The 53,685-nt window shown below is 68.6% G+C and carries 51 protein-coding genes; 31 read left to right on the plus strand and 20 right to left on the minus strand.

Translation table 11 applies throughout. The features are described from left to right. Positions 1–328: 328 nt before the first annotated feature. The 3 genes from ABZX37_RS27845 to ABZX37_RS27855 all read left to right on the plus strand — a co-directional run bounded on the left by ABZX37_RS27845 (position 329) and on the right by ABZX37_RS27855 (position 2,176). A complete protein-coding gene (locus ABZX37_RS27845; RefSeq protein WP_354744365.1) occupies positions 329–847 on the plus strand; it encodes a hypothetical protein in 519 nt (172 codons plus the stop codon). A 132-nt stretch (positions 848–979) separates the two neighbouring features. Further along, positions 980–1,186 carry a hypothetical protein gene (locus ABZX37_RS27850; protein ID WP_354744367.1) on the plus strand — a complete coding sequence of 69 codons (207 nt, stop codon included), beginning with the start codon at positions 980–982 and terminating at the stop codon, positions 1,184–1,186. 753 nt (positions 1,187–1,939) lie between these two features. Then, entirely contained in the window at positions 1,940–2,176 is a 237-nt protein-coding gene (locus ABZX37_RS27855) for a hypothetical protein (RefSeq protein ID WP_354744369.1), read from the plus strand. Positions 2,177–2,273: 97 nt separating this feature from the next. Here ABZX37_RS27855 and ABZX37_RS27860 read toward each other — a convergent pair whose 3' ends face one another. From ABZX37_RS27860 to ABZX37_RS27875, 4 genes are all read right to left on the minus strand, one after another. Then, entirely contained in the window at positions 2,274–2,996 is a 723-nt protein-coding gene (locus ABZX37_RS27860; protein WP_354744371.1) for a hypothetical protein, read from the minus strand. A gap of 324 nt (positions 2,997–3,320) precedes the next feature. Further along, on the minus strand, positions 3,321–3,575 hold the full coding sequence (locus ABZX37_RS27865) for a hypothetical protein (protein WP_354744373.1): 255 nt from the start codon (positions 3,573–3,575) through the stop codon (positions 3,321–3,323). Positions 3,576–4,540: 965 nt separating this feature from the next. After that, a complete protein-coding gene (locus ABZX37_RS27870; RefSeq protein ID WP_354744375.1) occupies positions 4,541–5,470 on the minus strand; it encodes a hypothetical protein in 930 nt (309 codons plus the stop codon). Between the two features lie 173 nt (positions 5,471–5,643). Next, positions 5,644–6,348: a YqhA family protein gene (locus ABZX37_RS27875; protein ID WP_354744377.1), complete on the minus strand. Its 705-nt coding sequence runs from the start codon at positions 6,346–6,348 to the stop codon at positions 5,644–5,646. Positions 6,349–6,700: 352 nt separating this feature from the next. Between ABZX37_RS27875 and ABZX37_RS27880 the strand changes: the two genes are divergently transcribed. Both ABZX37_RS27880 and ABZX37_RS27885 read left to right on the plus strand, forming a co-directional pair. Beyond that, the gene (locus ABZX37_RS27880) at positions 6,701–6,883 is read left to right on the plus strand and encodes a hypothetical protein (protein WP_354744379.1); all 183 of its coding nucleotides are present in this window, start codon (positions 6,701–6,703) and stop codon (positions 6,881–6,883) included. 408 nt (positions 6,884–7,291) lie between these two features. After that, positions 7,292–7,630, plus strand: a complete 339-nt coding sequence (locus ABZX37_RS27885) for a hypothetical protein (RefSeq protein ID WP_354744381.1) — start codon at positions 7,292–7,294, stop codon at positions 7,628–7,630. A 202-nt stretch (positions 7,631–7,832) separates the two neighbouring features. Here ABZX37_RS27885 and ABZX37_RS27890 read toward each other — a convergent pair whose 3' ends face one another. Next, positions 7,833–8,375 carry a hypothetical protein gene (locus ABZX37_RS27890; RefSeq protein WP_354744383.1) on the minus strand — a complete coding sequence of 181 codons (543 nt, stop codon included), beginning with the start codon at positions 8,373–8,375 and terminating at the stop codon, positions 7,833–7,835. Between the two features lie 16 nt (positions 8,376–8,391). Between ABZX37_RS27890 and ABZX37_RS27895 the strand changes: the two genes are divergently transcribed. From ABZX37_RS27895 to ABZX37_RS27925, 7 genes are all read left to right on the plus strand, one after another. Next, positions 8,392–8,772 (plus strand): hypothetical protein, encoded by a 381-nt coding sequence (locus ABZX37_RS27895; RefSeq protein WP_354744385.1) that lies wholly within the window; start codon positions 8,392–8,394, stop codon positions 8,770–8,772. Between the two features lie 22 nt (positions 8,773–8,794). Further along, positions 8,795–9,973 carry a S8 family serine peptidase gene (locus ABZX37_RS27900; protein ID WP_354744387.1) on the plus strand — a complete coding sequence of 393 codons (1,179 nt, stop codon included), beginning with the start codon at positions 8,795–8,797 and terminating at the stop codon, positions 9,971–9,973. Between the two features lie 92 nt (positions 9,974–10,065). Beyond that, positions 10,066–10,671, plus strand: coding sequence for an RHS repeat-associated core domain-containing protein (locus tag ABZX37_RS27905; protein WP_354744389.1), 606 nt, complete (start codon positions 10,066–10,068; stop codon positions 10,669–10,671). A 114-nt stretch (positions 10,672–10,785) separates the two neighbouring features. Beyond that, positions 10,786–11,559, plus strand: coding sequence for a hypothetical protein (locus ABZX37_RS27910; RefSeq protein ID WP_354744391.1), 774 nt, complete (start codon positions 10,786–10,788; stop codon positions 11,557–11,559). A 53-nt stretch (positions 11,560–11,612) separates the two neighbouring features. Next, positions 11,613–12,299 carry a hypothetical protein gene (locus tag ABZX37_RS27915; RefSeq protein WP_354744393.1) on the plus strand — a complete coding sequence of 229 codons (687 nt, stop codon included), beginning with the start codon at positions 11,613–11,615 and terminating at the stop codon, positions 12,297–12,299. A gap of 208 nt (positions 12,300–12,507) precedes the next feature. After that, entirely contained in the window at positions 12,508–13,158 is a 651-nt protein-coding gene (locus ABZX37_RS27920) for a S8 family serine peptidase (protein WP_354744395.1), read from the plus strand. A 146-nt stretch (positions 13,159–13,304) separates the two neighbouring features. Further along, a complete protein-coding gene (locus ABZX37_RS27925; RefSeq protein ID WP_354744461.1) occupies positions 13,305–13,427 on the plus strand; it encodes an LPXTG cell wall anchor domain-containing protein in 123 nt (40 codons plus the stop codon). Between the two features lie 126 nt (positions 13,428–13,553). Here ABZX37_RS27925 and ABZX37_RS27930 read toward each other — a convergent pair whose 3' ends face one another. Next, entirely contained in the window at positions 13,554–14,009 is a 456-nt protein-coding gene (locus ABZX37_RS27930; RefSeq protein ID WP_354744397.1) for a hypothetical protein, read from the minus strand. Positions 14,010–14,185: 176 nt separating this feature from the next. On the opposite strand from ABZX37_RS27930, the gene ABZX37_RS27935 reads away from it, so the two are divergent. Then, positions 14,186–15,157: a helix-turn-helix domain-containing protein gene (locus ABZX37_RS27935; protein WP_354744398.1), complete on the plus strand. Its 972-nt coding sequence runs from the start codon at positions 14,186–14,188 to the stop codon at positions 15,155–15,157. A 292-nt stretch (positions 15,158–15,449) separates the two neighbouring features. On the opposite strand, the gene ABZX37_RS27940 is transcribed toward ABZX37_RS27935, so the two are convergent. The 3 genes from ABZX37_RS27940 to ABZX37_RS27950 form a co-directional block, all read right to left on the minus strand. Further along, positions 15,450–16,610, minus strand: coding sequence for a cellulase family glycosylhydrolase (locus tag ABZX37_RS27940; protein ID WP_354744400.1), 1,161 nt, complete (start codon positions 16,608–16,610; stop codon positions 15,450–15,452). A 145-nt stretch (positions 16,611–16,755) separates the two neighbouring features. Next, positions 16,756–17,589: a nuclear transport factor 2 family protein gene (locus ABZX37_RS27945; RefSeq protein ID WP_354744402.1), complete on the minus strand. Its 834-nt coding sequence runs from the start codon at positions 17,587–17,589 to the stop codon at positions 16,756–16,758. Between the two features lies 1 nt (position 17,590). Further along, positions 17,591–18,379: an alpha/beta fold hydrolase gene (locus ABZX37_RS27950; protein WP_354744404.1), complete on the minus strand. Its 789-nt coding sequence runs from the start codon at positions 18,377–18,379 to the stop codon at positions 17,591–17,593. 96 nt (positions 18,380–18,475) lie between these two features. Between ABZX37_RS27950 and ABZX37_RS27955 the strand changes: the two genes are divergently transcribed. Further along, positions 18,476–19,327 (plus strand): AraC family transcriptional regulator, encoded by an 852-nt coding sequence (locus ABZX37_RS27955; RefSeq protein WP_354744406.1) that lies wholly within the window; start codon positions 18,476–18,478, stop codon positions 19,325–19,327. A 440-nt stretch (positions 19,328–19,767) separates the two neighbouring features. After that, positions 19,768–20,619, plus strand: a complete 852-nt coding sequence (locus ABZX37_RS27960) for an ATP-grasp domain-containing protein (protein ID WP_354744408.1) — start codon at positions 19,768–19,770, stop codon at positions 20,617–20,619. Here the strand turns inward: ABZX37_RS27960 and ABZX37_RS27965 are convergent. Continuing rightward, positions 20,591–20,770 carry a hypothetical protein gene (locus ABZX37_RS27965; RefSeq protein WP_354744410.1) on the minus strand — a complete coding sequence of 60 codons (180 nt, stop codon included), beginning with the start codon at positions 20,768–20,770 and terminating at the stop codon, positions 20,591–20,593. The genes ABZX37_RS27960 and ABZX37_RS27965 overlap by 29 nt on opposite strands. 1,513 nt (positions 20,771–22,283) lie before the next feature. Here ABZX37_RS27965 and ABZX37_RS27970 point away from each other — a divergent pair. Next, on the plus strand, positions 22,284–28,460 hold the full coding sequence (locus ABZX37_RS27970) for a PA14 domain-containing protein (protein ID WP_354744412.1): 6,177 nt from the start codon (positions 22,284–22,286) through the stop codon (positions 28,458–28,460). A gap of 546 nt (positions 28,461–29,006) precedes the next feature. Here ABZX37_RS27970 and ABZX37_RS27975 read toward each other — a convergent pair. Further along, positions 29,007–29,663 carry a DUF2637 domain-containing protein gene (locus ABZX37_RS27975; protein WP_354744414.1) on the minus strand — a complete coding sequence of 219 codons (657 nt, stop codon included), beginning with the start codon at positions 29,661–29,663 and terminating at the stop codon, positions 29,007–29,009. A gap of 359 nt (positions 29,664–30,022) precedes the next feature. Then, complete coding sequence (locus tag ABZX37_RS27980; protein ID WP_354744415.1) at positions 30,023–30,208, minus strand: hypothetical protein; 186 nt, start codon at positions 30,206–30,208, stop codon at positions 30,023–30,025. 59 nt (positions 30,209–30,267) lie between these two features. Here ABZX37_RS27980 and ABZX37_RS27985 point away from each other — a divergent pair, with 59 nt between their 5' ends. From ABZX37_RS27985 to ABZX37_RS27995, 3 genes are all read left to right on the plus strand, one after another. Further along, positions 30,268–31,158 (plus strand): CHAP domain-containing protein, encoded by an 891-nt coding sequence (locus tag ABZX37_RS27985; RefSeq protein WP_354744417.1) that lies wholly within the window; start codon positions 30,268–30,270, stop codon positions 31,156–31,158. 150 nt (positions 31,159–31,308) lie between these two features. Further along, positions 31,309–32,001, plus strand: coding sequence for a helix-turn-helix transcriptional regulator (locus ABZX37_RS27990; RefSeq protein WP_354744419.1), 693 nt, complete (start codon positions 31,309–31,311; stop codon positions 31,999–32,001). Between the two features lie 68 nt (positions 32,002–32,069). Further along, positions 32,070–33,398 carry an amidase family protein gene (locus ABZX37_RS27995; protein WP_354744421.1) on the plus strand — a complete coding sequence of 443 codons (1,329 nt, stop codon included), beginning with the start codon at positions 32,070–32,072 and terminating at the stop codon, positions 33,396–33,398. A gap of 39 nt (positions 33,399–33,437) precedes the next feature. Here the strand turns inward: ABZX37_RS27995 and ABZX37_RS28000 are convergent, their stop codons facing one another. Next, on the minus strand, positions 33,438–34,538 hold the full coding sequence (locus ABZX37_RS28000) for a DUF4037 domain-containing protein (RefSeq protein WP_354744423.1): 1,101 nt from the start codon (positions 34,536–34,538) through the stop codon (positions 33,438–33,440). A gap of 210 nt (positions 34,539–34,748) precedes the next feature. Here ABZX37_RS28000 and ABZX37_RS28005 point away from each other — a divergent pair, with 210 nt between their 5' ends. The 7 genes from ABZX37_RS28005 to ABZX37_RS28035 all read left to right on the plus strand — a co-directional run bounded on the left by ABZX37_RS28005 (position 34,749) and on the right by ABZX37_RS28035 (position 42,638). Next, the gene (locus ABZX37_RS28005) at positions 34,749–35,366 is read left to right on the plus strand and encodes a LysE family translocator (RefSeq protein WP_354744425.1); all 618 of its coding nucleotides are present in this window, start codon (positions 34,749–34,751) and stop codon (positions 35,364–35,366) included. 159 nt (positions 35,367–35,525) lie between these two features. After that, positions 35,526–36,569 (plus strand): LacI family DNA-binding transcriptional regulator, encoded by a 1,044-nt coding sequence (locus ABZX37_RS28010; protein WP_354744427.1) that lies wholly within the window; start codon positions 35,526–35,528, stop codon positions 36,567–36,569. A 142-nt stretch (positions 36,570–36,711) separates the two neighbouring features. Continuing rightward, the gene (locus tag ABZX37_RS28015; RefSeq protein WP_354744429.1) at positions 36,712–38,034 is read left to right on the plus strand and encodes an MFS transporter; all 1,323 of its coding nucleotides are present in this window, start codon (positions 36,712–36,714) and stop codon (positions 38,032–38,034) included. A gap of 16 nt (positions 38,035–38,050) precedes the next feature. Then, positions 38,051–39,151, plus strand: coding sequence for an extracellular solute-binding protein (locus tag ABZX37_RS28020; protein WP_354744431.1), 1,101 nt, complete (start codon positions 38,051–38,053; stop codon positions 39,149–39,151). Then, the gene (locus tag ABZX37_RS28025) at positions 39,141–40,676 is read left to right on the plus strand and encodes a class I adenylate-forming enzyme family protein (protein ID WP_354744463.1); all 1,536 of its coding nucleotides are present in this window, start codon (positions 39,141–39,143) and stop codon (positions 40,674–40,676) included. Before ABZX37_RS28020 ends, ABZX37_RS28025 begins: the two co-directional genes overlap by 11 nt. Beyond that, positions 40,673–41,860, plus strand: coding sequence for a CoA transferase (locus ABZX37_RS28030; protein ID WP_354744433.1), 1,188 nt, complete (start codon positions 40,673–40,675; stop codon positions 41,858–41,860). Before ABZX37_RS28025 ends, ABZX37_RS28030 begins: the two co-directional genes overlap by 4 nt. Next, positions 41,853–42,638: an enoyl-CoA hydratase/isomerase family protein gene (locus tag ABZX37_RS28035; RefSeq protein ID WP_354744435.1), complete on the plus strand. Its 786-nt coding sequence runs from the start codon at positions 41,853–41,855 to the stop codon at positions 42,636–42,638. Before ABZX37_RS28030 ends, ABZX37_RS28035 begins: the two co-directional genes overlap by 8 nt. 14 nt (positions 42,639–42,652) lie before the next feature. Here the strand turns inward: ABZX37_RS28035 and ABZX37_RS28040 are convergent, their stop codons facing one another. Then, on the minus strand, positions 42,653–43,501 hold the full coding sequence (locus ABZX37_RS28040) for an NmrA family NAD(P)-binding protein (protein WP_354744437.1): 849 nt from the start codon (positions 43,499–43,501) through the stop codon (positions 42,653–42,655). 124 nt (positions 43,502–43,625) lie between these two features. Here ABZX37_RS28040 and ABZX37_RS28045 point away from each other — a divergent pair, with 124 nt between their 5' ends. From ABZX37_RS28045 to ABZX37_RS28055, 3 genes are all read left to right on the plus strand, one after another. Continuing rightward, complete coding sequence (locus ABZX37_RS28045; RefSeq protein WP_354744439.1) at positions 43,626–44,615, plus strand: AraC family transcriptional regulator; 990 nt, start codon at positions 43,626–43,628, stop codon at positions 44,613–44,615. Between the two features lie 108 nt (positions 44,616–44,723). Further along, complete coding sequence (locus ABZX37_RS28050) at positions 44,724–44,936, plus strand: helix-turn-helix domain-containing protein (RefSeq protein ID WP_354744465.1); 213 nt, start codon at positions 44,724–44,726, stop codon at positions 44,934–44,936. After that, on the plus strand, positions 44,936–45,628 hold the full coding sequence (locus tag ABZX37_RS28055) for a Clp protease N-terminal domain-containing protein (RefSeq protein ID WP_354744441.1): 693 nt from the start codon (positions 44,936–44,938) through the stop codon (positions 45,626–45,628). Before ABZX37_RS28050 ends, ABZX37_RS28055 begins: the two co-directional genes overlap by 1 nt. A gap of 314 nt (positions 45,629–45,942) precedes the next feature. On the opposite strand, the gene ABZX37_RS28060 is transcribed toward ABZX37_RS28055, so the two are convergent. Next, positions 45,943–46,743 carry a pentapeptide repeat-containing protein gene (locus ABZX37_RS28060; protein WP_354744443.1) on the minus strand — a complete coding sequence of 267 codons (801 nt, stop codon included), beginning with the start codon at positions 46,741–46,743 and terminating at the stop codon, positions 45,943–45,945. A gap of 46 nt (positions 46,744–46,789) precedes the next feature. Next, positions 46,790–47,194: a hypothetical protein gene (locus ABZX37_RS28065; RefSeq protein WP_354744445.1), complete on the minus strand. Its 405-nt coding sequence runs from the start codon at positions 47,192–47,194 to the stop codon at positions 46,790–46,792. An 86-nt stretch (positions 47,195–47,280) separates the two neighbouring features. Here ABZX37_RS28065 and ABZX37_RS28070 point away from each other — a divergent pair, with 86 nt between their 5' ends. Both ABZX37_RS28070 and ABZX37_RS28075 read left to right on the plus strand, forming a co-directional pair. After that, complete coding sequence (locus tag ABZX37_RS28070; RefSeq protein ID WP_354744447.1) at positions 47,281–48,444, plus strand: histidine kinase; 1,164 nt, start codon at positions 47,281–47,283, stop codon at positions 48,442–48,444. Beyond that, positions 48,441–49,046, plus strand: coding sequence for a response regulator transcription factor (locus tag ABZX37_RS28075; RefSeq protein ID WP_354744449.1), 606 nt, complete (start codon positions 48,441–48,443; stop codon positions 49,044–49,046). Before ABZX37_RS28070 ends, ABZX37_RS28075 begins: the two co-directional genes overlap by 4 nt. Positions 49,047–49,178: 132 nt before the next feature. On the opposite strand, the gene ABZX37_RS28080 is transcribed toward ABZX37_RS28075, so the two are convergent. From ABZX37_RS28080 to ABZX37_RS28095, 4 genes are all read right to left on the minus strand, one after another. Beyond that, on the minus strand, positions 49,179–49,667 hold the full coding sequence (locus ABZX37_RS28080) for a DinB family protein (RefSeq protein ID WP_354744451.1): 489 nt from the start codon (positions 49,665–49,667) through the stop codon (positions 49,179–49,181). Between the two features lie 166 nt (positions 49,668–49,833). Continuing rightward, positions 49,834–50,910, minus strand: a complete 1,077-nt coding sequence (locus ABZX37_RS28085; protein ID WP_354744453.1) for a hypothetical protein — start codon at positions 50,908–50,910, stop codon at positions 49,834–49,836. A gap of 428 nt (positions 50,911–51,338) precedes the next feature. Next, entirely contained in the window at positions 51,339–52,319 is a 981-nt protein-coding gene (locus tag ABZX37_RS28090) for a GNAT family N-acetyltransferase (protein WP_354744455.1), read from the minus strand. A 38-nt stretch (positions 52,320–52,357) separates the two neighbouring features. Beyond that, positions 52,358–53,554, minus strand: coding sequence for a cytochrome P450 (locus ABZX37_RS28095; protein ID WP_354744457.1), 1,197 nt, complete (start codon positions 53,552–53,554; stop codon positions 52,358–52,360). Positions 53,555–53,685: the final 131 nt, after the last annotated feature.

A 53,685-nucleotide genomic window follows, 5' to 3' on the forward strand; every position in this document is an offset into this window, starting at 1 on the left:
ACTCGAATCCGTGTCGGACCGTCGGAAGGTGGCCCGGTGCCAGGTGCCGCATCGCCGACGAGGGCCCGGGCTGAGAACAGCCTCGTCGAAGTCAGGCCACAAACGCGAGGTCGCGACCGCGGGTCGAAACGTCGAGCCGGCCCGGAGCCGGTGCATCGCCCTGCACCCGGCGAGGTGAGAACAGCAGGCCGTCGCAACACAGCCGAGGCAACCGTATTTGCGCAACCGAGAACCGCGCAGGTCCCGCCGAAGTTCTACAACCAGAACCGGGTGATCGAGTAAAACAAGTTCTGGGTGACGATCGTCTAGCCGAGACCAGGAGGAACGCGTGACCATGCCGGTGAGGACAGCGACCGCTGACCTGTACGTGGGCTACGGACGCTCCTGCGTCACGGACTACGGTGCGGATGTCCCCAGACTGGGCCCTGCCTACGCCAACGGTCTCGTGGGAGTGGACTCCGGCGGGGCGGCCGTCCTCACCGGCACCACCACGTGCAAGGTCACTGTGACCTTGCACGTGCTCGACGCCGAACCTGGCTCGGTCGAACTCGACGGCTGGGACGAGGTCTCCGAGGTGTCGGTAGACAGCGAAGAGGGGTACCTCCTCGTTCAGAACGTGATGGTTGGCCCGCCCCAGGAACTCGACGCCCTGGCGTACGTGGGGCCTGGCGCCTACCGGGTGCGCGTGCATGCCCGCGGCCGCGATATCGCTCCCCACCCCCACGCCGAGGCCCCCGACGAGCACTACCTGATCTCCGTGCGGCCGGCACCGGAAAAACCAGCGACCGTCCACAAACAGACCGACAGGTTCGGGCACGAAGCCCGAGCCCAGGCAACAGAGCAGTGACGTCCCGCCGCGCACGCTGACCCAGCGAGACCTGCCTGGCCGACCGCGCTGGGGTCTCGGCCGTCGCTCTGCGCTGGAGATCGGGAGCAAGTCGGCGATGCTTGTTCGAGCGGGCACGGCTGGGCGACCTTCGTGAGGACGGCTCGTCTGTGCGTGCTGCTGTCCGCGATGCTCACGGGATTTCTGATAGTTACGGCGCACTTCCGGGCGTATGCGCTGCCGGTGTTGTCGGCGCTGGTGACGTGCATTGCAGACGGCTGCGTGCGGCGCGAGGACAAGTCGCGTGCGCTGGCTGCGGTGCCGGCTGTGCCGCGTACCGCGGCGCTGACGACGGGCTGAGGTCTCTGGTCACACCCCAGAGGTGACTGGCGAACGCAGGTACAGGCGATGCGAGAATGCCGGCACTCGATCAAGATGGTCGGTGACGGCGGGGCGGGCCTTCGGTTCGTCGCGTGGCGCGCCGGGCGGAGTCTTTGCGGTGACGCTGATGAGGCGACCTTGGACTGCAGCTGTTGTACAGGACCCGGGGCGCGACTGCCTGCAGATGAAATCGAGCGACGCCGTGCGCGCTGCGGCGAATGCCAGTGTGCTGGTTGAAACTCCAGTAGGGCGCCGCCGCCGTCGCCTTCAGCTCCGACGGACGCTTGGCCACCGGCAGCCTCGACCACTCCGTCCGACTGTGGACCCTGCCGCCCAGATGAACTGGCAGCGCATCCACCGGCGGCAGACGACCGCAGCGTCCTCGTGTCGCGCAGTCTCCTCGCCGCCTCAGCCCGGCGCGGACGGACCTCTCAACCAGTTCGGCGGCTGGTTCGGTGGCCGCGGTGCTGCTGTGGGGCGCCAGACCCCGGAACGAACACCAATAGCAGCCACATCGAATAAGACCGCTCCGCCGGTCGACTGCGCATTATTTATCGGAGGCAACACTTTCTCCCGGTGACGCGGCATCGCGGAAGCGGCCTGCGTGCGCGGTGCCGCTCACCCGGGAAGCCGACGACGCGGGCTTGTCGGGCCGGTAGGCTCGGGCACGGCGCAGGGCTGCCGCGCTGGGGGCGGGGACTCTGATGCTCGGGCGGCCGAGGAGCGGATGTCGTGGCTGCGCTGTCTTCAGACGGGGTGTGGCTGGTGGTCCTGGTCGCGGTCGGTGTCGTGGTGGTGCTCGCGCTGGCCGGCGGTGTCGCGGTCGCGGTGCTGGCGAAGATGTCGGTTTCGCGGGAGCGGCAGGTCGCCGTCCGGGTCCGGGTGCGCGCGGCTGCGTGGCTGCGGATCGAGATCGAGGCCGAAACCGGGACAGGCCGTGCTGCGCGCAATTCGTCCACGCGGTCGTGACGCCCCGGCGGGCGCGCGGCGGCAGAATCCGAACCCCGACCGGCATTGCTTGCGGTGTCCGGGAATGTCCGGGGTTTCGTGCTCGGCGGGCTCGCGTTCACAGCGCGACCACCGTCATCGTCGGGCGTACGCCCTTGCCTGCCACGGCGGGTTTGGCGGTGATCGTGCCGTCCGGTCCGGGAAGCTGGACAGCTGCCGAGGCTGCGGTTGCGCGTCGGCCGTACCGCTGGATCACCGCGTCGCGTCGTTCCAGCCGGCCGTGCCCGTCCACGGCCGCGCCGTGCCATCGTCCGGGCTCGGCCCGCAGGTCGACGTCCGTGCCCGGCCACGGCTCGGCCGCGATCAGGACGGAACGCCGGTTGCGGGCGCGGCGGGAGAAGCGCGCCGCGCCCGCGGGCGAGATCGTGCGGCACAGCGCGGGCCCGAGCACGACGATGTCGAGACCGTCGATCAGCGCACCCATCGCGGCCGCCGTGTCGGCACCAGGCCGGGGGAGCAGCACCACGCGCTCGAGCGTCACCCCGAGTTCCGCCGCTGCCACGATCCCGAGCGACGGCATCCCCACGACCGCGGCCCAGGACCCGGTCGCGGTCGCGGTCGCGGTCGCTTCCGCCAGCAAGGCGAGCAGCAGCGAGGTCGAGCCGGTCACCGACACGGTCGTGCCGCGCCGGAGCCCGCCGAGCACGGCGAGCGGTTCCGCCACCGGCAACGTGCTGCCGTCCGAGGCCGCCGAGGCGCGCGTGCCGGCGAGGGCGGCCGCGGTGCTGACGCCGGGAAGTGCGGCGAGACGAGCGAGCGCGTCCGCTCCGGCTGCAGTCACAGAACGCCTCCCCGATTCACCCGGCCCGCCGGCGGCCTGTCGTGCGGGGAAGACACGGCAGACCACCTGTACTCGTCGCGCGACACCCGCTGCAGCACCGCTGCGGCAACACCGCAACCAGCTCCGGTTGCCGCAGTCGAACGGCTCTGCCGATCCTCTTTCCGTCGCGGACAGGCCCTGGCGTCACGTATGACGGAAACCTACGTCACGAAGACCCATGATGTCGAACACGTGTTCGATGAATCGCTCGGACGGGTGTGCGCGTCGTTCGCCGAGGGCTTTTTGTGACTGTGCGTTTTATCTGTCACTTGTGCGAGGTAGTTGTCACCAGGTCCGCGTGAGCCTCGCCGGTTTCGTGGCGTCGAGGTCGATCGCGAGCTGGCGGAGGAAGCTGTCGCTGGTGCTGACGAGGTCGTGGGTGTGTCCTCCGCAGCCGTCGAAGATGCCGCGGCGCAGGTGCATCATCAATTTGTGGGTGAGGCGACGGAACTCGTCGTCGGCGGGGTGCCCGGGGGCTCCGGCCAGATAGAGCGCCAGGGCCGTGTAGTCGCTGCGGGTGAGGGTTGTAGCGAAGATCAAGGATGCGCAGTGTCGTTTGCGCGGGCCCCAGTCGATGCGCGGAGGGAAGGCGGCGCTGTGGCGACGGCAGAGCGTTTCGGTGATGGCGTCCCAGTCCTGTGCGGGGATGATCCAGTTGGCGAGCTGGCGGCGCCGGTGTTGGCGGTCGATCGTCGGCGGGTCGGTGTTGAGTCCGTCGATCGTGGCGTCGACGGCAGTGTCGAGGTCGGCTGGTGTGGCGTGTTCGCGGGCCCAGATGCGGACGTTGCTGAGCGCTCGATGTCCCCAGCCGCTGGGGAGATCGAGTTCGGCTGCTGAGTCGGAGACGGTGAGGCCGAGCCCGGCGCGCAGGCAGCTGAATATCGCGAAGCGGTGCAGGATCCGGTCGCTGATCGCGGCGTCGGGGACGAGGTCGCGCAGCGGTCGCCAGCCTCGCCCTGCGCCACTCCTCCGGGTAGCGCACCATCGGCGTCCGCGAACGCATCGTCCAACGCGACGGTACCGGGTGCGACACCGTCTTCCTCGAACGCCGCAGTCCCGTCAACTGGCCGACCGGAAATCCGTATTTCCACAGGATCGCGCATGTATAGGTGCCGTCCGCGAATGCTAGCCGTTTGGCATGATGCTGCCTTCCCTCGTCACCGCACCACTTCGACGTGGTGACAGATACGGCGCGCGACGGGTGACAACGATCCCGCGCCGTCGGCCCTGACTCCCAGGTCGCACGTCGCGTCACATGCGGAAGGCGGTTGTCACTGCAGGGGAGTCGGCCCCGATGCGGTCCGGTTTGCCTCCACTCTGAACCTGGGATCAGGCGGGCTGTGGCCGGGCTTGCGCGGCGTGTGGTTCACGCGCAGGTTCGCAGACGAGGGGTTCATGGAAATGTGGGCTCTGTGGCCCTCTGCAGAGGTGTCGGGCTGCTGCGCGCTGGACCGTCTTCCAGTGTCGGTGCGGGAACCGCACGGCCTCCGGTTCCCGCACGCCGCTTACCTTCGCTCGTCGGAAGATTCTGACGCAGACCTCGTCTGGCGGCTGGTGTCGCGATCGTGAACGTTGCCTCGCATGGCGGTGTCCGGTGGGTGGGGCTGGCGTGTGTGGTAGCTGCGTTGGCGCAGGGGCGTCGCGGCGCGGTCGGCGAGGACCACGGCGAATCCGGCTTGTGCGGCAGTGCGCTCAACGAGGTCGAGCGGAAGGGAGCCTTGACGCTCGACGATCAGTCGTCCTTGGTGCGCGGTGGTGTTGCGGAAGGCGACGACGGTAGTGGACATCGGCTGATGATGGGGAAACCTGCGGCGCGCGGCGGGTTCGTCGTGGTGTTCCAGGAAGGTCAGCGCGGGCTCGCCGTCGAACTCGGCGCGCAGGTGGCTGGCTTGCCAGTGGGCGGGTTCTTCGGCGGCACCGGTCTGCCGTCGGGAGCGGTTGGCGGAGGTGATGGCGAGGAAGGCGTGGCCGGTGCGGGCGAGGGCGTGGGCGAGGAAGCGGTGGGAGGGGCAGGCGTAGCCGGGCCCGATGACCTGGACGGTGCGCACGCCGTTCTCGGCGGCGGTCAGGTGCTCGGGCACGTGGGCGGCCGCGGGCCCGCGCAGCCCGATCGGGCCGAGGGCGAACAGGAGGTCGGCCACCGCGAGAACGCGGTCGCGGTGTGCGCCGTCGGGCATGCGGGTCCAGTCGAAAACGCCCGGCAGCCGGGCGGGCGGGAGGGTGATGCTGCCGGTTTGGCCTGCCGGTCGGCCTTTGAGCAGGTTCATCCGCTGTACCGCGGCGAGGTCGGGAGCGGTGGCCAGGGCGTAGAAGTTGGCGAACCCGTGCGCGACCACGCCGCCGGACGCGAGGGCTGACACCGCGGCGTCGACGGCGGTCGGATCGGTCAGTCCCGCCGGTTTCCGCGGCCGGGGGCGTGGCACGAGCCCGGTCATCGCCGGCCCCGGCGACGGGCGGAACCGTCGGGGAAGGGCGGGTCGGAAGGGGTGGATCGCCGGAGGGTTCGGCTGTCGGGAACGGGCATGCGCATCTCCGTGGTGGGCTCGGATCGCCGCGCCGGCGGGGCCGGCCGCCGCGGTGCGGCGACGGTTGCCGGGCGTCGTCGGGGTCAGCGGTGACCGGCGGGAACGTGGTTGCCGAGGCCTGGGTTCTCGGGGACGCGCGGCACCGGTATCTCCGGGGCGGGTTCGGGGTCGTGCCGGATGTGTTTGCTGGCTTCGGTTTTGGTCATGATCCGGTCGATGGCGGCGAGGCCGATCGCCGAGAGCACGAAGAGCGAGTGCAGGACCGCTTGCCACAGCACGGTTTGCCAGTCGATCTGGCCGGTGGCCGGGACGCGGGTGGGCTGGATGAAGGTGCGCAGCAGGTGCACCGACGAGATGCCGATAATGGCCGTGGCCAGTTTGGTCTTGAGCACGTTGGCGTTGACGTGCGAGAGCCATTCCGGCTCGTCGGGGTGTCCGCGCAGCCGGATGCGGGAGACGAATGTTTCGTAGCCGCCGACGATCACCATGATCAGCAGGTTGGAGATCATCACGATGTCCACCAGTTGCAGCACCGCGAGCATGACGTCTCCCTCGGAGAACGGCATTCCCGCCGCGTCCCCGGAGTGCTCGGCGCCGTCGGCGACTCCGGTGAACGCCTGTACCGCCAGGTGCCAGGTCTCGACGAGGAAGCGCCAGACGTACACCAGTTGAGCCACGATCAGTCCGAGGTAGAGCGGGACCTGCAGCCAGCGGCTGAAGAACAACAGCCGTCCGACCCACGTCGGGCCGCGGTGCGCGGCGGACAGGCGGGCGTTGCGTGCGGGCATGCGGAACTGGCCTCCCGATCGGAGAAAAATGAGGGCGGGAACTGCGGGCCGCGCCGGTGCGGACCGCCCGGAATCGTTGACCAACTTCTATCGGGGAACGCGGCGGGCCGCGACAGGGACGGTGCCGGTTCCGCCGAAAGTGGGGATTCTGCGAAATCATTCTCGGAATAATTGATCAGTAGCTTCTCTGGTTGTCCCTCGGCGAGCGCCGGAGGCGGGTCCGGCACCCGCCGTGATCCACGTCTTGCCGAAGAGTCCCGCTCGAACCCGGCCGCGGTCGACACGGAGAGATGATCGGTTTCAGGCTTCCGGTGTCTCGACAGTGCCGTGGTCCTGCCGTGACTATGGGCGGATGCGCCTTCTCAAGATGTTCTCCGCTGGTGCGGTCGCGGCAGCGGCCGTGCTCGTCGCCGCTCCCGCAGCCGGCACCGCGGCTCCCGCGCAACCGCGGGCCGCGTCGCACCACTGCAAAGTCGATCTGACTTTGCTCAACGTCAAGTTCGAGGCTCAGGTGCCGGAAATCGACGGCATCTGACCGGCAGTCGCGTCGAGCGCCCCCGGGATCGGCCGGGCTCCGGGGCGAGGCCGGGACGGGTCTGTCCCGCTCTCGGCGACCGGCCGTCCGGCACAAGAACTCCAGCGAGTACGTCGACAGGTTGAAATGGGCGCGGGAACGCACCGCGGCGGTGGCGCGATCGCCCCGCGCCGCCTCGCCGAAACCCTCGCCTGACCCGCCACCGATCGTCGCCGGAAGAAACCCGCACGGCCGCAAGACAACGGGGCCGATACCCGGACGGCGGCGGTCGCGGGGGAGTCGCGGAACCGGGTGAACATCAGCACGGGAGCGCACCCGATCGGGCTCCGGCCGCGTGCGGATCGCCGGAGCCCGGCCCGGAGGGCGCTACCGTCTGCGCGTCCTGACCGCTCGCAACGAATCGAGCCGATGTTGCCCGCCATCTCGCGCATGACCGCTCTCACCGCCGCCGTCGCCGGCCTGCTGATCGGCACCGCTGCCGCGGCTTCCGCCGCCGAGCTTCCCCGTCACGCCGACCCGCTCTCCCCGCCGGCGCAGACGATCACGCCGCTGTTCACCGCCGCCGACGACGCCCTCAGCCTCCGCGACAGCAAAGACTTCGCCTCCATGGCCCATCTCGGCTCCCTGGAAAACAGCAAGGATCTCGCCTCGATGGCGCATCTCGGCTCGCTCGAGAACGCCGATCTCAGCGACACCACGTCCCTCGCCGGCCTGCTGGACGGCCCCGGAGCGAACCACAGCGGCTGAGGGGTCGCCGCCACCGCCCGGCCGCGCGCAGCAGCACCGCAACTGGCATCCGGGGACCATTCGCTGCCCGGTGTTTTCGGATGTGCCCGGTTGCCCTTGCCGTGCCGAGCCGGTGACCGCATGTTGCGCGTTTCCGTCGACCGGGCGTCAGTTCGGCGGCGCGGCACGCGGCCGGGTGAAGGGTTCTGCTTTTGCTCAGGGATCACTGGAGCGCCGGAGCGGGCGTCGAGCGCCCCGGTGCCGCAACGGGGCACCGGTCGTGCAGCAGCTGCGGTGGCCCGGGCAGCACCCTGCGGGCAAAAGCAGCCACGCTATCGGCACCGCCGGACCGGTGACCGCAACTCAGATTCTGAGTTTCTTTCGGACGCACCGCAAAGGCCGCAAGAATCTGTTGTTCGCCCTCTGCGCGGTCGCTGGCTTTGAGCCAGAGCCAGAACGAACCGACCATTGACAACGAGCCTGGTCGCAGGTCGTCGTTGTCATTCGGCGGACCGGAGCGTTTCGCCGAGCAATTCCCGAAGTTCCCCGGTGCTTCGGACCGACCGTACAGATTCACGACACGCCCTACCAGAAATACGAAGAATTCGAGCACGCACTGCAGGGGCCGGTCGACGGCGCAGAAATAAGCATCAACAGGGGTCCCTGGATAAATCCCGGTGAATTGCAAGAAGGTCTCGCCGACCCGCGTCCGACCTGGGTTCAGGAAAAAGCAAGGAACATGTGGGAGAGCGAGTTCGGTCCGCATGTGGGAGAATAGCTTCATGGAACGCGAAACACTGATGGCCTTGCTTCGGTCAGGGCATGAGGAGGCATGGAGGCTTGCCGCCGATGCGCTCGCTCACGGTGCAGTGTGGGAAGAGTACGGCAGCAATGTCACCGCCAGTCTGAGTTCGATATTTCGCCGACGGCGCCGCGTGGCGGAGAATGCGGGACAGTACTCGGTAGGCTTTGAGTCCGCAGTGCATACGCTGAACGCATGGGGCGGGCACAGGCTCGTGCTCGGCAGAATCGAGGACGAACCGCGAAGCGGTTTGATGTTCCAGATCTTCTTGAACAGCGAATCGGATGCGATAGTCGCCTGCTTCGGAATCGAACCTCCCGATTATCGAGGGAAGTTTCCTCGTTCGGGAAAAGGAACGTAAGCATGTCCTGCTGCTCCACGAGATGAGTGTCGACCGATTTCCGGCCGTTGACTTTCATTTAATGGAGCACGCGGAAAAGGTGCGCCTATCGTCTCAGTGTCATATTGTGCATTGCTATCGCAGGGGCAGGCGGATGTTCAAAGGCGTTGCCTGGTTGCTCGCAGCAGGATTCTCCCTGGCGGGTGCCGAACCGGCTGCTGCCGTCGCGAATCCTGGCGACTGGCCCTTGGACGGCCAGCACCTGCGCGCGGAGCAAGCGTGGTCGTACTCGAGAGGACGCGGAGTAACGGTCGCCGTCGTCGACACGGGCTGCGAAGGCGACCAGCCGGACCTCTCCGGACAAGTGCTTCCCGGCGCCGGCTTCGTCGGAATATCCGGTGACGACGGGCGGGTCGATGTTTCGCCTGATTCGCACGGAACCTCAATAGCGGCGCTTATCGCGGGAACCGGAAACAGCACGGCAGGGAGGGGAATCGAAGGCCTCGCGCCGCAGTCGAAAATCCTGCCCGTCCGCGTTTCTGCCGGAGACCGAACCGAACCCGTGGCGTTGGCGCGAGGAATCATCTACGCCGTTGACCACGGAGCCCGCGTCATCGACGTTTCCCGGGGGACCACGGCAGCCGATCCCAACCTGCGCGCCGCCGTCGACCATGCCCTCAGCCGCGGAACGATCGTGGTCGCGGCAGTCGGGAACAACGGGCAGACGGGCAACGCGCCCAACTACCCGGCTTCGTTCCCCGGAGTAGTCGCAGTAAGCGGCGTCGACTCAGGAAACCGGTTCTGGCCAGGCAGCACGTCCGGGCCGATGACCACCCTGGCCGCACCCGCAGTCGACATCCGGTCCGCGAGCAGCCACGGCGGATACCTGCGCGGCGACGGCACCAGTTACGCCGCCCCTTACGTCTCAGCCACGGCTGCGCTCGTGTGGTCGAAGTACCCGCAGCTATCCGCAGGGCAGGTCGTCCGACAGATCATCGACACCGCTGATCGTCATGGTGACGGCCGGCGCGACGACCAGTTCGGATTCGGCATCGTCGATCCGCTGCAAGCGCTGAGCGCCCCGGCCGCGACCGAATCGGGCGTACCCGCGATCGCGACCCCGCCGACACGGGTCGGCTGGTGGTGGTACCTGGTCGGCGGCGTCACCGCCGGGCTACTCGGATCTCTGGGCGTGTTCGTGTGCCGCCGGCAACGGATATGAGAGAGCAAATCAACGCGACAACAAGCTAAGACGCCTATGGCCAACTGTCCTCCGACGGTACCAACAACTACAGCGACGACGGCCTCGGCCGCATGCTCGCCAGCGGCGCCAACAGCTTCACCTACGACGGCACCAGCAGCACCCTCACCGGCGACGGCGCCCACACCTACAGCCGGGGACCGAGCGGAGGACTCCTCGCCGTCGGCAGCGCGAACCAGGCCGCGCTCGCCTTCACCGACGCACACGGAGACTTCAGCGCCACCTACACCGCCGGCGCAGCAGCTCTCGACGGATCCACCGCCTACGGCCAGGTCACCGCCCAAACCGGCAACACCTACGGCCTCGGCTACCAAGGCGGCTGGACCAGCCCCACAACCGGAGACGTCGCGACCGCGTCCCGCTGGTACGACCCGACAACAGGCAGCTTCACCAGCCAGGACAGCCAGCTCACCCTCGGCGGCAACGCCGTCACCGCCAACCAGTACGCCTACGGCGACGACGACCCCCTCGACAACCTTGACCCCACCGGCAACAGCTCCTGCCACCGCAAGCCCCGCCCGGGCCCCCACGGCCCGCGCGGGGGCCCGGGCGGGGGCCCGGAGCCAGCCCGTCCCGCGCCTACTACCCGGGCAGCGAGCGCTGGGCATACGACCACGCCAACGACGCCGTCAGAGCGAGGACGCTCGACGAACTGCTAGCTGAAGAACCCGCCACCCCCGTACAACGGCTACGACACCGAAGGAAACTACTGCTACCACGGAATCCCGACCACGGACGACAGCACAGGCGAAATCTGGGCCGAGTTGTGGGGAATGATCGGCGGCGGAAAAGTCGACGACGCAGAATTCTCTCCGGAATTGGCCTTCGCCGCGGTCCACGAGTGCGACGAACCCACTGGGCCGCCGTCGAGCAAGCCCGAGCCGCCCAATCCGAGCGCCGCCGACAACGTCTACAAGGACCCCGGTGCCCGGCCTTCCGGACAGAGCGCCCCGGCGACCGAACAGGGCACCAAGAACGCGAGCACCGGCGCAGCGGACGAACCGGTCAACGACCAGACCGTCGCCGAACCCAACCCCGCTGCCGACCCAGCCCCCTACGAGCCGCAGAGCGAACCAACCGGCCCCAGTTCGGTCGAGCCGCAAGAAGAAGGCAACGCACCGCTCGCCGAGCTGGACGAGGCCGGCCGAGCGAGCTACGAGAATATTCGCACCTCCGTGGAGAGAGTCCGGAAAGGAAACTTGGACGACGTAGAAAAAGTTTTGAGTCCGCGAGAGTTCCGTGAAATGAATAAGGCGTTCGACGAGAAGCGGTTCTACCGCGTGTGGCAAATGTTCAGGAAGTACATAGAGAAGGCGGTCGCAAGAGAAACCACGGTTCAGCGGGACCCGAACATCGAACGATTGGGCAAACCGGGAAAGAGGGAGGCGGATTTCCGGATGGGCGAGGTAGGCATCGACGTGACCTCGGATTCGAAGTGGTCGGTCACCAGGCACTTGAGACGCTCCTGCATCGACGGAAGAGAGAACCTTGTGACCTATCGAAAGTTGTCGATTGGAGAGATGTTCCAGCTGTTCGAGCAGGCGTGACAGGGGTGGTGTAAGCTGCGGGCAGAAATGAGTCCGCAGTTCTCCTCTTGGCAGTGGGCAAGATCGAAACGTATGTTAATCAAGAATTCCGCCGACTTCGGCACTTGGATGCGGCTTGCAATTTTTGCGAGATGTCGTTTGAAAACTGCCATTTTGACAATTGCGTGCTACTGCAGGACAGCGACCCGTCCTACCCGATCGAAGTAAAGGATGTGTCGGTTTCCGGCGGAAGTCTGACGAACAGCAGTGCGGTCGGAACCAGCTTCGAGAGAGTTTCGCTCTCCAGCTGCCAGACTCCCGGCGACCCGATTGCTCCGCAGGGCTGCGTCTTCAGCGAGGTAAAGCTGCGTGGGTCCATGGGTTCCTGGATTTTCACGGACATGCACTCGTCAATTCCGGAAGAAACCCGGGCAGAGTTCCTCGAAGCTGAGCGTGAATTCTACAAGAACGTCGACTTCGCGCTCGACGTCTCCGAAGGGATCTTCGAGACTGCGGACATGTTTTACCTTCCGGGTGATCTGGTCGTGCGCGATCCGGAGACCCAAGTACTCATCAGGAAGAGCAGACTCGCGACGGCAGATGTTTCTCGACTGCCGAGGCTGATGGTCCGGCTGCTCAGGAGGGTTGAAAAGAATCCCTATGATTCTACGGCGTTCGTTGTCGGGCGCGATCGGGAAGATTTCGACGAGGCGCTTGCCGAACTTCAGCTGCTGGTGGATCTCGGAATCGCCGAAAGGTAGATGGGCAGGCTTGAGGCATGCTGTGCGATTCCTCGGGCGGGCTGACCGTTGTCCTGGCGGGAAGAGTGCCGTGCGCAGGATTTCAGGGGCGATGCTGGTGGTCTCGGTCGCGCCGTCGGTGCAGGCAGCTCCCATGGTGGGCGAGTGGCCACTTGATGCAGAGCATTTGCGTGCAGAGCAAGTGTGGAAGGAATCGCAGGGCTCGGGTGTGACGATCGCTGTGGTCGACAGCGGCTGCGACGGCAAGCACCCGGACCTGGCCGGCCAGCTCGTGCCTGGCGCCGGGTTCATCGGTGTGCCCGGGGACAACGGCGGCGCCGACGTCTCCGGCGATTCCCACGGGACGTCGATCGCGGCGGTCATCGCAGGTACGGGGCGGAACCCCGCAGCCGACGGCGTCGTGGGGCTGGCACCGAAAGCAAAGGTCCAGCCCGTCCGGATCTCGACCGGCGACCGGATCGAGCCGGTCGCGCTCGCGAAAGGGATCATCTACGCGGCCGACCACGGAGCGCGGGTCATCAACATCTCGGTAGTCACCCCCGAACCGGACCCGAACCTCCGAGCGGCTGTGGACCACGCCGTGCAGAAGGGAGCGGTCGTCGTGGCGGCGGCAGGCAACACATCCCAGACGGGAACCGCGGTCGGCTACCCGGCGTCGTTCCCCGGAGTGGTGGCGGTGAGCGCAGTCGACGTCGACAAACGCTTCTGGCGGGGAAGCGCATCGGGGCCGCGCGTGGCCTTGGCCGCACCGGGTGTGGGCATCCGATCGGCGAACGATCACGGCGGCTACCTCCGCAGCGACGGCACGAGTCTCGCCGTCCCGTACGTCGCGGCCGCTGCGGCGCTTGTGTGGTCTTAATATCCAGAGCTGCCGGCTGGACGAGTCATTCGCCAACTGGCCGACACGGCCGACTACCCGAACACGGGCCGGCATGACGACCAGGTCGGTTTCGGCATCGTCGATCCGTTGCGCGCGTTGACGACGCCGTCACCACCGACTCGGGGCTGCCATCGGGAGAACCTGAATCGACCGGTGCGACGTCCTGGTGGTGGTACGTCGTCGGCGGGGCGGTCGCTGTCGTGCTTCTGGTTCTGCTCGGAGCGACCGTGCGACGCAGGCACCGGTAGGGCGGGCGGCCGACACCACCCTGACGGGTATAACGGCCAGTTGCCAACGAGTCATCCCGCACCGCCGGGCCATCCTGACAGCGACCACCAGGCCACTCGCGCAGTCGCACAGGTTGTCAAGCCGCGTCAATACCAGATGTAGCCGGAGAAGGTTCCGTTGCCCTGTCCGCCGCCGCCGCCGAATTGGGCGCACACGCTGAAATTGGTGGCGGGAAGGACGTTGAAGGCGACGTTGTGGTCGCGGGTGGTGGGCACGCCGAACCAGTTGGACCAGGCGAAAATGTTGCGGAAGCGCTTGTTGTCGGCGAGCGCGACCCGCATCTTCTGCCCTCTGGGCTGGTAGGGCGAGTAGTTCGTGACCTGGATGGTGATGTCGCCAAGTTCTTCTTTGATGCGATGAAGGTCCTCGCAAGCCCAGGCGTCCGGTCCTCCTCCGGACTTCGCGACGGGACCGCTGATGGGCTTCGTGCTGCCGGCCGGGGAGTCGCCGGTGCCGTCCGCGGGCGCGGCACCGGCGACTCCTGTGCAGGCCAGGGTGGACATCGCGACAGCAGCGCTGATAACCAGTGTTCGTGTGGTCATCGAGAGATCCTTTCCGGACGGGATGGGCATCGGGACGCGGTCCCGGGCGGGCCCGGCGGGTGCTGCCGCTCGGGCCGGTCGTGGTTCGGGATGCGCCGGGGCGGCTGAGCCGTTCCCGGTCGAAGTTTCGGGCCGCTCCCGCACGGCCCGCTAGAGTTTCGCGGGGAGGCGAAACCATGGGGTGGTGGAAGGTCAGCGCGGACGTCCTGGCCGGCAGCCGGTTCGCGATCTCGAGTCTGGCCGAGACGACGGCGAGCCTGTTCGCCCTTCACCGGGCGGCGGCCGCGCATCTGGGCGAGCTCGCTTGGCTGGATGCTCACCTGCCGGCTTACCGTCGGCGTCTGGCCGGGGACCCGGTTACGGCGAGACTCGTCGAGGCTGCCCGGGGAGGCCGCTGGGCTGCGGACTTCCTCATCCCTCCGCCTCGCGAGGGCGAGCCGGACTGCGCCGACGAGCTGGCTCGGATCCGGGCGACGCCGACTGAGAGGGTCCGTGCGGATCTGACGGTCTCGGTGAACGGCCCGCTGCCGGCCGAGCTGGACCGCACTGATCTGGCCGGTCGCATGGCCGACGTGCTGGAATGGGTGTGGACGGAGACGGTGTTGCCCTATTGGCCACGGCGCCGGAGGCTTCTGGAAGCCGATGTGGTCGCCCGCGCCGGGCAGTTGAGCGGGGGTGGCTGGGCGGCGGCGCTGGACGGGATGCGCCAAGGCATGCGCTGGCTTGGCGACGGGCGGCTGCAGGTCAACAGCTACGACTACCCGCCGCGCGAAATCACCGGTGTGCGGTTGCTTTTCGTTCCGGTCACCCAAGACCGGGGTTGGGTGACCTGGGACGCGGAGCAGCGGTTCGCCGTGATCTACCCATGTTCCGGCGTGCTGGCCGAGTCCGGCCGCGCGCCGGTGCCCGAGGCGCTGGCACGGCTGCTGGGCCCGGGCCGGGCAGCCGTCTTGACATCGCTCGACACGGCCAAGAGCACCACCCAGTTGGTGGCGCTGACAGAGCACGGGCTCGGCTCCGTCGGCAACCATCTCAAGGTGCTGCGCGACGCTGGTCTCGTGGACCGCCGCCGTTGCGGGCGCTCGGTCCTCTACTACCGAACCGACGCGGGCAACGTCCTGTCACACACTGCACGGGGGCATTTGTGAGCAATCGAGCTGTTTGCGAACGTCGCAGTTGAGCAGGCGGTGAATTTTTCAGGGATTCCTGCGAAGGTCGGCAGTCTTCGGCTCGACCTTGCCGGAGTCTGTCGGCGTTGGTGCTGGGGATGGGGATTCCGATGGCTCGGTTCGCACGTTTCACGGTCCCTCTGGTGGCGGCAGGGGCGTTGGGTCTCGCGGGTCGTCCCGGCGATTTCTGTCGTCGTCGACGGTCCCTGTCGGTGCTTGGCTGTTGGCAGTTGGTGTTCGGTCCGGACAGGTATTGGAAGCACTGTCCGGTTCAACTGGGTGACGTCGCGGGCACGCCGGTGTCGTACCAGGTTTGCACGACCGCGCCGAGACCGTAGCCGTTCTGATGGCAGGCGAGGCCGCCGAAGTGCGACACCCTGGCTTCGGGGAATTTCCAGCGTGCGCTGCCGAATCCGCCCGGGGGCCAGTCCCAGGCGCCTACCTCGAGTCCGATCCGGTGCTGCTGGAGATACTGGACGAACCGCACGGTCGACTCCGGGGTGTTGGCGTCGCAGTAGTAACCGCCGGACAGCCATTCGGTGATGATCACCGGAGCGTGCTGGGAAAAGGCGCCGAATTTCGCTTCCCATGCCTGGGATGTCTGGCCGTTCGCTTTGAGTGCGTACGGGTGCGAGGCGTAGGCAACCTGCGGATCTGCCAATAGCGGCGCACCGTCGATCACCTGTCCCACGTCCAGTCCGTCGGCGATCGCCACGTTGTGTGCTCCTGCCTGGCGCACGGTGTGGATCGTCGCGTTCATGGCCTGTGCCCAGGCCCGCCAGTTCCGGGCATTCGGTTGCGGGCGCGGCTCGTTGAGCAATTCGTAGAGCACGCCCTGGTCGTTGGCGAACTGTGGCGCGATTTCCTGCCACGCCCGCTGCGTTCCGTCGTCCGGCAGGTCGATCGGCTTGTCGTTGGGCACATGGATCTCGTCCTGGATGGACACGATCACCGTGAGGCCAGCCTGCCGCGCCGCCCGGACCGCGCCGCGCGCCTTGTCCAGGAAAGCCTTGTCGAACAGTGCGCTGTGGGGATCGGCCCCGACCTGAGCGATCTGCAGGCGCACCGAATCGGCGCCCGCCTCGCGCATCGACCGGTATTCGTCAGGCGTGTAATGATGGTAGGCGGTCGCCCAGAAACTGTGGTCAGCCTTGCTGAAGTCGCCGGGCGCCACTTCGAAAGCGATCTGGTAGAAGCCGTGCGGAATCCATGGATGCCCGTCGCGGAGCAACCCCTTCCCCTGCACCGTGACCTGACCTCCGCCGGATGGGTTCGCGGAGGTCCGCACCGAGGCCGGGCTCCCGCCTGACGTGGTTGGGGGAGTCGGTTCCGCGCCGGGCCCGCTCGCCTGAACCGAAGCGCAACCCGGCACCAGAATGGTCGCCGCCACGCAGAGTGCTGTCAGCGCATGCTTCGTCGAGACCGCTTTCATGCCCAACCCCTTCGATGTCGCGCGATCGTTCTGATGTCATGACGTGGGCGGCTGCTCGCTGAGTTGCGGCAGGTCATCCCACGCTTTGCGGAGCAGGGGCCTGCCACCAGGAAGCGCCGCCAGCGGCCGGGCCGGTTGTCGGCGGTCAGGCGATGCCGGGCGGGTTGGCGATGATCATGCGCCAGCCGCGGCCCGGGGTGTGCCGGAGGACGTTGGTGGCGGTGCCCTGGGTGTCTGCCCGCTGCCCGTCCGGGGTGGTGATGCGCAGCGTGTAGTCGACCACGATCAGAGCCACATCGTTGTGCCGAAACACGTGCCGGGTCCGGTTCTCCAGCTGGGCCTCGGCCGCGATGAGCCCGGTCAGCTCCTGACCGACCCGCTCGTGCCCGTGCACCACGGAACCGTCGGAGATTCGCATGGCGGCGTCCGGGTCGTAGAGGCTGAGCAGCCGGTCCAGGTCGCCTGCGTTGAGCGCCTGGTCGAACGCGGTGGCGAAGGTCGCCGGGTCGGTGATGATCGGGTGGTCCACCGGTGTCTCCTTTCCCTGGCCCGCCGCTGCGATCAGCGCCCGCAGCGTGGCCGCGAATGTGGCCTGTCCGCCGACGACGAGGTCACCGTCGGCGATTTCGAGGAAGCGGACCCAGATCCGCTGGGTGTTCTCGTCTGTCGGTTCGCAGCCCTCGACGGCCATGAGTTCCCGGGTGATCCGCGCGCCCAGGTCCAGCTTCGCGTCCTCGGTCAGGACACCGCGCAGCGTGCTGACCTCGACGTAATAGTGCGGCTTCGGCGGGCGGCCGGTCGCCGTGAGGAAAGCGGTCGCGGGCAACTGCTCGAACAGCACCCAGGTCAGGTCGGGCGCGATGGCGCTGTCGGCGAACCCCTCCGCGGCGTAGGTCAGTTCGCCGAGCGCGGCGGCGATCAGTGCCGGGTCGTGTCCGCGGAAAGCGGCCTCGCTGGTGGTGATCTTGACCAGTGCCATGTCAGCTGACCCGCTTCCGGAACGCGGCGATGCGGTCGCCGAGCTGATCGGGCCGCTCCAGCGGCAGCAGGTGGCCGGCGCCGGGGATGACCTCCAGCCGCGCGCCGGGAATGGCGGCGAGGACGTGGCTGCGCATCAGGTCGACCGGCTCGACCTGATCGTGCTCGCCAACGACGACGAGGACCGGCGCCTCGATCCGGCCCAGCTCCGCCGAGACGTCCTCGATGATCGTGCTCGCCGGCCACTCGTGCTTGGCCGGCGCGGCGCCCGCAAGGCTGTCCTGGACGATCTGCTCGCGGATCCGCTCCCCGAGCGGCGCATGCGCGAGAACGGCGTCGACGGTCGCGAGTACGGACTCGCGACTGTCATAGGCGGCGGCCATTCCGGCCCGGACCTCGCTGGGGACGGGTGCGGGCCTGGCCGGTGCCGGGGCGACCAGGACCACACCGCGCAGCCCGGCCGGGCGACGGGAGGCGAGCAGCTGCGCGACCTTGCCGCCCATGCTGTGCCCGACCAGCACGTAGTCCGCCAAGCCCAACGCGGTGACCACGGCCAGCGCGTCATCGGCGAGATCGCCCGTCGCGTAGCCGGTCGCGGGCGCGGTCGACCGGCCCCAGCCGCGGTGGTCGATCGCCAGACAGCGCACCTCGCCGGCCAGGCGCTCGAGCACCGGGTGCCAGGTCCGGGTCGAACCGCCCCAGTAGTGCAGGAACACCAGCGCCGGCGTGCCCTCGCCGGTCTGCTCGACATGCAGGGTCGCCGCGCCGGTGGTGATGCGAGAATCGGTCATCTGTAGCCTGGTCATACCTGTGGCCCCCGCTCGTACGATCACTGATTACGTTGTTCACGTTAGGGATCGACACTGGTGGAGAAGGGACGTCGACCGGTGAAAACAAGACAGGCGATCCGCCGGGTGCCGTTCAAGGCAGCGGTGCCGTTGGATATCGAGGTGATGACCATCGCGCAACTGTGGGCGATGGCACCGCCGGGCTACCTCAGCTCGCCGCAGCGGCCCACCTTCCACCTCCTGGTGCTGGTGACCAGTGGCAGCACGACGCACACCCTCGACTTCGCGGAACACCACCTGGCCAAGGGGGCGATGCTGTGGGTGCGGCCCGGCCAGGTCCAGGTCTTCGGCGAGCAGGCCACCGGTGACCTGGTGTTGTTCCAGCCTGGCTTCCTGATCCCCGGTACGCACGCCGCCACCCTCGCCGACGACCGCGCCGGCCCGGTCGAAGCCACCGTCCCGTTCGAGGCGACCCGCCGCGCGCTCCGGCGCGAGTACACCCGGGCGGCCGGCTTCGGCCAGCCCACCGTCGGGCAGGCCGAGACGCTGCGCCACCTGCTGTCCCTGCTCATCCTGGAGATGGCCCGGCACGCCCCGGATCCTGGACGGCCCGATCCCACCGGCCTCGACGCGCGGTTCCGGGACCTGTTGGAGCGCGACTTCGCCGCCGCCCACGATGTCGAGCACTACGCCCAGCGGCTGGGCTACTCCGCCCGCACGCTCAACCGGGCCACCCAGGCCGCCGCCGGGGAGTCGCCGAAGCAGGCCGTCAACCGCCGCCTCGTGCTCGAAGCCCGCCGGCTGCTCGCGCACACCGACCAGCCGGTCGCCCGTCTCGCCCGCCGGCTCGGCTTCCGCGACCCGTCCAACTTCTCCACCTTCTTCATCGTCCACACCGGACAGTCGCCCACCGCGTTCCGCGCCACTACCCGACCGGCGGGCGGCATCTGAGCCGGGACTGCCCGCCACCAACACTCAGGGTCGTCAGCCCGCCGCACGGACGCACCGCAGGGCAGAGCCGATCACCGAAACTGCGGCACCGATCGTGCGCAGCACGACCACCGCATGCCGGTGGAGTCGCTCGTCGACAGCGGGACGGCGGAACCTTCGCCCATTGCCGACTGCTGCCTGAAATCCGGACGGGAACCGCGTTTCGTCAACCGGCTCTCCGCTCGTGCCGCCCAGTGCCGCTGATTCTCCCCGCTGCACCTCACAATAAATCCCCGCAGACGTTCTCCGGAGAACTGTGACGTCACGTCCTGGGCCGCCGATGCCGACGAGTCAGGTCGCCGTCTGACCGACCGGGCTCGGACCGCTGATCGACCCTCCGATGCGGCCGCACGGCGGGAAATCTGTGGCGATCGTCGGACTGGGCCGCGCACTATGAGGTCATGATGCTGCTCGTGCCCTCGGATGTGCTTCGTCCCCGCCATCCCGATGCGCACTTCGCCGCGGAGGCAAGTGCTGCGCGCGCGTCGGGAATCGAGGTCGCGCTGGTCGATCATGACGCACTGGCCACCTCGGCAGGCGCCCGTCAAGCGGTGTGCCGAGTCCCCGCAGGCGACGACGCGGTCTACCGCGGCTGGATGCTGCGCAGCGAGCAGTACGCGGCCTTCGCCAACGCACTCGCGCAGCGCGACGTCACCCTGCGCACCACCGCCGGACACTATCGACGCGCACACGAGCTGCCAGGCTGGTACTCCAGCCTGGCAGCGGTAACACCACGATCAGTGTGGACGGTCGGCGACGACCGGGCCGCGTTCGACCGTGCTCGAAGCGACCTGGGGCCTGGCCCTGCCGTGTTGCGCGACTACGTCAAGTCCATGAAGCACTACTGGACCGAGGCGGCGTTCATCCCTGAGCTGAGCGACGCGGAGAAAGCTTGGGCTGTGGCAAACAGATTCCGGGAGCTGCGCGCGGAGGACATGGTCGGCGGATTCGTCCTTCGCGGATTCGAGAACTTCACCTCGTACGAGGTGCGGACCTGGTGGGTCGATGGCAGGTGCCAGCTCATCGGACCGCACCCGGACAACCCAGACGACGCCGCGGTCGCCGACCCCGACCTCTCCCTGGTCCGACCGCTGGTCGCGGAATTGGGGCTGCCGTTTGTGACTGTCGACCTCTTCCTGCGAGCGGACGACAGATGGCGAGTGGTGGAGATCGGCGACGGCCAGGTCAGCGACCGGCCACACGCGATCACGCCGGAAGCGATGATCACGATGCTTCAAAGCGGCGCGAGCTGAAGAACTCAGAGCACTTGCGTCGCGGCGCCTGAAATCGCACGCGAGCTTCCATGGTGGTGGTGTGATCGAGATCGGTTCGACACTGCTGCGAGAGCACCGGATCGCCGCCGAGGACGTCCTGCCCCTCCTCGCAGCCCCAGGTTCCTTCCACACCGGCTTCTTTCGGCTGCAGACCCGATTTCCGGGCCGGGCCGACGAAGGCCGCGCGGCGCGAGGAGGACCGGGTGCCGATCGTCCGGCACGGCGAGTGCGGGCGGAGCCGGGGCTGGCCTCGCCCGCGCCTGGGCCAGCCGATGCCGAGTTGGATTCGGCGGTGGTCCAGTCGGTGAGCATGAGCATGGCCTTCTGGGCGGCGAGGGTGGCCTTCTTCGCGCAGACGGCTTTTTCACGGCGTTCTCGACGGAGTCTTTGCTGGCGGAGTTCTCGTTGCCGGAGTGAGGTTCGAGCCAGAGGTTTTTCGGGTCTTTGGGTGCGCCGCCGAGTTCGAGGGGGAGGAAGTGGTCTTCCTCGTAGTCGCTCGTGTTCGTGTCGGAGTATTCGTAGTCGGCGATGCCCTGCTTCTTCAAGCCGTTGGTATAGCTCACCGGCGGGCGGATCGTCGCGGTCCAGCCCGACACGCAGATCGTCGACCCGATCGTGGACTGCGTGACGTCGGGGTTCGTCGCGCCCGGCGTGCAGGCGGGGTCGGGCAGAGGCAGGTGCGACTGCGCGCCGCCCGCGGCGTCGGCGAGTGCGCCGTGAGGGCGGCATGCGCGGCGGGCACGGACAGGCACAGTGCCCCTGCCGCCGCCAGAGGGATTGTGAAACGTGTGAATCGAGACATCGGAATCTCCCTTCCCCAGAGCCAATGCCGCCAGGCTGCGGCAGACACCGGCCGAACGCTACCGACCTTCGAAGGAATCCGTGAAAAATTAACCCTCTGCTCGATTGGGGCATCCGCAAACGGCGCGATCGGACACAAATATCCTCTTTGGACGGTGTAGTGGCGGGGATGTTATCGGCCTGACGGGTTGTGGAGTCGGCGTCGCGCAGCGGAAGACGGTTGCTGCCTTCTGTCAGTTGCTGCGCACGTCCGATCGCGCCGCGGGCACCCGGTCGGGCGCGAACGGGAAGCGCGAACGGGCCGTCGAGACGGGCGCGCTTGCCGAGGAGCGGGACCATCTCCGCCACCGTGGGAGAGACGGCCGCAACTGCGCGCCCCCTTGCGGTTTGCTGTGACCATCCCCGCCCGCACGGGGAGGACCTAACTGCAGTTCACTCGAAATCCGCTGCTGTACACGATTCCCGCGCCGCCGGTGGACCGCGTCCAGCCCGGGGTCCTCGCGACGCGGGTGTCACCCGGTCGGCCGCTTGCCGAACCCGTCCGCCGCATGCAGTGGCACTTCTGCGGTGTGACCTGCTGCTTTTACCGCGTCCGAGGTGGTCCGGACAAGAGTGTCCTTGCTCTCGATTTGGGATGTAACGCCGCAATACGGACGAAACGATTATGGGTTCGCATGCCGAAGGAGCTAGCTCTTCCGGGTGTCCCGGCCGACGAGTGCTTCCGGCCGGTGTTGTGCGGTGCTGCCGGTGCCGTGCTTTCGGGTTGGCGCGAGCTGGGTTTCGCGCCGCGGGGAGGGACATTCGTCGTGCGCCGGTTGTCGCGTGCTGCCGAAAAGAGCCAGGTGCTCAGAGCCGTGTTGGTCCTGCTGATCGCGGTGCTGTTGGCCAGCATCACGGAAGCGGTCGCCGCTCCGGCCAAACGAGCGGAGGCTCCGGCGAGGGTCGATCCGCACGATGTCCCGTTCCTGTCCTCGCCGCCGCCGCGTGCTCCGGAGTTGGCGAAGCCGTCGAGCGCGGACTTTTCCGGGCTGTCGCGGTTGGACGGCGGCGCTGGCACGCATTTCGACCCGCAGAAGTCGAAGCCGGTGTCGCGGTCGATGTTCGCGACCGAGTACGAGAACCCGGACGGGACCCGTTCGGTGCGCCAGTCCAATCAGCCGCAGAACGTGCAGGACGACAAGGGTGCGTGGCAGCCGGTCGACACCACGCTGAAGGCCGATCCGGCGACCAAACGATCGGACGCGGACCGGCATCCGCTGAGCCCGTCGCTGGCGGGCAAGGCGGACGATCCGGCGGTGCTGCAGGTCGAGTCGGCCGGGCACACCGCGAGTCTCGCGCTGGATCAGGCCGCTCCCGCGCAGGCCGCGGTGAAGGGCGACTCGGTGACTTATCCCGAGGTGGCCGCGGGCACGGACCTGGAGTACGAGGTCACGCCGGGCGCGGTGAAGGAGACCATCAAGCTGAAGCGCCCGCCCGCGGACGGCCGGTCGAGTTGGCGGTTCAAGCTCAACACCGGCGGCCTGACGCCAAAACTGGACGCCAAGGCCGGCTCGGTTTCGCTGCTGGACAAGGACGGCAAGGCGAAGATCGTGTTGCCGCCGGTGGAGACCTGGGACTCGGCGGGCAACGGCGACACCGCGCCCGCGATGACTGGTGGAACCTATGCCTTGGAACAGGCAGGGAATGACTGGTGGTTGACCGTCGCTGTCGACGCCAATTGGCTGAACGATCCCAAACGGGTGTATCCGGTTTCAGTCGATCCGACGGTGACGTTCGGCGTGCAGTACTCCTACTCTTTCCGGTCTGACGGCAGTGCCTGCACCAATTGCGGTTTGCGGATCGGCAACAGCCAGGCCAGCGGTGACACCTATAACCGTACGGTGGCGCATTTCGACTATGCGCCGTTGTGGGGCAAGACGGTCGTCGGCGCGACAGTTGACGTCACCCGCAACACGAGCGTGGTCGGGTCGGTCAAGACGTGGAACGCGAACCTGTTCCACGCGTCGGACAACAATTTCAACGGTGTCGGCCCGTTCCTGGCCAGCGGGCTGGTGGGGGATGTCGGCTCGTTTTCCAGCCAGGCTCTGACCACGTTCCTGCGCGAGCGGGTCAACGCCCGTGACAGCAACGTCTCGTTCATGCTGACCGGCGCGGAAAACCCCGGGGTCTGGACGTACAAGAACCTCAACGCCACTCTCACCGTTGACACCGGCAGTCCTGCTCCCGCGACGACGTTGGTCGCTCCGGCGGACAACTCGGTGGTCACCACGCTGACTCCGAGTCTGTCGGTCAAGCCGGTCACCGACCCGGATGGCGACGCGGTCAAGTACTGCTTCCGCGTCGCGACCGGATCCGATGCGAGGTCCGGCGTGGTTGTCGAGTCTGGCTGCCTGCCGACTCCGACCTGGACGGTCCCGCCCGGGGTGTTGCAGGACGGTGTCGCCTACACGTGGCAGGCGATGACGTTCAGCGGGTCCACCACGATCACCCCGGCCTGGGTCGGGCATCTGAAGGCCGATCAGCGGATCGGCGACCGGGGCCCGTCCCCGACCGACGAGGCCGGTCCGGTGACGGTGAACCTGGCCAACGGCAACGCGTCGCTGTCGCAGCAGTCCCCGTCGTTCACCACCGTGGGCGGCAATGCGGGGCTGAGTTTCACGTTCAACTCCCAGCAGCGGGAAACCAAGGGGCTCAAGGCTTCCTACTTCGTCGACCTCTCGCACAACGGCCTGATCAGCGACGCCCAGCAGCCCGTGCTGGTGCGCACCGAACCGCAGGTCAACGTCGACTGGGGCACCGACTCGCCGTTCCCGCCCGCGCTGCCCGCGGACTGGTTCGTCACCCGCTGGGAAGGCTTCTTCCAAGCACCGGTCGCCGGGACTTACCAGTTCGCCGGCGTGCACGACGACGGCGCGGTCGTGTGGGTCAACGGCGCGAAGGTCTACGACGTCGGCGTCCCCAGCGACGTCAACTGGACCCAGTCGACCAACGTGACGTTGACCGCGGGTCAGCGGGTGCCGATCAAGGTCGAGAACGCCGAAGCTACCGGCGCGGCGAAGATGCGGCTGTTCGTCCGCACGACCGACAACACCACCGTCGCGCCGCAGATCGTCTCGGCGGACTGGCTGTTCACCAACGACCTGCCCGCGCTCCCGCAGGGCTGGACGCTGTCGGCCGACCTGGACGGGGACGGCTCGAGCTACACCGAAGCCAAGATCACCGACCAGAACATCGTGCTCACTGACGCCACCGGCGCCAAGCACACCTGGACCAAGAAGAGCACCGGCGGCTACACCCCGCCCGAGGGCGAAGACGGCGTCCTCGCCCTCGACACCAGCGGCCTCGTCACCCTGCACGAGGGCGGCGAGGTGTTTACCTTCCGCGCCGACGGCAAACTCGACACCCAAGCGTCGTCGGCCGACTCACGCAAACCCGCCGCGCTGCAGAACATCTACAACGGTGCCCCGTCGCGGCTGGTCCAGATCAAGGACCCGGTGTCCGGCCGTGCGCACACGCTGCACTACAACCGTGCCGGCGACGACTGTTACGGCAGCATCAAGGTCCCGGCAGGGGCGGACGCGCTACCGCCGTCGCAGATGCTGTGCCGCGTCAGCTACTGGGACGGCACCGAGACCGCGCTGTGGTACGTCCAAGGCAGGCTCGCGCGGATCGAAGACCCGGGCTCGGAGAGCAACGACTATCTCTATGACGAAGGCGGCCGCGTCACCGCGGTGCGCAGCCCGCTCGCCGCGGATTGGGTGGCTGCCGATCCGGCTTCGCGGAATCTGATCGACTACTACACGACCATCGGCTACGCCGGGCAGAACGGCAAAACCCAGGTCACCAACGTCACCGAATCCGCGCCTGCACCGGGGCAGCCGCGACCTAAGACGACCTACCGCTACGACCCGGCCAACCGCACCAGCTACACCGACACCGCCGGGCTGACCCCGGCGGTCGGGTTCGCCAGCAAGGTCACCTACGACGATGCCGACCGGACACTGTCCACAACGGACGCGACCGGCAAGGTCTCCAGCCAGACGTGGAGTGTCAAGGATCAGCAGCTGAGTTCCACTGACCCGGCCGGGCGGGTGTCGACCACCCTCTACGACTACGCGGACCGCGCGACCGACAAGTACGGCCCAGCGCCAGCCGCGTGCTTCAGCGGGCAGAGTCCGGTCGCTGCCTGCGCGGCGACTGTCCCGCACCAGCGCACCGGATATGACGAAAACATCAACGGCCTGGCGGCGGCCTTCTACGACAACCCGACCCTGTCGGGCGTGCCGAAGGTTTGGCGCACTGGGATCGGCCCGGCGGACGGCAGCATCAAGAGCTCGTGGGAGTACAGCAACGACGTCGTGCCCGGCCTGAGCGCGGACTCGTTCTCGCTGCGGCTGACCGGTGACATCGTTTTCCCCGCCGCGGGCGACTACAAGCTGCGGGCGAACGTCGACGACGGCATCCGTATGTGGATCGACGACCAGCTCGTCATGGACTACTGGCAGATCAGCAGCCCAGCCTGGCGCGAAGCGACCGTCCACAGCGACGCCGCGGGCCAGGCCAAGAAGATCCGCATCGACTACTACGACAACGGCGGCTACGCCAAGCTCGACCTCAACTGGATCGCCTCCGGCAAAGCCGAAGCGCTCGTCCCAGGCACTGCGCTGCGCCCGCGCTACGGCCTCCAGACGTCCACGACCTCCTCGGAATCCGACGGCGTGCCGGACAAGTTCGCCACCACCAGGTATGACGAAAACGGCCTCGACCCCGTCTACGGTCTTGCCTCGTCTGGCCTGAGCGACCCGGGCGGGCTGAAGATCGCCGGTGCCATCGGGTACGAGCCGCCGGGCACCGGGTATCTGCGCAAGGCGAGCAAGACCATGCCGACTGGGGCGAAGTACAGCTACGCGTACTACGGCGACACCGAGGTCCGCGCCAACCCGTGCGCGGCCGGCAGTCCGGCGATCAACCAAGCCGGGATGCCGAAGGTCACCACCTCGCCCTCTCCCGCGTCCGGGAGCGCGCGCACCGACGAACAGGTCTACGACAACTCCGGGAGGGTGGTCGCGAAGGCGACCAGCGGAGACTGGATCTGCACCGTCTACGACGTGCGAAACAGGCCCTCGCGGATCACCTATCCCGCCAACGCCACCGCCGGGCTGCGGACGGTGACCTACGATTACGCAGTGGACGGTGATCCCCTGACCGCTTCGGTGTCCGATGGTGCGGGCACTGTCGTCACCAAGACGGACTTGCTGGGCCGCACCGTGTCGTACACCGACGTCCACGGCATCCGGACCGACAGCACCTACGACCAGGCAGGGCGTGCCGCCCAAGAGGTGCTCACGCTGCCTAACGCCGCGGACCTGGCGCAAACCAGGACCTTCGGCTACGACGACGCCGGCCGCGTGCTCACCACGAAACTCGGCACGACCGTCCTCGCGACCGCCGCGTACGACGCCGCTGGGCAACTGGCTTCGGCGACCTATTCCAATGGATCATCGCTGGCCGCAGCAGAAAAGGACTCCGCCGGCAGGCCGACGTCGATGACATGGAAGACCAGCGACGGACGACAGGTCGTGTCCGCCGTCTCCCGGACCCGAGCCGGAACGATCTACAAGGAAACCCTCAACGGCGCCGATCCGAACCCCGGCGGCCCCGGCTATCGCTACGACGCGAACGGGCGGCTGACCGAGGCCTACGCATCCGGGCACCATTTCACCTACGACTTCGCCTCAGGCCCCGACCCTGCATGCCCGGCCGGCACGCAGTCGAACGCAGGCCTGAACTCCAACCGCGTCCGATTGCTCGACCAGACCGGGTCCAACACGACCACCACCTCCTACTGCTACGACGCAGCCGACCGGCTCACCGCCACGACCGGGCCCGACCCGATCACCGGCATCGCCTACGACTCCCACGGCAACACCACCCAGTACAGCCAGGGAGCCACCACGACACGGTTCGGCTACGACTCCGCCGACCGGCACCTCGCCTCGTCGACAACCAGCAGCGACCCGGCACAAGCGGCTGCCATCGGATACACCCGAGACGCGACGAACCGCATCGTGCGTCGCGACGCAACCGCAGGCGATCCTCAAACAGGAGTGCTTTACGGCTACACCAGCACAGGGGACTCCGCCGACCTCGCTGTCGCCACGGACAAACGACTGCTCTCGCGCAGCCTTTCCCTTCCCGGAGGAGTGCTGCTCACCATCACCTACCCCAACGGCGTGGAGACTCCTGAGTTCGACCATCCCACCGTCCGCGGCGACATCGTTCTGTCCACCGACAGCGCCGGAAAACAGGCCGGAGGCCTCTACTCCTACGATCCGTTCGGCCAACCGCTGGCCGCCGACGGAAGCCGCGATTCGCAGGCCGTGCCCGCGAACCAGCCCGGAAAGATGACCTACGGCTGGCTCGGGCAGTACCAACGTCCCTACGAGCACGCCGGATCCCTCTCCATCGTGGAAATGGGCGCTCGCGCCTACAGCCCTGTCCTGGGCCGGTTCCTTCAAATCGATCCCGTCGAAGGCGGATCCGCGAACGACTACGACTACGTGATGGCAGACCCCGTGAACAAGACGGACGTCGGCGGTACCAGCGCCATTTCCGACTGGTGGAACGGCATACGGGACCAGGGCTGGTTCAAGGACTCCTCCAACACGCTCTTCTCGGTCGGCGTAGCGAAACTGTCCATCATGGGATGCCGCGGGATGTACACCTGCCCGGCGTCCATTATCGGCGGACTGGCGGGCAACCATATCGGTTCGTGCTTCATTCAAGCAGGGTTCCGCTGGAGCGCCGGATCCTGCTACCGGAGTCCGGGCCAAATGTTTTCTCATTCGCTGAACTTCGCTTTCGCCGGAGTCGCCGGAAAATTGTTCACGGCGTTCAAGAACTGGTTGATGCCGGTCAAGCACAGTGCTGTCCGCAGTAAATGGTGGAAGAAATTGTTCAGTCGCGGGCCGCTGAAAAGATTCTTCAGCATTCGCCCCTGGTATCGAAGGGGAAGGTAATGGCTCGCGATATGCGGAAGACTCGAAAAGAAGTAAAGGTCTACCTTCTCCTGTGTGTCTTCGTCGGGGCACCACTCGTTGTCGTGGCCAGCATTTGGCTGGGAAGATTCCAATGGATATCGGCGATCCTGGACGGAGTTCTGATTGTCGCGAGTGCGGTATTCCTGATCGGAACGAGGCGATGGAAAGGCGCCGACGAGAACGATCGATGACGCCACTATCGCGGCATGCGTCCGGAAAGCCGTTCGAATCTCCGCGCCCGCATCGCGACGGCGCCCGGAACGCCCGGAAATGCCTATTAAAATTTTGCAAACTTTCCAGCTGGATCGAATAGCATTGAATCGGAACTGTTTGCAGCAATTAACAGGAGGGTTCTTGGTTCGAGTCCAGGCAGGGCGCAGATGAGCCTCGCCAAACTGCCGTGGCCAGTCGAGTGCACAGCGGTGAGGACGTCGTCTGACCGCATGCCGCATCCGGAGGTCGCGAGGTGCGCTGATTTCCGAGTTCGATAGCCTGTTGCCCTGAGGGCGAGACGCAGTCCGCCGATCAACTAGCTGTCAACAGCACGCCCTTCTGCTCGTCGGGAAGGGATTCGGTCCTTTCCATGCGCCCGGATCGCTTCCATTCGCGAAGGACGCGACGTCCGCAGTTGTGCGTGCCGGCGACCCTGTCCAATTCAGCCCCGCTCGGAGAACGACCCACGGCGACCTGCTCGACGTAGTAGGTCCACATTCGTTGTTCCGCGGTCAACGCGCGTTCACCGCCGAGACCGCCTGAGGCAGTCCCGGTCTCGCAACCGTCGAAGGGTGCCTCGGTCTCGTCGGGCTCAACCGCTGTCTCGGCAGACTGCTGTTTCAACGCCCGGTTCAGCAACTCCACCGCGAACAACAACGCCACCGGCGGACACGCCGCGACCGCCACCTGCAGCGGTGCTCGCACCGGGACAGCCCCGACGTTCGCCAGCAGCGACATCCCGATCCCGAACACGAACGCCGACCACGCGACCCACCGGCCACGCTCTCGCCCGGCCCGGCGTCGCTTCCAGAGCTCGACCGTGGCGATCGTCAGTAGCCCGTCCACCAGCAACGGCCAGATCGACGCGGTCGAAGGATCAGCACCGAACCGAAGCGCGAACTCGCGGCCATGGCGATACGACGCATACTCGGCACCAACCGCGACCAAGGCAGTGCAGCCGCACTGCACCCACAGAGCCAGCTTCGGAGCAATCTGCCGCCCGATTCTCTCATCGCCACACCGTCCTCACGGCGCGACCGAACATGGGCAAGAACAGTCGCCCAAGGCTGCCCGGATCAGGCGGCATGGCCCGACAGATGCGAGCCCGAGAGCACCGAAACGCGACAACAAGCGATGGCATGCCACGACACCCGGCGCACACCAAACTCGAAGAAAACGACACCGACAGACATCATTCGACACCATCCGAAACCTGGGCAAAACGACTTTTACCCGGCGGGTTCAGGGTTCGAGTCCCTGGCGGCCCACTTTCTGGCCCCAGGTCACCGGTGCCGGCGAACTGGGGTTTTGTGCTGTTCGGACGCGTTTCACCTGACACTGCACTGTCCATTGTGGTCTCCTGTGAGCCTCAGGGCGCGGGCACGGTGCAAAGCGGCCTGCCGGGGGATCGCTGACGCGAGTTTCCGGGCGGCGACTTCCTGGGTGACGTTTGCGTAGATGTCCGTGGTGACCTTCATCGACGACTGGCGGAGGATGTGCTGGATCACCTTCATGTCCACTCCAGCGGTCCCGCCCCGCCAACGCCTGCCTGCTCGCCGGGGTAGCGTAAGCCGTGCCCGAGGATCTGGACTTTTCCCCCTTTTCCGCCCCGGTCGATCCGGCGGCGGTGCTGGCCCACGCGGAGCGGAACGGCGATCGCCCGGGTCGTGACGTGGCCTGTTGTGCGCTCTGGCTGGTTTTTCTTGCCGTCGTCTTCTTCGGGTTGATCAGCGTGCCGCTGAGCATGTACCTCACGCACGCTTATCCGAGCGGCGGGTTCGGCATCCGGATCCTCGGGCTGTCGCCGTTGCTCGTCGGGCTGGCGCTGGTCGTTCCGGTGGTCCGGCTGCTGCGCAAGGACGGCGCTCGGGAGCGGATCAGCCGCTACCGCATCATGCAGTTCGCGGCGCGCAACGGGCTGAGTTATCGCTGGGCCGTCGAGAATCCGGAGCAGGCGGCCGGGATCTTCGCCGTCGGCACCCACCGGGCGGCGGGCGATGTCGTCGTGTTCGACCAGCCGCGTCCGATGGAGTTCGGGTGGTACCAGCATGTCACCGGGACCCGCGAGGTGGCGGCCGAACGCTGGCACTACGCGACCACTCCGCTCGACGCCAAGCTCCCTCATCTTCTCCTGAACTCGCGGGCGAAGCACACCGGCGTCCTGACCGGCGGCGCGAACGACGCACTCGGCCATCCCGACCTCGCCGGCCCCGGCACGACAGTCTTCTCCGTCTCCGGTCCGTTCGGCCGGGCCCGGCAGATCCAGACCATTCTGGACCGCACCCTCTTCTCCCCGGACCTCCTGGACCGGTACACCGCCCGTCCGGTCCACATCGAAATCGTCCAGAACCGGCTGTACCTCTTCGCCCGGAAACCGTTTGTCACCACCGATCCGGACGACTGGCGCTGGATCGTCCGCCTGCTCGTCGACACCGCCGAACGCCTGGAAACCCCGCCCTCCTAACCGCCCGCCGAAGCCACGCCGTCGCGGTGTTCGCCGCTGCCTGAGGTCGGCCTCCTGCGGAACAGCGGCCCCGTACACTTTCGTGCGAGCAGGGAGCCGACGGAGCTGAGCCGTCGTCGCGCTCGCTACTTCGCACCGAAGCGAGGCGGTATGGGCCAGGAGTACGCACTGACGTGCGAAGCGATCGACATTGTCCTCTCGGACTCGCCGCCGACGACGAAGCGCCTGCTGCTGGGCGATGTTCTGCGTCGCATGCTCGGGGCGGACGTCTTCGCGTCTTTCGTCTGCGATTCGTCCGGGCCCTACGCCGATCCGGTTCAGCTCGACCTCGGCGACGACGCGCTTCGCGCCTACCACCGGCATTTCCGGCACGTCGACGACCTGACCCCGAAACTTTTCGCGCGGGGGAGCGCTTCGCGGGTCTCTCCGGCTGTCGGTGTCTCCGCCGAGTTCGTCCAGGACTTCCTGCACCGCGGCGGCATGTATCACGGCATGAACTACTTCCCGGCAAACGCCGGTCCCGGTTCCGTGGACCTGCGGCTGTGGCGGGGCCGCGGCGGCCGCGCGTTCACCGAGGCGGACGCGCGGGTTTTCCGGTCTTTCGGGGACTTGGTCGCCCGGACCTGGCCTCGGCAAGCCCCGTCCGGTCAGAAGCCGCTGTCCAGCCGCGAAGCCCAGGTGGCTGAGCTGGTCGCGGACGGGTACAGCGACAAGCAGATCGCCGCGGTCCTCGGCATCGCGCCGCCGACGTTGCGGACCCACCTGAGCAACGCGTTCGCCAAGACCGGCGCCGCCAACCGCGCGGCCCTGGCGGCGCACCACCTCCGCCATCGTCAGAAATGACGATGGCAGAGACCGCCCGGCGTGCCGAGACTCCCGGGTAAGCCTCATTCGCTGCAAAGGAGCCCCGGATGCCGCTTACCCCGGCGGGCGTCACCGCCCACACCGCTGTCCTCGACACGGTCGAACGACCGGAACCTGGAGACTGGACGCAAACCTGTACTGCCGACGAGATCGCGGACCAAGTGCCGTTAGCGGGCGGGAAGCCGTATCCGCTCGCGGTGAAAGCGAACATCGCGGTGCGCGGACTGCGCCGATCCGCGGGATGCGAGCTCTTGGACGTCAGGCCGGAGGAGGCCGACGCCCCGGTTGTCGCGCTGCTTCGCCGCTCCGGCGCGGTGGTCGTCGGCATGGCGAACATGCACGAACTCGCCTTCGGGATCACCTCGCAGAACGCCTCCTACGGCGCGGTGCGCCTGCCCGGCCGCCCTGGCTATCTCGCGGGGGGATCCTCGGGCGGCAGCGCCGCCGTCGTCGCGCGCGGCCATGCCGAGGTCGCGCTGGGCACGGACACCGGGGGCTCGATCTCGATCCCCGCCAGCCTGTGCGGGGTCGCGGGATTCCGCCCCAGCACCGGACGCTGGCCGAGCGCGGGCATCGTCGGCTTGTCGTGGACGCGGGACACCCCCGGCCTCTTCGCGCGATCGGTGCGACGCCTCGCCGAGATCGACCTGACGATGCTCGGCGGAACAATGGATCCGGACCAGGACTTTCCGCGTCCTCGGATCGGTGTGCCCGCGGGGCTGTTCCGCGACCTGCACCCCGCTACGCGAGCGGCGATCGAGCCAGCCTTGGACGCGCTCGCGGACACCGTCGAGCTGGTGCCGGTGAAGCTCGCGGACATCTGGGAGCTGACCCGTGCGGCGGCGATGCCGATCGTCTGCTGGGAAGCCCGCCGCCTGCTCGGCGACGTCGCCGCCCGCGCCCTGGGCGTGGACCCCGAGCAAGCGTTCGCCCGGCTGGTCGCTGACGTGCGCAGCCCTGATGTCCGGCAGATCCTGGAAACGGAGTTAGAGTCACCGGTGTCGCCCGGCGCGTACGCGATCGCCCAGCGGCAAACCGACCAAGCGAGAGCGAGCTACGCGGAACTGCTGCGCAAACACGCACTGGACGCGCTCGCGTTTCCCACCACGCCCGCACCGGCTCCGCCGGCCGACTGCGACGGGACTGTGGAGCATCTGGAAAGCCGCGTCGACGCTTTCGAGGTCTACACGCGGAACACGACGCCAGGCGCGATGCTCGGCGCGCCCATGGTCACGTTTCCGCTGGCCACCCCCGAGGCAGGCCTTCCGGTCGGGCTGACCATCCAAGGAGCACGGTTCGACGACCGGCGGGCACTGCGCCTTGCCGAAGGAATGGCGGGGACGCTGTCGAACACTGTGGCCAAGCCGCTTGATTGATCGGGAGCGGGATGCCAGCGTCACCGCTGCACGGCTGTCTCACCTCAGGCGGGGTCCGCCGAGCGCTTCGGCTCGGTTGGCAAAGACTGCTTGGGCAAGGCGTCGAGTAAGCGTGCGGGAGCCGAGGGCATCGGTGCTGTCGGCGAATTGGTCGATGGCACCGGTCAGCGGCAAGTCGCGCAGCGCGGGGTCGTGGATGGTCGCGATCAGGGCCGCGGTGAAGCGCTCGGCGTGCAGCACCCGGTAGGGCCGGTCGTGGAACGAGCGCGTGCGGGGGTCGACCGGTTCGGTGAGCCCGGTCTCGTTGTGGAGGGCGGCGACGGCTTCGCAGGCGGCGGCCAAGCGGTGCTCACGCTCGCGCCAGTCGGTCGCCGCCACGGCAGCAGCGAGTATCGGCGCGAGCCGCGTCGCGCGGGGCGAGCGGGCGAACGCGCTGCCGAGCCACTTGCTGTAGGGCGGGTAGACCTGGTTGAGGAGCAGGCACAGGCGCATCAGGTCGCGGGCGAGGCGCGCCGCGATGATCGCCGATCCGAGTTCGTCGCCGACGTCGCCGCAGCGTCCGACGAAGGGTTCTTCCTGGCTGAGGCGTTGCCATTGGCAGGCCAGCAGGTAGCGCCACACGTCGTCGGGATACCAGGCCAGCTGCCGTCGGACAGGGTGAAGCTGGGCCAGGCCATCGTGGAAAACGGCGCCGGCGGTGGCCCCGGCCAGAATTTGGGTGGGAGTGGCCAGCCAGTCGAGCGTGGTGATCTCGGCTCGGGGATCAAAGCCGAGGTAGCCCGTCAGCCAGGCGCCGGGTTCGGCAATCACGACCCCGTGCTGGACGCGTCCGAGCGCGGGCCGCATGTGCCGCGTCCCGTGGTCCCCGGTCGGGACCAAGTTGGTCGGGTAGCCAGCGATCGTGGCGGGCAGTCGCTCGGCGAATACTTCGGAAATCCTGGTGCCGTATTCAGCGAGATCGTCAGGGCGCAGGAAAAGTTGCAGGCGCGGTCCCCAGTCGTGGTCGGTGGAGCGGACGGTGTCGAACCCGAGCACTTCGGAGCCGGCACCGATCAACGCCGCGGTGTGGGTCAGGCCGGGAAAGTGGCGGGACAGCAGGGGATGCACTGCCTCGCGATAGAGGCGGTCCGACAGTTCCACGCCGGAGATATGCGCTGGAGGCACGCGGAGCAGGGTGCCCGACGAAGTGCTCGGCCCGCGACCGGATTTAACGCGGGCGGATCAGTCCGACGCGGCCGGGTCGGGGTGGCCGAGAGCCGCCCGGACGGCGATGTCGCCTACCGGACCAGGGCACCGCCTGCAGCGCGAACAAAGTAGGCGCCGCCGTTCGATGCTGCGAGAGTGGGGCTCATGTTCTTCCAGTTTCTCGCGGCGGCGGGGATTCTCGCGGTGCTGACTGTGGTTCCCGGTCCCGACATGGCGGTAGTGACCAAGCGGGCCATCGCCGGCGGGTGGCAGGACGGTCTGCGGACGGTCGGCGGCATCACCGCTGGGTTGCTGGTGTGGGGCCTCCTCACCGTGGTCGGCCTGGCTGCTTTGCTGGCCGCGTCCGCCACGGCCTACACCGTCGTCAAGCTCGCCGGAGCGGCCTTTCTGCTCGTGCTCGGCATTCAGGCACTGCTCCAGAGCCGAAAGCGCCCTGCACAGTCCGGCCCGGCAACGTCGCCCCCGGGCGGAAACCCGTGGCGGACCGGCCTGATCAGCAACCTCTTCAACCCGAAGATCGCCGTCTTCTACACCGGCCTGCTTCCGACGCTCGCGCCTGCGGGGCTCGCTCCGCAAGCCGGGATGGCGCTGCTGGTCTTGATCCACGCCGTCCTCACCCTCATCTGGCTCGGCAGCTACGTGCTGCTGCTGGCGAAAGCCCGCGCGTTCTTCGAAAAACCGGCCGTGCGCCGAGCCATGCACCGCATCACCGGGGTCGTCCTCATCGGATTCGGCGTCAAGGTGGCTGCCAGCCAGCCGTGACCGCGCCCGCGTCATCCCGGCGCGGGGGAACGAAAACGTGTCGGCCGCAATGGCCGGAGAACAGGCTTCGAGGAGGTCGAGGCCCGCGATCCGCTGCTGACACTGCCTGGCCCTCGGCATAGCAGCCGCGCTCCGCTACAAGGCAGTTACGATCCACAAGTGCCCACAATCAAGGATGTAGCGCGCCTGGCAGGCGTGACCCACGCTGTGGTTTCGCGCATCCTCAACGGCGACAAGGCGTTGCGGGTCCGGTCCGAGACCCGCGAGCGCGTGCTGGCGGCCGCCGCTGAGTTGGAGTACATCCCGCATCACGCGGCGAAGGCGCTGCGCGCGTCTCGAGCCGGTGCGATCGGGCTGGCGGTGCACGACTTGAGCAATCCGGTGTACAGCGAGGTCATCAAGGGCGCGCAGGAGGCCATCAACCGGCATCGCTCGGTGCTCATGCTGGCCGACGCCGCCGAGCTTCACCGGGACGCGGCGACGTTCCGCCGGTTTGTCGCGAGCGATGCGATCGACGCCCTCCTGCTGCTGCCCGCGGGCGACGATTCCGACGCCGCGATCGCGCACTCCGCCTCCGCTCGCATCCCGACGGTTCTGGTCAACGAGCGATCCGCCGAGTATCAAAGCGTCAGCGCCGACGAGCACACGGCCGGAATGCTCGCGGTGCGGCACCTGGCAGACCTGGGACACCGGGAGATCGGCCTGCTGCACTTGGACGGGGCGACGCAGCGCGGCGCGGACCGGGTCGACGGGCATGTCGCGGGGCTGCGGGAGCTGGGCCTCGAACTGGACGACCGCTGGGTCGGGGACGGCGGCCACGAGCCCGAGTCCGGACGGCGCGCACTGCTCCGGCTCGCGGAAAACGGGCCGCTGCCGTCGAGCATTGTCGTGCACAGCGTGCAGGCCGCGGTGGGGGCGCTGATCGCGGCGAGGGAACTCGGCATCGACGTGCCGGGGGAGTTGTCGATCGTCGGGTTCCACGACATGCCTTACGCCGCATACCTCGAACCGGCCCTGACTGTCGTCCGGATGGGGTTGCGCGAGATGGGCGCGGCCGCGGTCGAGACGGCGATGCGGCTGCTCGACGGCCAGACCGTGGACAAGCAGGTCAAGGTCACGGAGCCGGAGCCGCGGATCGTCGTGCGCGACTCCACGGCACCGCCGCGCGCGTCCAGTCCAAGAGGCGGTTCTCCCGCTCGTTGACGGCGGCCGCGAAGCCCCGTCATGCGTCACGAGGGTCCGAGGATGTCTCTTTGCCAAGTTGGTAACACGTGTTACCGTCGCCTCGTTCGTGCTTCCCGGTGCGCTCGCCGGACCGTTCCCCCCACGTCAAGGAAGACGCCTCATGCCGACCTCACCCAGCAGCAGACCGCGCATCGTCGCGGCCGCCGTCGCCGGAAACTTCGTCGAGTGGTACGACTTCGCGATTTACGGCTACTTCTCCGCCGTTCTGGCGAAGGTCTTCTTCCCGGAGAGCGAAGGGTTCGTGGGCCTGCTCGCGACCTTGGCGATCTTCGCGGCCGCCTTCGTCCTGCGGCCGGTGGGCGCGCTGGTGTTCGGGCACCTCGGGGACCGGCACGGCAGGCGCTGGGTCCTGTCCGTCGTGATTCTCATGATGGCGGTCGCCACCGCGTTGATCGGCGTCCTGCCCACCTACGACCAGATCGGGGCGCTGGCGCCGATCGCGCTCACCGTCCTCCGGCTCGTGCAGGGGTTCTCCGCGGGCGGCGAATTCGGGGGAGCGGCGTCCCTGCTGTTCGAGTCCGCCGACCGCCGCCGCAGAGGGTTGATGGGCTCGGCGCAACCCGCGAGCATCGTGGCCGCGCTGGCGGTTTCCGCCGGTCTGGGCACCGCGCTGACCTCGGCGATGAGCGAAGAGTTCCTGCACGGCTTCGGATGGCGCATCCCGTTCTTGCTCTCGCTGCCGCTCGGCCTCGCGGGGTGGTACATCCGGCGCCGGATCGACGAGTCGCCCGCCTTCACCGAGCTGCAGGCGACCGGCACGCTGGAGGAGGCTCCGATCAAGGAGGTCTTCCGCTCGAGCTGGCGCATGATCATCGCGGGCACCGCGGCGATCGTGTCGTGGACGGCGGGCGGTTACGTCACGCTCCAGTTCCTGCCGACGTTCTTCGAAGGCGTCCTGAAGCGGCCGATCAGCCAGGGCCTGACCGCGTCGCTGGTCGGCCTCAGCGCGTACGCGCTGTTCGTCGTCCTCGGCGGCTGGCTGTCCGACAAGTTCGCGCGCTGGAAGGTCATGCTGGCGGGCGCGGTCCTGCTCGCCGTCGTGGCGGTCCCCGGCTACCAGCTGCTCATCGCGGGATCGACCGTCGCGATCGGCGCCGCGGTGCTGTTGTTCGCCGCGTCGCTCGGCCTGGTCGCCGGCCCGACGCCCGCGCTCCTGGCGGAACTCGCGCCGGGCAGCGTGCGGACCTCGTTCCTCAGCATCGTCTACGCGGTGGCGAACGCGGCGTTCGGCGGCGTCGCCCCGTACATCGTGGTGGCGCTCGTGTCGTCCACCGGGTCGCTCCTCGCTCCCGCGTACTACCTCGTCGTGCTGCAGGTCGTGGCGATCGCCGGCCTGGTCGCCGTCGGCATCCATCAGCGCAACCGGGCGCGCAATCCGGAGCCGCGGGCAGCGCGCCCGGCCAGCCCCGTCCATCACGACTGACAGGAGAACCCAGGCCATGACGCGCCTACGGGGGCTTACGTGGGATCACCCCCGCGCCATCGACCCCATCGTCCGCACGTCCGCGGAATACGAAGCCCGCACGGGCATATCCGTCGAGTGGACGGCGCGGTCGCTCGAGGAATTCGAGGACGTCCCGCTCGACGAATTGGCGGACGAGTTCGACCTTCTGGCGATCGACCATCCGCACGTCGGAGACGCCGCGCGCGCCGGTGCTCTCGCGCCGTTGCCGTTGGAGGTGCTCGAGAACCGGGCGACGGCCTACGTCGGGCCGAGCCTGCGGAGCTATGTGTGGGAGAACCGGCTGATGGCCCTGCCGGTCGACGCGGCCTGCATGGTGAGCGCGGCCAAGGCTGGGACCGACCTCCCGCGCACGTGGCCGGACGTCCTCGCGCAGTTGGCCGCGCTCGGGCCTGCCCGCGCTCTGCTCGCCGCGAATCCCACGCATCTGTGGGGCACTCTGCTGTCGATGTGCGAAGCCGTCCGTCCGGGCGACCTGCCCGGTTGGTGGGGCGACGACGGGCTGGATGCCGACACCGTGTCGGAGGCATTGGCATTGCTGCGCGAGGTGCTGGCACTGCTGCCCGAGAGGTCGTTCGAGGCGAACCCGATCCAGGTGCTCGACGAACTCGCAGGCGCCGGGCCCGCGCTGTACACGCCGCTGGTCTTCGGCTATTGCACTTACGCCCGCGACCGGCGCGTCGTCTTCTCGGACGCTCCGGTCGCGGGTGGGCGGACGGCAACGGGGTCGCTCACCGGCGGGGTCGGCCTCGCCGTGTCAGCGCGGTCGGCCCAGCCGCAGGAGGCCGCGGACTTCGTCGTTTTCGCCACGTCCCCGGAGGTGCAGGCCGGGGTTTACCTGGCGGCGGGAGGTCAGCCCGCGGCGGCTCGCGCCTGGAGCGACCCGCTCGCCGGAGAGTTCTTCAGCGGAACGCTTTCGACCATGCAGCAGTCGTTCCTGCGCCCCCGGGTGCCGTCCTACCCGCGGTACCAGCGCGTGGCGGCATCCGCGCTGCACGACATGATCCGCAGCGGAGCCGACGACGCGCGGATCGTGGTGCGCCTCAACAACTTGTGGGCCGGTGCACATGTGGGTTAGCCGCACGCTGCCGGAGATTCTCGAGCGCACCTACGAGGCACACGGGGCCGCCCCCGCGCTGCTTCACGACGGACGCTGGCTCACGTTCGCCGAAACGGCCAGGCTCGCGCGAGGCATTCACGCCCTGCTCGTCGAGCACGGTGCCGCCGAAGGCGACCGCGTCGTCGTGCACCTCGAAAACGGCGTGACGACCCGGCTGCTCGATCAGGCCTTGCTCGGTTTCGGCCTCGTCCGGGTCGCCGTCTCCGCGAGGCTCCACGTCCGGGAGGTCGCGGCTATCTGCCTCGACGCAGAGGCGGCGGTCGTGTGCGCCGACCCCGGACAAGCCGACCTGCTGCGAGCCGCACTGCACGACGCTGGTGCCCGCACCGTCGTCGTCGGCCTGAATGCCGACTGCCTGCCCTCCCTTGACGACGGGCAGACGACAGCATTGGTGCGGCCGCGCGACGACGACGTGGCAATGCTGATGTACAGCTCTGGCACGACCGGCGCGCCGAAGGCGGCTGTGGTCACGCAAGGTGCCTGGGTTGCGCGAACCCGGCACTCGCTCGCGTGTCTGCCTCCCGTGACGGAGGCCGACACGGTGGTCCTCGCGGCCCCGGCGGCCCATTTCGCCGGGTCGGTCGCGCTCGACTGCTTCATCCAAGGCGCCCGGACGGTGATCGAGCGGCGATTCGACGCCGGAGCCGTCCTCGACTTGGTCGACCGGTACGACGGAACGATCGTGCCGCTGGTGCCGGTTCTGCTGGCACGCCTCGTCGAAGCAGCGGCGGAACGGCCCGCAAGCGGACGGAACCTCCGCTGCCTCCCGTACGGCGGCTCGTCCGTGAGCACCGACGTGCTGGTCCGCGCGTCCCGTCGATTCCCGGGCGTGCTCACCCAGTTCTACGGGCTCGCCGAAGCCCTCGCACCGCTTTCCGTGCTGACACCGGCCGACCACGACGAATCCGCCGCCGTCGGCTCGGACTCGAGCCGCCTCACGTCAGCAGGCAGGTTCGTCGAAGGCGTCGAGCACCGCGTGGACGACGGCGTCCTCGCGGTGCGGGGCAGCGTCGTCATGCCGGGCTACTGGCGTCGGCCAGACCTCGACGCGAAGGTGCTGTCCGACGGCTGGTTCGCCACCGGCGACCTGGCTCGTGTCGACGACGACGGCTATCTGCACCTGACCGGGCGCAGTTCGGACGTCATCGACTCCGGCGGGTACAACATCCAGCCGAGGGAAGTGGAACAGGTCATCGAACGGGTCCCCGGGGTGGCCGATGTCGCCGTGGCAGGCGTGCCGGATCCCCAGTGGGGCGAGGCGGTGCACGCGTTCGTGGTCGTCGACGACGATGCCCTGTGCGATCCCGAAACCCTGGCGACGACGCTGCGCGACGCATGCGCGGGCGCCATCGCCTCGTACAAGAAGCCGCGGCACGTCCACGTGCGAAACAGCTTGCCGCGCAACCACTACGGCAAAGTCGACCGACGGGCCCTGCGGGATTCCGTCGCGCCCGAGCCGCCGATGAAGGAGACAGTCGCATGACCCAGGCGCTCGAAGGGATCCGCATCCTCGACTTCACGCAGATGATGCTCGGCCCGTATGGGACGCAGATGCTCGCGGACCTCGGCGCGGACGTCATCAAGGTGGAGCGCCCCGAGGGGGAGTGGGAACGCTCGCTGGAGATGATGGGCGGCCTGGTCGCCGGGGAATCGGCCGCGTATCTCGCGATGAACCGCAACAAGCGGTCGCTCGCGTTGGATCTCAAGGACCCGGCCGCGCGGGACGCGCTGCTGCGCCTCGCGGCGACGTGCGATGTCGTGGTCGAGAACTTCCGCCCGGGAGTCATGGAGAAACTGGGACTGGGCTACGACGACATCCGCGCGGTGCGGCCCGACGTCGTCTACTGCTCCGGGTCGGGCTGGGGGCAGGACACGCCGTTCGCCCGCGAGCGCCGTCCCGGACAGGACCTCCTCATCCAGGCGATGTCGGGACTGGCCGCAGCGACCGGTCGACGCGGCGACCCGCCGACACCCGCGGGGACGGCGATCGTCGACCACGCCACCGCGCTGACTCTCGCGAACGGGATCCTCGCGGCTCTCGTCGCGCGGGAACGGCACGGGATCGGGCAGCTCGTCGAAGTGGACCTCTACTCGACCGCCATCGCCATGCAGTGCCAGGAGATCTCCGCTTTCCTCAACCAAGACGGCAGCTACGAGCGGTCCGAGGAAGGCATCGGCCAGGCGTGGCTGTCGGCTCCGTTCGGCGTCTACGAGGCAAAGGACGGCTGGATCGCACTGGCGATGGCCCCGCTGGACGTCGTCGCGGACGTAGTCGGCGACCCGTCGCTCGCCGATCTCGATCCCTGGGCGGACCGGGACGAGGTCAAGCGTCGCCTGGAGTCGCTCGTGCGCCAGGAGCCAGCGGCACATTGGGTCCAGACTCTGGGCGCCGCAGGACTTTGGGCAGCGCGCGTGCGGACCACCGAGGAGGCCGTCGCTGAGCTGCGGGAGCAGGATTCAGACCTCCTGATCACCACCGAAGGCCCCGATGGATCCCCGATCTCGCTGATCGGATGCCCCGTCACCCTCAGCGAGACGCCGTGGCAGCTCCGCTCGGCCCCGCCGCGGGCAGGTGAGCACACCACGGAGGTACTGCGCGAGGTGCTCACCGACGAGGAGATTGCCCGCTTCACGACCCCCGCTCTGAGGAATGCCGCCCATGACTGACGTCCACCCCAACCTGGTCGTGCGCGACGAGGGCGCGGTCCGGATCCTGCGGATCGAGCGCGAGGACAAGCTCGGCGCCTTCTCCGGTTCGCTGATCACCGCTCTGGGGAACGAGATCGCGGCCCTGCACAAGAATGATGCCGTGCGCGCAGTCATCCTCACCGGCACGGGCCGGGGCTTCGTGGCCGGTGCGGACATCGGCGAGTATGGCACTTCCTCGCGAGCCGAATTCGAGGCGTACCAAAGACGTTCGCGGGTGGTCTTCGACGCGCTCAGCGCACTGCCGCAACCGACCGTCGCGGCAGTCAACGGCTACGCATTCGGCGGCGGCTTCGAAATCGCCCTCTGCTGCGACGTCATCCTCTGCGCGGAAACCGCCCGCTTCGGCCTGCCGGAAATCAAGCTCGGCCTCATCCCCGGCGGAGGCGGTCCGCAGCGACTGGCCCGCCAGGTCGGCCCGAGGTGGACGAAGGAGCTGGTCCTGACCGGACGCACCGCTTACCCCGACGAGGCGCTCGCGCGCGGCGTTGTCGCGAAGGTCGTCGCCCCGGACCGGTTGCCCGCCGAGGCGCTGGAACTGGCCACGACGCTCGCTCTCCTGCCCGCCGAGGCCGCCCGCGCGGCGAAGCGACGCATCGACGAGGGAGCGGAGCAAGATCTGGAGACCGCGCTCACCGACGATCAAGCGGCGCTGGGCAGGTTGTTCGACACGCCGGATGCGAAGGAGGGCATCGACGCGTTCATCCAGAAACGCCCGCCCGCGTTCGGACGTCTCTGACGCCGCCGGGCTGATCACCGCCACAGGCCTGCCGCGGCGCGGGCGTAGTCGGCGAAGGAGACCGGCGGCCGGCCGGTGATCCGCTGGACGTCGTCGGTCACGTCGGCGGCACAGTCGTTGCGGATGCCTTCGTACATGGCGGCGTAGAAGTCGGCGACCTGACCGGGAGTGCCCCCGCCGAGCAGGGCTTCGCGGAACTCGGCCGGGTCCATCGCCTGGTACCGCACCGGTCTTCCCGCCGCGTCGCCCACGATCGCGGCCATGTCCGAAAAGGACAGTGAATGGGGTCCGGTCAGGGAGCAGGTCTGGTGCCGATGCCCGCCCTGGGTCAGCGCGGCCGCGGCGACGGCGGCGATGTCCTCGACGGAGATCGGCGCCACCCGGCCGTCGCCCGCGGGAACCGAGACCACACCGGTACGGATGCCCTGCAGGATCGCGGGGTGTTCGGAGAAATTCTCGGCGAAGACGTTGGGACGCAGGATCGTCGCGGGCACCGGCCCCGTTTCGAGGAATCGCTCGACCCCGTGCGCCGCGAATCCGCCACCGGACAGATGCGCGGTCATGTTCGACAGGTGGACCACCCGGCGAACCCCGGCAGCCTTGGCGTGGTCAAGCAGCGCCGCCACCTCTGCCGTGGGGTCGGGGCTGATCGGGAACCACTGGTAGATCGCGTCCACGCCGTCCAGCGCGGGCGGGTAGGTCGCCGGGTCGTCCCAGTCGAGGCGAACCGGCGTCACCGAACCCTCCGCGCTCCCCGGGGCCTGGCTCGCCGCCCGGATCGTGTGCCCCTGCTCGGCCAGCAAGGACACCACGCGGCGTCCGGTGCGTCCGGTCGCGCCGAGGACAAGAACTGTGGCGGGCACGCGTTCCTCGCAAGGTAGGGTCGAAACGGTAACGACATCACCGTATGAATGGGTCATCGACGCGCGCCATGACAGTTCTCGACAGATTCATATCCGATCGGCGCCGTGCCGGAGCGAATCGGGTATGACGGTGAAGGCGGTCGGCCGTGAGCGCGACCATGTGGCCGAGGTCGTGGGCGACATCGTCGCCGCACTCCGGCGCGGCGGCGTCGTCTACGGCAGGGCGCTGCTGCACGCTCCCTGGGGCATCGCGTTCGAGTCGCGCTCGATCGCCACCATCTACGTCGTGATCGCCGGTTCCTGCGTGCTCGTCCCCGATGGCGGACAACCGCTGCATCTCGCGCAGGGAGACGTCGCGTTGCTGCCGTCCGGCGCCGGGCATGTCGCCGCCGACACCCCAGGCCGACCCGCACGCACCGTACGAGAACTGTTCGGCGCCGACCTGGAGGAGCTGTCAGCCACCGACCTCGTCATCAAGGGAGACGGCCCCGAGACCGTTCTGGTCTGCGGCGCGTACCTGCTCGAACCGGCGCCGCAGCACCCGTTCATCGCCTCGCTGCCCGACGTCGTGCACGTCACGGCGAGCCAAATGCGCGGCACCTGCCTCGCCGCCGCCGTCCACTTGCTCACCACCGAAGTCGACCAGGCCGGCCGCGGCACGCCCGCCGTGGTGGCCTCGCTGCTCGACCTGCTGTTCACCTACACCTTGAGGTCCTGGTTTCTCGGCCAGCCCGACCAGCTGGTCGGATGGGCGCACGCGCTCCACGACCCCGCGGTCGGCCCCGCGCTCGCGCTCCTGCACGACGACCCCGGTAAACCCTGGACCGTGGAGGCACTCGCACACGCCGTCGGCGTCCCGCGAGCCCGGTTCAGCCGCCGATTCGCCTCGACGACCGGTCACGCCCCCATGGAGTACCTCGGAATCTGGCGGATGACCGTGGCCGCGCGCCTGCTGCGCGAGGGCCAAGCCCCTCTGCGGCAGATCGCGCGGAAGGTGGGGTACGACTCGGAATTCGCGTTCGCGCGCGCTTTCAAACGGGTCGTGGGGCATGCTCCTGGTCGTTATCGCGCGATGCACCGTCGCAATGAGGGCGCTGCTGATCCGCGGCAATGACTCGTAGTCCAGTTGACCCGGCTCCGACGTCCGGGAACGCAGCTTCGATTCCTGCCGGAGCGCGATTGCCACCCGGACGATCGTCAGCATATGCTGACGGCCATGTCGATGATTGCCGATCTCGACCAGGCCGTGCGCGGAGCCGACCCCGATGCGGGATTGCGGGCTGTGGCCCGGCTTCGCACGCTGGTCGAGCAGTTGGAGGCCGAGCAGGTAGCGGCGGCGCGGCGGAACGGGTGGTCGTGGCGGGACATCGCCGTCCGACTCGGCGTCACCAAGCAGACCGTGCACCGCAAGCACCACCGAGCCGAGGGGGCCTGATGTTCCGAGGAGATCACCCTGAGCTGAGCCAGGTGGTGCGCCAGGCGATCACGCTGGCGCGCGGCTTCGGACATCCGCGCACAGGCAGTGAACATCTTCTGCTGGCCCTCGCCGCGGGCAGTTCCGTCGCCGCAGTACTGGCCAGCCACGGAGCGACCGGGGAGGCGATCCGCCGGGCCGTTCTTCTGGCTGCTCCGGCGGGCGCTGGCGCGGCCGCGGACCGAACTGTCCTGGCGCCGCTCGGGATCGATCTCCAGGGCCTGGCCGGGGCAGCACTCGACCGCCCGCCTGTCCGCGAACCGTTGCTGCCTCTTGGAACGACGGAAGCACGCCGACGATGCGCCCGGCAACAACCTCCGCTCGGGTTGGACGCGCAAGCGGCGTACGAGGCGTCGTTGCGGCTCGCCCTCGCCCGCCGGGAACGGGAGCACCGGACCGAACACCTGGCCTTCGTGCTGGTCGCGCTTGATCCCGGCACGTCGTGGGTCTTCGACGTCGCAGGCATCGATCAACGAGCCTTGCTCGCCGGCCTCGCCGCGGCCTTCCCCATCCCGCAGCGCAATCCGGTGCTGCGAGCCGAACGACGGCTCGGGTGCCGCTTCCGCCATCGCGACCTCGTGCGGCGCTACCAGCGCACGACAGGACGCACAGTCTCCGCGGGGGACGCCGTCGCCGCACTCATCGTCGCCTGATCTCCGTCCTCATCGGACGGTCCCCGCACGCGGTTCGGCGCCACGGCGCGCGACGCCGACCCGGTTCAACCTGCGGACGCCCCGCGCCGCCCTGCGGCAATCCGTAAGGGTTGAACTGCACTGAACCATTACCGCACCATGGCGGCATGCAAGAAAACCGTTGCCCCCGTTGCGGCTGGCCCCTGGCCGAGCTGCCCGCCTCCGCTGTCGTTCCCGCGTCGGCGGCCAGCCGGACCGAGTACGTGCGTTGTGTGTGCGGCAGCTGGATCGCCCGGCTCGGCGGGGTCGTCGTGGGATCTACCCGGCCGCGCTGACTACCAGTGTTCGGGGCGGGCCAGCCGTGAAGGCAGCTTGGTCGCAGCGTCGCTGCGGGCGGCGTTGACTTGGGACTGGGTAAGGAAAAGGCTGTCGGTGAAGTCGGCGCCGCGGATGTCGGCGTCGCGCAGGTCCGCACCGATGAGGTCGGCGCGGCGCAGGTCCGCGCCCCGGAGATTGGCCGCGATCAGGTACGCGCCGCGCAGGTTCGTGCTGCGAAGGTCCGCTCCGGCCAGTTTCGCGCCGATCAGGTCGGCCCCGCGACGGTCCTTCTTGCGTCCGGCTCCGGCGCGGACCAGTTCGCTGGTGCGCGCCAGCAGCGGGTTCACCTCGGCCCGGCGTGCGTCGATGTCGATCGCCAGCACTGCGTCGGCGTCTCCGGCGGTCGCCTGCTCGATCTCGGCGATCGCCGCGTCCAATTCGGCGTGGATCTCGCGGGTGGCGGCCAGCGAGCGCGCCTCGGTGAGATACCAGAGCAGCTCGTGCAGGTGCCGCATTACGGGCAGCGCGGCAAACATCTGCTTCCGGGTTTCGGGAGCTTCGCGCCAGCTGCGGCCGCTGAAGGTCACCTGCGACACCTGCTGTCCGGCGCCGAAGCAGTCGTACCCGGTGCAGCCCGCGAAACCCTTGGGGCGCAATTGATCGTGGATGCCGCACCGGAAGTCGTGCCGCAGGTTCGGGCACGGGTCGCCGGCGCGCTTGTCGATGGCGAAATCGGCGGATTTGGTGAAGGTGAGCGCGACGCAGCAGAGCGCGAAACAGCTCGCGCAGTCGGCGGTCAGGGTACGGCGGTCGGACAAGGTCTCTCCAGCGAAGGCGGGCGAACCTGTCCAGCGTAGTCGCCGCTCAACTCCCGGCGACGACCACGACGCGTCGGCGGCGCGTGCGCATCGCCAGGGCTGCGAGCACGAACACCTGAAGCTCCGGTTCTACGCCGGGCAGGTCGGCCGAGCTGGCGGAGACGGTCCCGGCCTCGTCGACCCGAGCGTGGTCGCGGCGGCCGGTCCGCCGGAAGCGCAGCACCTCGTCGCCGCTCTCGACGCTCCAGTTTCGCGCGCCCGGTCGGCGAGTGCTGGCGAGCACCGACCCGTCGGCCGCCAGCAACTGGTAGGTGCCGAGCCGACGGCGGATCCGGTAGCCGGTGCCGTCCAGCCGAAACTGTCCTCCGGACCGGCCTTCGACCACGGTGAGCGGGCGGTTGTCGCTGGTGATCTCGTATTTCGTCAGGCCCGATTTGTCTATGTGCAACATGGAGCCACTCCACCATCGACCCGCGGGGACGGCCCGTGCCGTTTGTCATGGGTGATCATCAGCGAGTCACCCGTACCATGATCGACGTGCGCGAACCCGATCCGGACCGGTTCTCGGCCCGTCAGTGGCCGGACTGGAGTTTCTGGACGGACGCGCGCACCGGGGCGTCCGCTCGGCACCGCGGCCGCGTCCGGTCCGTGGTCGTCAACGGCCTCATGATGGGCTTCCTGGCCGCCTGGGTCATCGCGCTCTCGGACGGGCGGTACGGGCCGGTGCGCACCGGGCTCGTTTTCGGCTTTCTCGGCTGCTACGCCCTCGCGTACCTGCTGGTCCTGTGGTTCGGCCCGCTCGCGCTGCGGCGGCAGCGGATCGCGATGGTGGCGGCGATGTTCGCGCTCGGCGCCACGCCCGCGCTGATCCTGGGCTCCCCGGAGTACCTCACCGGGCTCACCTACGCGATCGCGACCGGCCTCATGCTGTTGCCGCTGCGGTTTTCCCTGCCGCTCGGTTTCGGGACGGCCGTCGCGCAGATCGCGTGGATGGCCGTCGGGGAGGGCCGGGTCAGCTGGGGCGAGGTCCTGACGCTCGTGGCCGTCACCGCGATCCTCGGCGTCGTCTACGCGCTGACGTTCACCATCGGCCACCTCAAACTGGCCCGCGAACAGATCCGGCGGATGGCCGTCGACCAGGAACGGCAGCGCGTCGCCCGCGACCTGCACGACGTCCTCGGCCACAGCCTCTCCACGATGACGCTGAAACTCGGCCTGACGCGGCGCATCCTGGAAACTTCCGGCGACACCGCGGCGGCGCTCGGAGAGATCCGGGACCTGGACGACCTGTGCCGGGAAGCCCTCTCCGATGTCCGCGCCACCGTGTCCGACTACCGCGCCGTGTCGCTCGCGACCGAAGTCGCCGGTGCCCGGATGGCACTGCGCGCCGCCGGAGTCCACGCCGATCTGCCCGCGCCCGATGCCGCGGCCCCTGAACTGCAGGGCGTTTTCGGTTACGTAGTAAGGGAAGCCGTGACGAACGTGCTCCGCCATTCCGACGCCCAGCGCTGCACGATCCGTGTCGGCCGCGACTGGCTGGAAGTCGCCGACGACGGCACCGTCCCGGACGGCGTCGTCCCCGGGCACGGTCTCACCGGCCTCGCCGAGCGGATGGCCGCGGTGTCCGGCTCGCTCGAACACGGCCGCGGCCCGCACGGCGGATTCCGGGTGCTGGCCCGCGGACCGGCTGGTGCTGCGTGATCCGGGTCCTGCTGGCCGACGACCAGGCGCTCGTGCGCGGCGCGATGGCTTCCCTGCTGCGGATGGAATCGGACCTCGAGGTGGTCGCCGAGGTCGGCTCCGGCCTCGAGGTCGTGCCCGCCGCGCAGCGGACCACGCCCGACATCGCGCTCGTCGACGTCCAGATGCCCGGCCGCGACGGACTCGCCGTGACCGCCGACCTGCGCCGAGAACTGCCGGACTGCCGCGTGCTGATCTGCACCACCTTCAGCCGCCCCGGGTACCTGTCGCGCGCGATGTCCGCGGGCGCGGCCGGGTTCGTGGTGAAGGATTCGCGCCCGGAACAGCTGATCAACGCGATCCGCCGGGTGCACGCCGGACTGCGGTTCGTGGACCCGGCCCTCGCGGCCGAGTCGCTGGCCAGCGGCGCGAGCCCGCTCACCGACCGCGAGGCGGACGTCCTGCGCGCCGCGGCGGAAGGCGGAACCGTCGCGGACATGGCGACCGCACTGGGCCTGTCGGCGGGGACCGTGCGCAACCATCTGTCGTCGGCGATCGGGAAGACCCAAGCCCGCACCCGCGCGGAAGCGGTCCGGGTGGCCGAAACGAGCGGATGGCTGTAGCGGCTCGGGCGTGGCGAGGCCGTAGCCGACCGAGTCGGGAAACTGGACATCCCGGTCCTGGCGTTCCTGGCCAAACACCAGGGGCCCGGTGGCGCCGCGTCTCGGCGTGGCACCACCGGGGAGCCAGGGGAGTCAGGGGAGTGGCTGGTCGATCTGCTCGCGCAGGATGTCGCCGTGTCCCGCGTGCCGGGCGAATTCCTGGATCATCGCGAGCAGCGTCCAGCGCATGCTGACGGTTCCCTCACCGGGGAATTCCTTGGTGTCGTCGAGTTCGAAGCGCGCGGCGATCTCCCGCGACCGCTGGCTGGCGCGCTCGTACTCGGCGATCACATCGGCCACGGTCTCGTCGTCGGTGACGGTGAAGGTGCCGACGTCGCGCTTCGAGTAACCGTCGCATTCGGACTCCTCGAGCCCGGCCCAGAACCGCTGGAACCAAATCCGTTCCGCGGCGGCGGCGTGCTTGACCACGGAAATCGGCGTCGACAACGACGCGACGAGCCGCCGTCGGGCGTCGGCTTCGGACAGGCCGCGCAGGGTTTCGACGAGCGCTTCGCGGTTGCGGTCGAGCGTGTTCTCGAGGAGAGCTCGTTCGGTGCCGTCGGTGAGGCGTTCGGTGGGCATGGTTCTGCTCCGTTTCTCGGGCATGGCTGGGGACGACCTGACGAGGCCGGGATCGATGAAGTGCGCCGATGCGGGCCAGGAAAAGCACCGCAGGCAAGAACAGTCCGCCGGGAAGAACCGGCGACTGAGATCATTCAACCACAACCCAGCCGGGCACGCGGCCGCCTCAGTGCCCAGCCTCCTCTTCCGCCTCCTCGGCCTTTTCTGCTTCCCGCAGGCGTTTCAGCTCGTCCAGCTCAGCCTGCTGCGCACTGACGCGAGCGCGCAGTTCCCCCAGCTCAGCGTGCAGCGGCGCCAGCGTTTCGGCGTACCCCTTGGTCGCCTGGCTCAACTGCGCCGCTGACTCGGCGACCCGCTGATCCGCCGCGAGCTGGACCCCGCGCACCCGCTCGTCCGCCTCCGCCGCGTGCTCGCGCATCCGCAGTTCCTGGTCGCGCAACCGGCTTTCGTGCTCGGCGGCCAGCGACGTCCGCAGTTCCTGCTGTGCCTCCGCGGCGTCGCGACGGGCCTGTTCGAGATCCTCGACCGCCGTCGCGCGCAACGCCGAGATCTCGCGCTGCAACCCCGTGACCCGGTCGTGCGCCGCTGCCGCCTGTTCGAGCGCGCGCTGACGGTTGTTCTCCGCCTCATCACGAACGGCCAACGCCGCTTCCTGCGCTTTCCTTGCCGCAGAAGCATTCGAGAGCGCACTGTCGCGCTCGGCACGGTCCACTTCGGACTGCTTTTTGGCCTCCGCCTCAGCCGCGCGCGCCTCCTCCGCAGCAGCCACCGCGTGCGCTCGCTCCGCGTTCGCCACCCGGGCCTGCTCCAGCGCCTCGTCGCGAGCCGCCTCAGCCTCTTCCCGCGCTTTGAGGGCCGCTGCGGTCTGGTCGGTGACGTGCGTGCGCAGCGCGGACAGCTCCGCGTGCAACGGGTCCAGCGCCGACAGCGCCGAGCCGAGCTGCTCGTCGAGCGCCTGGGTGTCAAGCAGGGTCATCGGCTGGTCGGGGCCGTAGACGGTCACCCAGATCTCGCGCTGCTCGTCGAGCATCGCGCACGTGACGACCTTCGCGCCCCATCTGCCGTACCGCTCGGGGTCGGCCGGGCAGTACGGCGTCGGCCGCCCGCCCTGGCGGGGGATGGGCGGCAGCGGCTGGCCGCAGTAGGCGCACCCCGCCTCGTCCCCGGCGGCCAACGCGCGCACGGTCGCCTCCCGACGTTCCTCCCGGCTCCCACGCCGGATCGGCGGCCCACCCGTCTCCATCGATGCCCCTTTCCGCAGGTGGAACCTATCCTACAGTTTCAGTAGTGATACTCGAACACCAGGTATCACTTTCAGAAGTGAAACACCCGACAGCGATCAGGAGAGACTGGCTATATGGATAACTGAGATTATTAATATGGTTGTGGCGCAGGCGGCTCGGAGAGTCAGCGAAGGCCCTCGGGGGTGGGTGCCGGAGCGAAATTTTGTGTCTTGGCGAGCGGCTGAGCCCGAGTCGGCCAGGATGGGCTGCCGTCGATACACATCGATCACAGGCGCGCCTGTGCGGAAGTTCGGCGGACAGGGCGGAGACCTCAGGCGGACGAGATGGACGCCGATGCAGAAGCGGGGAGCCCGAACCCGAGGCGTGGGTTGAGGCGCGACGGACAGCGGCCTCACCGCTGGCAGCCGCTCCCTCGCCGCGAGCCGCCCTAAAGCGACCGGCTCACCACACTGAACGCCCGCTCCGTCGCGAATCCCAGCCGGTGGTTGACCTCGATCATGTGCGTGTTGCCCGCCCCAGTGGCGGTCCAGACCTGTGCCGCGTCGACCCGGTCCGCCGTGAACCAGCGCAGCATCGCGGCCTTCATCGCCAGCCCCAGCCGGTGTCCGCGATGGGCGGCGAGCACCGCGGTGTCGCCCTGCCGCAGCCGCTCCGGCATCAGCGGACGCACCTCCATCTCCGTCAGGCCCACGACCTCGCCACCAGGACCGACCGCCACGACCGTCCGGTGCTCGATGTCCCGCTCGCGATACGACGTTTCCACCCGGCGGACCCGGTCTGCCGTCCACTCGACCGCGCCCAGCTCGGACTCGCCGAGCGGCGCGTCGCCGATCGCGGCACGAGCCTTCGCGAACGCCTCGACAAGGTCCTCCGGCGCGGCGCCGATCCACCGCGCCAGCCGGTATCCCGAGGGCACGGCCACCTCCCACCGCCCGCGGTCGACGTCGCCCAGTTCCAGGATCTGCAGGACAGTGGTGTGCACGAACCGGAACCCGAGCCGCTGAGCCCAGCTTTCGCCGGGACCGCCCACGGTGAGGTTCCATCCCTCCACCTGGGTCCGGCCGCGGTCCCGCAGCATCGCCTCCGCCGTCCGCAGAAACTCCGTCCCGATGCCCTGGCGACGCACTTCCGGACGCACCTGGATCCGCACGACGGCGAGATGCCGGTTCCCGTCGGCGGGCAGGTTCACGATCGCCCTGGCGACGAGGCGGCCGTCCCGGTACGCGGTCCACACCAGCTGCTCGCCCGCTTGGACCTGCGGCGCGCGCAACGCGGAGATCGTCTCCTGCCGCGTCAAGGCCGGACGTTCCGGGAATTCGAGCTGATAGGCGGAAAACTGCAGCTCGTGCAGCTCGTCCCACTCCGCGTCGCTTGCCCGGTCGACGTCGAACGCCCGCACGTCCAGCACTGTCGCCCCCTGCTCGGAAACCCGCCCCTCCCGGCAACCTACCGCCACTGCGCCGAGGTTTTCCGCCGAATGGACACGTGGACCGGCAGCGCCGTCAGCCCGCGCAGGGTCGCGGTGTCCTCCCAGGCCGGACAGCCGGCCAAGGTCAGCGTGATCCCGTTGTCCCGCAGGCAGTCGAAGAGCGTCCGCAGCTGCAGGCCGACCAGCGCGGCCCCGAGACAGGAGTGCGCGCCGCGGCCGAATCCGAGGTGCAGGCCGCGCCGGGGCCGCGGATTCACCTCGTCCGGGCAAGGAAACACGGCGGGATCCCGGTTGGCGGCGGCCAGCAGCACGATCACGACGTCGCCGCGCCGGATGCGCTGGCCGCCCAGTTCGCCGTCGGCGACGCAGATCCGGCCGTCGGCTTGCACGGAGCCGTCGAGCCGGACCAGTTCGTCGGCGAGATCGTCGGCGCCGTCCAACGCGGACAACTGGTCCAGCAGGCCCGGCCGGCGCGCCAGGCGCAGCAAAGCCGCGCCGAGCAGGCGGCTGGACGATTCGTAACCCGCGTGCAGGACCGCTCGGAGCGAGTTCGCCAGCAGGTCCGCGGAGATGCCGGGACGGACGTACCGCGCACGGCGGGCGGCGGCGACGAAACCGGTCTGGTTGTCGTCGGCCAGCCAGCCCGCGACGAGCTCGCTCAGCCGCGCCCGAGCCTGGTCCCCGGCCTCCGCCCGGGACGGGTCGAGACCGGAATCCATGCTGCGCACGATGGCGTTGGAGTAACGCTCGAACTCCTCGCCGTCCGGCCGTTGCACGCCGAGATAGCGGCTGATCGTGTCGAGCGCGACGGGGCGGGCGAAGCCCCACACCAGGTCGGCCGGGCAGTCGTCGGCGAGCGCGAGCAGCCGGGAGGTCATGGTCGCGCGCAGGCGGTCGGCCATCGCACGTTGCGGCACCTGGTGCAGCGCACAGACCAGCAGGCGGCGGATCCCGGTGTGCTCCGGCGGGTCGAGCTGCTGCAGGTTCACCGACGCCGCGGGAACGTCGGTCCCGACGCGGCGGAAGTCCGAGGCGTAGCGGGCGGTGTCGGCGAGCACCTGGCGTCCGGCCGCGTGTCCGGTGACGACCCAGGAGTCCAGCATTCCGTGCCAGTACACCGGGTGCGCCTCGCGCAGCCTGCGGTAATACGGGTGCGGATCGGCGAGCACGCGCGGGTCGAGCGGCTCGTAGTACGGGTCGTCGTGCGGTGCCAAGACGTCCTCCGGTTCCCGGGCTAGCACGCCGCGGTCGAGTCGGCCGATCCGCCGGAGAACCGTGCGTCCGTCATCAGCGCGATGGAGATGCCTTTCGTCCGGCACAGCGCGGTGATGCGCGACGTCGGGTC

The organism is Amycolatopsis sp. NPDC004079, from assembly GCF_040610415.1.
In the GTDB taxonomy this organism is placed as follows: Bacteria; Actinomycetota; Actinomycetes; order Mycobacteriales; family Pseudonocardiaceae; genus Amycolatopsis; species Amycolatopsis halotolerans.

Bases quoted from the DNA above. Each gene is read 5' to 3' on its own strand.
- ABZX37_RS27945 (WP_354744402.1), bottom strand. From the start codon at position 17,589: ATGGCACTGGTCAAGATCACCACCAGCGAGGCCGCTTTCCGCGGACAC.
- ABZX37_RS28035 (WP_354744435.1), top strand. From the start codon at position 41,853: ATGACTGACGTCCACCCCAACCTGGTCGTGCGCGACGAGGGCGCGGTC.
- ABZX37_RS27950 (WP_354744404.1), bottom strand. From the start codon at position 18,379: ATGACCGATTCTCGCATCACCACCGGCGCGGCGACCCTGCATGTCGAG.
- ABZX37_RS27935 (WP_354744398.1), top strand. From the start codon at position 14,186: ATGGGGTGGTGGAAGGTCAGCGCGGACGTCCTGGCCGGCAGCCGGTTC.
- ABZX37_RS28065 (WP_354744445.1), bottom strand. From the start codon at position 47,194: ATGTTGCACATAGACAAATCGGGCCTGACGAAATACGAGATCACCAGC.
- ABZX37_RS27990 (WP_354744419.1), top strand. From the start codon at position 31,309: ATGGGCCAGGAGTACGCACTGACGTGCGAAGCGATCGACATTGTCCTC.
- ABZX37_RS27930 (WP_354744397.1), bottom strand. From the start codon at position 14,009: ATGACCACACGAACACTGGTTATCAGCGCTGCTGTCGCGATGTCCACC.
- ABZX37_RS27880 (WP_354744379.1), top strand. From the start codon at position 6,701: ATGCGCCTTCTCAAGATGTTCTCCGCTGGTGCGGTCGCGGCAGCGGCC.
- ABZX37_RS28085 (WP_354744453.1), bottom strand. From the start codon at position 50,910: ATGGAGACGGGTGGGCCGCCGATCCGGCGTGGGAGCCGGGAGGAACGT.
- ABZX37_RS27905 (WP_354744389.1), top strand. From the start codon at position 10,066: ATGCTCGCCAGCGGCGCCAACAGCTTCACCTACGACGGCACCAGCAGC.
- ABZX37_RS28015 (WP_354744429.1), top strand. From the start codon at position 36,712: ATGCCGACCTCACCCAGCAGCAGACCGCGCATCGTCGCGGCCGCCGTC.
- ABZX37_RS27900 (WP_354744387.1), top strand. From the start codon at position 8,795: ATGAGTGTCGACCGATTTCCGGCCGTTGACTTTCATTTAATGGAGCAC.
- ABZX37_RS28030 (WP_354744433.1), top strand. From the start codon at position 40,673: ATGACCCAGGCGCTCGAAGGGATCCGCATCCTCGACTTCACGCAGATG.
- ABZX37_RS28020 (WP_354744431.1), top strand. From the start codon at position 38,051: ATGACGCGCCTACGGGGGCTTACGTGGGATCACCCCCGCGCCATCGAC.
- ABZX37_RS27960 (WP_354744408.1), top strand. From the start codon at position 19,768: ATGATGCTGCTCGTGCCCTCGGATGTGCTTCGTCCCCGCCATCCCGAT.
- ABZX37_RS27890 (WP_354744383.1), bottom strand. From the start codon at position 8,375: ATGCGGACCGAACTCGCTCTCCCACATGTTCCTTGCTTTTTCCTGAAC.
- ABZX37_RS28025 (WP_354744463.1), top strand. From the start codon at position 39,141: ATGTGGGTTAGCCGCACGCTGCCGGAGATTCTCGAGCGCACCTACGAG.
- ABZX37_RS28055 (WP_354744441.1), top strand. From the start codon at position 44,936: ATGTTCCGAGGAGATCACCCTGAGCTGAGCCAGGTGGTGCGCCAGGCG.
- ABZX37_RS28050 (WP_354744465.1), top strand. From the start codon at position 44,724: ATGATTGCCGATCTCGACCAGGCCGTGCGCGGAGCCGACCCCGATGCG.
- ABZX37_RS27980 (WP_354744415.1), bottom strand. From the start codon at position 30,208: ATGAAGGTGATCCAGCACATCCTCCGCCAGTCGTCGATGAAGGTCACC.
- ABZX37_RS27875 (WP_354744377.1), bottom strand. From the start codon at position 6,348: ATGCCCGCACGCAACGCCCGCCTGTCCGCCGCGCACCGCGGCCCGACG.
- ABZX37_RS27940 (WP_354744400.1), bottom strand. From the start codon at position 16,610: ATGAAAGCGGTCTCGACGAAGCATGCGCTGACAGCACTCTGCGTGGCG.
- ABZX37_RS27910 (WP_354744391.1), top strand. From the start codon at position 10,786: ATGATCGGCGGCGGAAAAGTCGACGACGCAGAATTCTCTCCGGAATTG.
- ABZX37_RS27870 (WP_354744375.1), bottom strand. From the start codon at position 5,470: ATGACCGGGCTCGTGCCACGCCCCCGGCCGCGGAAACCGGCGGGACTG.
- ABZX37_RS27885 (WP_354744381.1), top strand. From the start codon at position 7,292: ATGTTGCCCGCCATCTCGCGCATGACCGCTCTCACCGCCGCCGTCGCC.
- ABZX37_RS28005 (WP_354744425.1), top strand. From the start codon at position 34,749: ATGTTCTTCCAGTTTCTCGCGGCGGCGGGGATTCTCGCGGTGCTGACT.
- ABZX37_RS28045 (WP_354744439.1), top strand. From the start codon at position 43,626: ATGACGGTGAAGGCGGTCGGCCGTGAGCGCGACCATGTGGCCGAGGTC.
- ABZX37_RS28080 (WP_354744451.1), bottom strand. From the start codon at position 49,667: ATGCCCACCGAACGCCTCACCGACGGCACCGAACGAGCTCTCCTCGAG.
- ABZX37_RS27995 (WP_354744421.1), top strand. From the start codon at position 32,070: ATGCCGCTTACCCCGGCGGGCGTCACCGCCCACACCGCTGTCCTCGAC.
- ABZX37_RS27895 (WP_354744385.1), top strand. From the start codon at position 8,392: ATGGAACGCGAAACACTGATGGCCTTGCTTCGGTCAGGGCATGAGGAG.